At 71.7% G+C, this 57,671-nt stretch carries 44 protein-coding genes and 2 pseudogenes (2 of these 46 only partly in view); 24 read left to right on the top strand and 22 right to left on the bottom strand.

Going from position 1 to position 57,671, the window contains the following annotated elements:
* The 3 genes in view from ACIRF9_RS13960 to ACIRF9_RS13950 are tightly spaced (at most 38 nt apart) and all read left to right on the top strand, a layout consistent with a single transcriptional unit that may run on beyond the window.
* On the top strand, window positions 1–419 hold the final stretch of the coding sequence (locus ACIRF9_RS13960) for a glycoside hydrolase family 3 N-terminal domain-containing protein (RefSeq protein ID WP_403820328.1). Its footprint begins 1,894 nt before the window's first position; only the last 419 of its 2,313 coding nucleotides appear in the window; its start codon lies off the left edge, out of view; the stop codon is at window positions 417–419.
* 38 nt (window positions 420–457) lie between these two features.
* A complete protein-coding gene (locus ACIRF9_RS13955) occupies window positions 458–2,122 on the top strand; it encodes a hypothetical protein (protein WP_403820325.1) in 1,665 nt (554 codons plus the stop codon).
* Window positions 2,119–3,081, top strand: a complete 963-nt coding sequence (locus tag ACIRF9_RS13950; protein ID WP_403820322.1) for a hypothetical protein — start codon at window positions 2,119–2,121, stop codon at window positions 3,079–3,081. Before ACIRF9_RS13955 ends, ACIRF9_RS13950 begins: the two co-directional genes overlap by 4 nt.
* Before the next feature lie 310 nt (window positions 3,082–3,391).
* Here ACIRF9_RS13950 and ACIRF9_RS13945 read toward each other — a convergent pair.
* The 4 genes and pseudogenes from ACIRF9_RS13945 to tsaB all read right to left on the bottom strand — a co-directional run.
* Window positions 3,392–3,637: pseudogene (locus ACIRF9_RS13945) on the bottom strand (hypothetical protein); the annotation flags it as partial.
* Window positions 3,634–4,719 carry a tRNA (adenosine(37)-N6)-threonylcarbamoyltransferase complex transferase subunit TsaD gene (gene tsaD / locus ACIRF9_RS13940; RefSeq protein WP_403820320.1) on the bottom strand — a complete coding sequence of 362 codons (1,086 nt, stop codon included), beginning with the start codon at window positions 4,717–4,719 and terminating at the stop codon, window positions 3,634–3,636. The pseudogene ACIRF9_RS13945 and the gene tsaD, both read right to left, overlap by 4 nt.
* A complete protein-coding gene (gene rimI / locus ACIRF9_RS13935) occupies window positions 4,712–5,245 on the bottom strand; it encodes a ribosomal protein S18-alanine N-acetyltransferase (protein ID WP_403820317.1) in 534 nt (177 codons plus the stop codon). Before rimI ends, tsaD begins: the two co-directional genes overlap by 8 nt.
* A complete protein-coding gene (gene tsaB, locus ACIRF9_RS13930; protein ID WP_403820314.1) occupies window positions 5,242–5,895 on the bottom strand; it encodes a tRNA (adenosine(37)-N6)-threonylcarbamoyltransferase complex dimerization subunit type 1 TsaB in 654 nt (217 codons plus the stop codon). Before tsaB ends, rimI begins: the two co-directional genes overlap by 4 nt.
* A 129-nt stretch (window positions 5,896–6,024) precedes the next feature.
* Here tsaB and ACIRF9_RS13925 point away from each other — a divergent pair, with 129 nt between their 5' ends.
* Together ACIRF9_RS13925 and ACIRF9_RS13920 are read left to right on the top strand one after the other, a co-directional pair.
* Complete coding sequence (locus ACIRF9_RS13925; RefSeq protein ID WP_403820311.1) at window positions 6,025–6,573, top strand: hypothetical protein; 549 nt, start codon at window positions 6,025–6,027, stop codon at window positions 6,571–6,573.
* Window positions 6,574–6,719: 146 nt separating this feature from the next.
* A complete protein-coding gene (locus ACIRF9_RS13920) occupies window positions 6,720–6,899 on the top strand; it encodes a hypothetical protein (RefSeq protein WP_403820309.1) in 180 nt (59 codons plus the stop codon).
* A gap of 5 nt (window positions 6,900–6,904) precedes the next feature.
* Here the strand turns inward: ACIRF9_RS13920 and tsaE are convergent, their stop codons facing one another.
* The 5 genes from tsaE to ACIRF9_RS13895 form a co-directional block, all read right to left on the bottom strand.
* A complete protein-coding gene (gene tsaE, locus ACIRF9_RS13915) occupies window positions 6,905–7,411 on the bottom strand; it encodes a tRNA (adenosine(37)-N6)-threonylcarbamoyltransferase complex ATPase subunit type 1 TsaE (protein ID WP_403820307.1) in 507 nt (168 codons plus the stop codon).
* 88 nt (window positions 7,412–7,499) lie between these two features.
* Window positions 7,500–8,741 (bottom strand): alpha/beta fold hydrolase, encoded by a 1,242-nt coding sequence (locus ACIRF9_RS13910; RefSeq protein WP_403820304.1) that lies wholly within the window; start codon window positions 8,739–8,741, stop codon window positions 7,500–7,502.
* A gap of 93 nt (window positions 8,742–8,834) precedes the next feature.
* Window positions 8,835–10,001 carry an alanine racemase gene (gene alr, locus ACIRF9_RS13905; protein WP_403820301.1) on the bottom strand — a complete coding sequence of 389 codons (1,167 nt, stop codon included), beginning with the start codon at window positions 9,999–10,001 and terminating at the stop codon, window positions 8,835–8,837.
* A gap of 98 nt (window positions 10,002–10,099) precedes the next feature.
* Window positions 10,100–11,536: an NAD(P)H-hydrate dehydratase gene (locus tag ACIRF9_RS13900; RefSeq protein WP_403820298.1), complete on the bottom strand. Its 1,437-nt coding sequence runs from the start codon at window positions 11,534–11,536 to the stop codon at window positions 10,100–10,102.
* Between the two features lie 34 nt (window positions 11,537–11,570).
* The gene (locus tag ACIRF9_RS13895) at window positions 11,571–11,942 is read right to left on the bottom strand and encodes a holo-ACP synthase (RefSeq protein ID WP_403820296.1); all 372 of its coding nucleotides are present in this window, start codon (window positions 11,940–11,942) and stop codon (window positions 11,571–11,573) included.
* A 94-nt stretch (window positions 11,943–12,036) separates the two neighbouring features.
* On the opposite strand from ACIRF9_RS13895, the gene ACIRF9_RS13890 reads away from it, so the two are divergent.
* The 7 genes from ACIRF9_RS13890 (at window position 12,037) to ACIRF9_RS13860 (ending at window position 19,775) form a co-directional block, all read left to right on the top strand.
* Entirely contained in the window at window positions 12,037–12,993 is a 957-nt protein-coding gene (locus ACIRF9_RS13890) for a hypothetical protein (RefSeq protein WP_403820293.1), read from the top strand.
* A 6-nt stretch (window positions 12,994–12,999) separates the two neighbouring features.
* Window positions 13,000–14,733 carry a M16 family metallopeptidase gene (locus ACIRF9_RS13885; RefSeq protein WP_403820290.1) on the top strand — a complete coding sequence of 578 codons (1,734 nt, stop codon included), beginning with the start codon at window positions 13,000–13,002 and terminating at the stop codon, window positions 14,731–14,733.
* 304 nt (window positions 14,734–15,037) lie between these two features.
* On the top strand, window positions 15,038–15,148 hold the full coding sequence (locus ACIRF9_RS13880; RefSeq protein ID WP_107047813.1) for a keywimysin-related RiPP: 111 nt from the start codon (window positions 15,038–15,040) through the stop codon (window positions 15,146–15,148).
* 26 nt (window positions 15,149–15,174) lie between these two features.
* The gene (locus tag ACIRF9_RS13875; protein ID WP_403820287.1) at window positions 15,175–17,025 is read left to right on the top strand and encodes a lasso peptide isopeptide bond-forming cyclase; all 1,851 of its coding nucleotides are present in this window, start codon (window positions 15,175–15,177) and stop codon (window positions 17,023–17,025) included.
* Window positions 17,026–17,062: 37 nt separating this feature from the next.
* Window positions 17,063–17,317: a lasso peptide biosynthesis PqqD family chaperone gene (locus ACIRF9_RS13870; protein ID WP_403820284.1), complete on the top strand. Its 255-nt coding sequence runs from the start codon at window positions 17,063–17,065 to the stop codon at window positions 17,315–17,317.
* Window positions 17,314–17,751 (top strand): lasso peptide biosynthesis B2 protein, encoded by a 438-nt coding sequence (locus ACIRF9_RS13865; RefSeq protein ID WP_403820281.1) that lies wholly within the window; start codon window positions 17,314–17,316, stop codon window positions 17,749–17,751. The genes ACIRF9_RS13870 and ACIRF9_RS13865 overlap by 4 nt, the downstream gene beginning before the upstream one ends.
* Window positions 17,748–19,775 carry an ABC transporter ATP-binding protein gene (locus tag ACIRF9_RS13860; protein ID WP_403820279.1) on the top strand — a complete coding sequence of 676 codons (2,028 nt, stop codon included), beginning with the start codon at window positions 17,748–17,750 and terminating at the stop codon, window positions 19,773–19,775. The genes ACIRF9_RS13865 and ACIRF9_RS13860 overlap by 4 nt, the downstream gene beginning before the upstream one ends.
* A gap of 101 nt (window positions 19,776–19,876) precedes the next feature.
* Here the strand turns inward: ACIRF9_RS13860 and ACIRF9_RS13855 are convergent, their stop codons facing one another.
* Window positions 19,877–22,969, bottom strand: coding sequence for an FG-GAP repeat domain-containing protein (locus ACIRF9_RS13855; protein WP_403820276.1), 3,093 nt, complete (start codon window positions 22,967–22,969; stop codon window positions 19,877–19,879).
* Window positions 22,970–23,223: 254 nt separating this feature from the next.
* On the opposite strand from ACIRF9_RS13855, the gene ACIRF9_RS13850 reads away from it, so the two are divergent.
* Window positions 23,224–23,724: a lamin tail domain-containing protein gene (locus tag ACIRF9_RS13850; RefSeq protein WP_403820273.1), complete on the top strand. Its 501-nt coding sequence runs from the start codon at window positions 23,224–23,226 to the stop codon at window positions 23,722–23,724.
* A 44-nt stretch (window positions 23,725–23,768) separates the two neighbouring features.
* Here ACIRF9_RS13850 and ACIRF9_RS13845 read toward each other — a convergent pair whose 3' ends face one another.
* The 3 genes and pseudogenes from ACIRF9_RS13845 to ACIRF9_RS13835 all read right to left on the bottom strand — a co-directional run.
* Window positions 23,769–23,933 carry a hypothetical protein gene (locus ACIRF9_RS13845; protein WP_403820270.1) on the bottom strand — a complete coding sequence of 55 codons (165 nt, stop codon included), beginning with the start codon at window positions 23,931–23,933 and terminating at the stop codon, window positions 23,769–23,771.
* 823 nt (window positions 23,934–24,756) lie between these two features.
* The gene (gene glmS / locus ACIRF9_RS13840) at window positions 24,757–26,604 is read right to left on the bottom strand and encodes a glutamine--fructose-6-phosphate transaminase (isomerizing) (RefSeq protein WP_403820267.1); all 1,848 of its coding nucleotides are present in this window, start codon (window positions 26,602–26,604) and stop codon (window positions 24,757–24,759) included.
* A gap of 173 nt (window positions 26,605–26,777) precedes the next feature.
* Window positions 26,778–27,173, bottom strand: a pseudogene (locus ACIRF9_RS13835) (ATP-binding cassette domain-containing protein); the annotation flags it as partial.
* 194 nt (window positions 27,174–27,367) lie between these two features.
* Between ACIRF9_RS13835 and coaA the strand changes: the two are divergent.
* The 4 genes from coaA to ACIRF9_RS13815 all read left to right on the top strand — a co-directional run bounded on the left by coaA (window position 27,368) and on the right by ACIRF9_RS13815 (window position 30,817).
* Entirely contained in the window at window positions 27,368–28,336 is a 969-nt protein-coding gene (gene coaA / locus ACIRF9_RS13830) for a type I pantothenate kinase (RefSeq protein WP_403821199.1), read from the top strand.
* 103 nt (window positions 28,337–28,439) lie between these two features.
* Window positions 28,440–29,141 (top strand): peptidoglycan-binding protein, encoded by a 702-nt coding sequence (locus ACIRF9_RS13825; RefSeq protein ID WP_403820264.1) that lies wholly within the window; start codon window positions 28,440–28,442, stop codon window positions 29,139–29,141.
* Window positions 29,142–29,167: 26 nt separating this feature from the next.
* Window positions 29,168–29,824 (top strand): M23 family metallopeptidase, encoded by a 657-nt coding sequence (locus ACIRF9_RS13820; RefSeq protein ID WP_403820261.1) that lies wholly within the window; start codon window positions 29,168–29,170, stop codon window positions 29,822–29,824.
* A 54-nt stretch (window positions 29,825–29,878) separates the two neighbouring features.
* The gene (locus ACIRF9_RS13815; RefSeq protein ID WP_403820258.1) at window positions 29,879–30,817 is read left to right on the top strand and encodes a DUF389 domain-containing protein; all 939 of its coding nucleotides are present in this window, start codon (window positions 29,879–29,881) and stop codon (window positions 30,815–30,817) included.
* Here the strand turns inward: ACIRF9_RS13815 and ACIRF9_RS13810 are convergent, their stop codons facing one another.
* The 4 genes from ACIRF9_RS13810 to ACIRF9_RS13795 all read right to left on the bottom strand — a co-directional run bounded on the left by ACIRF9_RS13810 (window position 30,818) and on the right by ACIRF9_RS13795 (window position 41,646).
* The gene (locus tag ACIRF9_RS13810; RefSeq protein ID WP_403820255.1) at window positions 30,818–32,065 is read right to left on the bottom strand and encodes a glycosyltransferase; all 1,248 of its coding nucleotides are present in this window, start codon (window positions 32,063–32,065) and stop codon (window positions 30,818–30,820) included.
* 8 nt (window positions 32,066–32,073) lie between these two features.
* Window positions 32,074–33,081 carry an alpha/beta hydrolase gene (locus ACIRF9_RS13805; protein WP_403820252.1) on the bottom strand — a complete coding sequence of 336 codons (1,008 nt, stop codon included), beginning with the start codon at window positions 33,079–33,081 and terminating at the stop codon, window positions 32,074–32,076.
* A gap of 133 nt (window positions 33,082–33,214) precedes the next feature.
* Window positions 33,215–39,880 (bottom strand): SDR family NAD(P)-dependent oxidoreductase, encoded by a 6,666-nt coding sequence (locus tag ACIRF9_RS13800; RefSeq protein WP_403820249.1) that lies wholly within the window; start codon window positions 39,878–39,880, stop codon window positions 33,215–33,217.
* Window positions 39,877–41,646: a fatty acyl-AMP ligase gene (locus ACIRF9_RS13795; protein WP_403820246.1), complete on the bottom strand. Its 1,770-nt coding sequence runs from the start codon at window positions 41,644–41,646 to the stop codon at window positions 39,877–39,879. Before ACIRF9_RS13795 ends, ACIRF9_RS13800 begins: the two co-directional genes overlap by 4 nt.
* 350 nt (window positions 41,647–41,996) lie before the next feature.
* Between ACIRF9_RS13795 and ACIRF9_RS13790 the strand changes: the two genes are divergently transcribed.
* Both ACIRF9_RS13790 and ACIRF9_RS13785 read left to right on the top strand, forming a co-directional pair.
* On the top strand, window positions 41,997–43,469 hold the full coding sequence (locus ACIRF9_RS13790; RefSeq protein ID WP_403820243.1) for an MFS transporter: 1,473 nt from the start codon (window positions 41,997–41,999) through the stop codon (window positions 43,467–43,469).
* Window positions 43,470–43,756: 287 nt separating this feature from the next.
* On the top strand, window positions 43,757–44,110 hold the full coding sequence (locus tag ACIRF9_RS13785) for a carboxymuconolactone decarboxylase family protein (RefSeq protein ID WP_403820240.1): 354 nt from the start codon (window positions 43,757–43,759) through the stop codon (window positions 44,108–44,110).
* An 83-nt stretch (window positions 44,111–44,193) separates the two neighbouring features.
* Here the strand turns inward: ACIRF9_RS13785 and glmM are convergent, their stop codons facing one another.
* The 3 genes from glmM to rplM form a co-directional block, all read right to left on the bottom strand.
* A complete protein-coding gene (glmM, locus tag ACIRF9_RS13780) occupies window positions 44,194–45,552 on the bottom strand; it encodes a phosphoglucosamine mutase (RefSeq protein WP_403820237.1) in 1,359 nt (452 codons plus the stop codon).
* 257 nt (window positions 45,553–45,809) lie between these two features.
* Window positions 45,810–46,331 carry a 30S ribosomal protein S9 gene (gene rpsI / locus ACIRF9_RS13775; RefSeq protein WP_403820234.1) on the bottom strand — a complete coding sequence of 174 codons (522 nt, stop codon included), beginning with the start codon at window positions 46,329–46,331 and terminating at the stop codon, window positions 45,810–45,812.
* 45 nt (window positions 46,332–46,376) lie between these two features.
* Complete coding sequence (gene rplM, locus ACIRF9_RS13770) at window positions 46,377–46,820, bottom strand: 50S ribosomal protein L13 (RefSeq protein ID WP_137303147.1); 444 nt, start codon at window positions 46,818–46,820, stop codon at window positions 46,377–46,379.
* Between the two features lie 308 nt (window positions 46,821–47,128).
* Here rplM and ACIRF9_RS13765 point away from each other — a divergent pair, with 308 nt between their 5' ends.
* From ACIRF9_RS13765 to ACIRF9_RS13745, 5 genes are all read left to right on the top strand, one after another.
* A complete protein-coding gene (locus ACIRF9_RS13765; RefSeq protein ID WP_403820232.1) occupies window positions 47,129–48,001 on the top strand; it encodes a hypothetical protein in 873 nt (290 codons plus the stop codon).
* Between the two features lie 94 nt (window positions 48,002–48,095).
* Window positions 48,096–49,349: a cellulase family glycosylhydrolase gene (locus ACIRF9_RS13760; RefSeq protein WP_403820229.1), complete on the top strand. Its 1,254-nt coding sequence runs from the start codon at window positions 48,096–48,098 to the stop codon at window positions 49,347–49,349.
* Window positions 49,350–49,488: 139 nt separating this feature from the next.
* Entirely contained in the window at window positions 49,489–50,793 is a 1,305-nt protein-coding gene (locus ACIRF9_RS13755; RefSeq protein ID WP_403820226.1) for a lipopolysaccharide biosynthesis protein, read from the top strand.
* On the top strand, window positions 50,790–51,950 hold the full coding sequence (locus ACIRF9_RS13750) for a glycosyltransferase family 4 protein (RefSeq protein ID WP_403820223.1): 1,161 nt from the start codon (window positions 50,790–50,792) through the stop codon (window positions 51,948–51,950). The genes ACIRF9_RS13755 and ACIRF9_RS13750 overlap by 4 nt, the downstream gene beginning before the upstream one ends.
* On the top strand, window positions 51,947–54,340 hold the full coding sequence (locus ACIRF9_RS13745; RefSeq protein ID WP_403820221.1) for a glycosyltransferase: 2,394 nt from the start codon (window positions 51,947–51,949) through the stop codon (window positions 54,338–54,340). The genes ACIRF9_RS13750 and ACIRF9_RS13745 overlap by 4 nt, the downstream gene beginning before the upstream one ends.
* Before the next feature lie 83 nt (window positions 54,341–54,423).
* Here ACIRF9_RS13745 and ACIRF9_RS13740 read toward each other — a convergent pair whose 3' ends face one another.
* Both ACIRF9_RS13740 and ACIRF9_RS13735 read right to left on the bottom strand, forming a co-directional pair.
* Window positions 54,424–55,509, bottom strand: coding sequence for a glycosyltransferase family 4 protein (locus ACIRF9_RS13740; RefSeq protein ID WP_403820218.1), 1,086 nt, complete (start codon window positions 55,507–55,509; stop codon window positions 54,424–54,426).
* 50 nt (window positions 55,510–55,559) lie between these two features.
* Window positions 55,560–57,671, bottom strand: partial view of a DUF2206 domain-containing protein gene (locus ACIRF9_RS13735; RefSeq protein WP_403820215.1) — the 3' portion only. It continues 372 nt past the right edge of the window; 2,112 of the gene's 2,484 nt are visible here — the last part of the coding sequence; its start codon lies off the right edge, out of view; it ends in the stop codon at window positions 55,560–55,562.

Here is a 57,671-nt window from a genome sequence, read left to right as displayed (position 1 = left end):
CGTTCGCCTGGGAGGACTTCTCGGCCGGCGCCGACCCCGAGATCGGCACCGACGGCTCGTACGACGTGTCGGTGACCGTCCGCAACACCGGGGAGCGGGCGGGTGCCGAGGTCGTCCAGCTGTACCTGCACGACCCGGTGGCGAGCGTGACGCGTCCCGACGTACGACTGATCGGCTACCGGCGGCTGGAGCTGGAGGCCGGCGAGTCGGCCCGGGTGACCTTCCGCTTCCACGCCGACCTGTCGGCGTTCACCGACCGGTCGGGGCGGCGGGTGGTCGAACCGGGGGCGCTGGAGCTGCGGCTCGGGGCATCCAGCACGGACGTGCGGGAGGTGGCCCGGCTGCGGCTGACGGGTGCGGTGCGGGAGGTCGGGGCGGGACGGCGGCTGCACTGCGAGACGGACGTGCTGCGAAATTGACGTGCCCACGGCCGTAGTCCTTCTGGGACACTGACCCGATGGAGACCCGCAGACCCGAGGGCCGCCGCGCCCGGGAGTGGCTGCTCGGCGCGCTGATGCTGGCCCTCGCCTGTCTCCCCCCGGCCGTCGTCGCGGGTGGGGTGCTCGCCGCCCTGCTGCTCTGGGTCTCCGACTGGTCGCCGGCCTGGACCCTGCTGGTGTTCTGGCTCGGCGTCGTCGGCGCCGCCGCGGGGGGACGCGGGCCGCTGCCCGGACGCGCTGTGCGCCCCGAGGACGAACCCGAACTGGCCGCGCTCGTGCGGGACGTGGCCGACCGCCTCGGCTTCCGCGGGCCGCTCCTCGTCCGGATCGTCCCGGTCGTCCAGGCGTCGCTCGGCCCGGTCCGGGTCTCCGGGGTGCGCTCCCACGTCCTCTTCCTTGGCCTGCCCCTCCTGCGCGCCCTCACGGAGGCCGAACTGGCCTCCGTCGTCGCCCACGAACTGGCCCATGTACGCCACGTCGGCGGCGGCCGGGCCACCTTCCTGCGGTACGCCCGCTCCCGTCTCACGGACCGTCTGGACGGCCGCGTCCGTCCCCTGGCGCCGCCGGCCGCACCCCTGTTGCGCGCCTCCCAGCCCGCCCTGTGGCGGATGGAGACGGCCGCCGACGCCGACGCGGCCCGCGTCGCCGGCACCGGGGCCACCGCGTCGGCACTGCGGCGGACCGGCCGGCTCCACTCCGCCTTCGAGGGCCTCGCCGAACCCTGGCTGTCCGAGCTGGCCGAACGGGACGCCTGGCCCGAGGACTTCTACGACGCCCTCGACGCCGCCCTCGCCGACCCGCACGTGGATCGCCGCGCCGCCCGCACCGCCGCCGAGGACGACGCGATCGACCCGTACGCCATGACCGACCACCCGCCCGTGGCGACCCGCGTGGCCGCGCTGCCGGCGCACACCGGGACGGGTACGTACGGCGACGCGCCGGTCCCCCTGCACCGGGCGGCGGAGATCGCCCGCTGGTGCGTCCGGCGACTCGCCCTCCAGGACGGCGAGGAGGAGGACGACGTGGAGGCGGTGCGGCTGCTGGAGATGCCCCTCGACGAGCTGCGCGCACTCGACGACGGCACCGGCACGGCCCTCCTCTTCCGGGCCACCGGCCACGACCCCCCGGCGGCCGCGGTCGCGGCGGCCCTCGACACGCTCGCCGACGGCACCTGGCGGCAGTTGGCCCGTCGGCTGGAACCGGGGCTGCGGTGGGTACCGGCCGCCGTGCGCGGACAGATGGCCGCGAAGGTCTTCACGGCGGCCGTGACCGGGACGCTCGCCGAGGCGCTGGAGACCTCCGGCTGGACCCCCACCACCCGCTGGCTCGGCACGGTCCTGACGGCCCCCGACGGCCGCACGGTGGACCTCCGCGCCCTGATCGGCGACGCCGTGACCACAGCGGACCCGACGGTCCCCCGCACCCTCCTCGGCACGACCGCCCCAGACCGACCCGCCGCCACACCCGACCGGCCCACGGCCCCCAGCCAGACCCCCACCACACCCGACCGAACCCCCAACGTCCCCAGCCAGGCCACCACCGCCCCAGACCAGACCACCGCACCCGACCAGACCCCCACCACACCCGGCCAACCCACGACGCCCGACCGAACCACCACGCCCGACCGAACCACCGCCCCCGGCCAAGCCGCCGCCCCCGACCAGAGGGAGACGCCCGCATGACGCGCCCCCTGCGTGCAGGTCTCCTCGGCGTTGCCGTCACCCTCGGCGGGTACGCCCTGTTCGCCGCCATGCTGGGCCTCCACGCCAGTGCCTACCTCGACGCCCGCGACCGGGCCACGGCACGGACGACCGGCGTGGTCGTCGAGGACGGCATCGGCGACGACCAGGACGTCCGGGTCCGCTGGACGGACGGCGGGCACCACATCCACGTCCAGCGTTTCGGCGTCTACGACACCGACCGCTACGCCGAGGGCGAGGACTTCCCGGTCGCCTACGACCCCTCCGCCGCCCATCCGCGGGGCTTCCCGGCCGACCCGGACGAGACGTCGGCGGAGGACGACCTCGTCGCCCCGATCTTCCTCGGCGCCGCCGTGGCCCTCCCGCTGATCCTCGTCTGGCTCTGGCGCGGCCTGCGCTTCCGGCTGACGGCCCGTCGCCCCGGCCGCCCGACGACTGCCCGGGTCCGGGTCGGCACCCGCCGGACGGGCTGGCGTGCCCCGACGGCGACCTGGCTGGAGCTGACGGCACCGAAGGGCCGAAGCCACTGGCAGCGGGTCATGTGGCATCCCGCCCTGCACGACCCGCCGCCCGAACTGTCCGTCACCGTGCACGGCGGAGCCCCCAACAGCCGCCGCCCCGCCGTCGTGGTGCTCACCGACGGCACCCGCCTGGTCCCCCTGGGCCGGCTGCGGGACCACGCCCCGTCGGCCGTCCTCTTCCACGACGACGAGACCGTCCGCGCCGACCTGCGGGACGCGTTCGTCCTCCCGCCCGACGTCGCCGTACGCCCCGTGCCCCCCTGGCGCGAGGCCGCCCGCGTCGCCGCCCTGGGCGCTGGATTCGGCGTCGTCACGGGCCTGTTCATGTCGGGCCCGACCCTGACCGGCACGGTGGCCTTCACCATCTGCGGCGCGACCCTGGTGACCTCGGCATGGGCCCTGTCCGCACCGCAGCCCTAGGGTGCGCTCAGCCGGTCCGCTCCGCCCCCGTCGCGAAGAAGCGCCTCACGTACTGCTCCGGCGGCAGCGTGCTCTCGCGCATGAGGGAGAAGGCCTCGGTGCCCTCGCCGAGTGGGCCGCCCAGGGTGAAGACCTCGGCGAAGCGGACGTACTCGACGCCGTCGAAGTCCTCGCAGTACTCGGCCGCCTCTGCCTCCGCGCGGGCGATCGCCTCGTCGGGCGAGTGGGCGGTCCACAGGGTGATGCGTTCCTCGTAGGTGCCGAGGCGGGTGTGGTGGAAGACGCAGCGGACGGCGTACCAGGCACGCTCGATCGACTCGAAGCGCCAGCGGTGCACCGGCCGGGTGACCGACTCCGCCGCCGGTTCGGGGAGTTCGGGGAGTTCAGCGTCGTAGGGCGCGTCCCACCAGGTGATGACCAGGACCCGGTCCTGCGGCGCCCGGAAGGTCTCGCGGCGCAGCGGGGCCGGGGTCAGTTCCTGGGCGGTGGCCCAGGCGAGGAGTTCGCCTCCACGGCCCTCCCTCGCCCGGGCCTCCCACATCAACGCGACCGTCATGAGTAGAGGTTGTCCTTGCCGACCTCGTGCACATGGTCGTGGCCGGGGACGTGAGGGTCCGTCACCGGGAGGGAGGAGTCCGCCGAGAGGTCCCAGCTCGATGCCGCCCGGCCGCGTGTCACCATCTCGGCGCCCAGCGCGGCGACCATCGCGCCGTTGTCCGTGCACAGCTTGGGCCGGGGGACGCGCAGCCGGATGCCCGCCGCCTCGCAGCGCTCCTGGGCCAGGGCGCGCAGCCGGGAGTTGGCGGCCACGCCGCCGCCGATCATCAGGTGGTCGACACCCTCGTCCTTGCAGGCGCGGACGGCCTTGCGGGTGAGGACGTCCACGACGGCCTCCTGGAAGGAGGCGGCCACGTCACGGACGGGCACCTCCTCGCCCGCCGCCCGCCTGGCCTCGATCCAGCGGGCGACGGATGTCTTCAGGCCGGAGAAGGAGAAGTCGTACGCCGGGTCGCGCGGGCCGGTCAGGCCGCGCGGGAAGGCGATGGCCTTCGGGTCGCCCTCGCGGGCGTAGCGGTCGATGACCGGTCCACCGGGGAAGCCCAGGTTCAGCACGCGCGCGATCTTGTCGAAGGCCTCGCCCGCCGCGTCGTCGATGGTGGCGCCCATGGGGCGGACGTCCGAGGTGATGTCGCTCGACAGCAGCAGCGAGGAGTGACCGCCGGACACCAGCAGGGCCATCGTCGGCTCCGGCAGCGGCCCGTGCTCCAGCTGGTCCACGCAGATGTGCGAGGCGAGGTGGTTGACGCCGTAGAGGGGCTTGCCGAGGGCGTAGGCGTACGTCTTCGCCGCCGAGACGCCGACCAGCAGGGCGCCCGCCAGGCCGGGGCCGGCGGTGACGGCGATGCCGTCGAGGTCCTTGGCGCTCACCCCCGCTTCCTTCAGCGCCCGGTCGATGGTCGGCACCATCGCCTCCAGGTGGGCGCGGGAGGCGACCTCGGGGACCACCCCGCCGAAGCGGGCGTGCTCGTCGACGCTGGAGGCGACGGCGTCGGCCAGCAAAGTGGTGCCCCGGACGATGCCGACGCCGGTCTCGTCGCAGGAGGTCTCGATGCCGAGGACGAGAGGTTCGTCAGCCATGGGTGTCGGTTCTTCCTTGTACGGAGGTTGCGGGGTCGATGAGGCGCATCACCAGGGCGTCCACGTTCCCCGGCTGGTAGTAGCCGCGCCGGAAGCCGATCGCCTCGAAGCCGAAACGTTCGTAGAGCTTCTGCGCCCGGACGTTGTCGACCCGGCACTCCAGCATGACCTCGGCGCACTCGAAGTCGGTGGCCGCCCGCAGCAGTTCGGTCAGGAGACGCCCGCCGAGGCCGGTGCCCTGCTGGTCGCGGGCGACGGCGATCGTCTGGATGTCGGCGCCCGCGGCGGAGCCGCTGTCGGACGCCGTCCCGGAGGTGGCGAGCCCGGCGTAGCCGACGACGCGGTCACCGGCGACGGCGACGAGATACCGCCGGGTCGCCTCGGGGCCGCGCGCGTGCGCCAGCTCGGACCAGAACATGCCCCGGGACCAGGCGTCCTCGGGGAAGAGGTCCTTCTCCAGTTCCAGCACGGGATCGATGTCCCACCAGCGCATCTCGCGCAGACGTGGAGTCACGGCTTCGGTCACTTCGGGGTGACCACCTTGTAGTTCTTGGGGACCTGGGCGTCCGGTCGGCGCAGGTACAGCGGGCGCGGGGCCGGGAGTTCCTCGCCCGCGGCCAGCCGCTCGGCGGCCAGGGAGGCCAGCGCCGCCGCCGACACGTGCTCCGGACCGTGCGCGTTCGGGAAGGTGTCCGGGTACAGCAGCGCGCCCGCGCCGACGGCCGGCAGTCCGGCGACCCGCTCGGCGATGTCGGCGGGCCGGTCCACGGCGGGCTCCGTGACACGGGTGCGGGAGTCGTCGTAGCGCGCCCAGTAGACCTCCTTGCGGCGGGCGTCGGTCGCCACGACGAACGGGCCGTCGATGTCGGAGGCGTAGGCGAGGCCGTCGAGCGTGCACAGCCCGTGCACGGGGACGCCTAGCGCGAGCCCGAAGGTGTCGGCGGTCATCAGCCCGACGCGCAGCCCGGTGTAGGGGCCGGGGCCGACGCCCACGACGATCGCGGTGACGGCGTCGAGCCTGCGTCCCGCCTCGGCGAGGAGCCGGTCGACGGCCGGCAGCAGCAGCTCGCCGTGCCGGCGCGCGTCCACCTGGCTCGAGGAGGCGATGACGTCCGTGCCGTCGTGCAGCGCGACGGTGACGGCGGGGGTGGCGGTATCCAGAGCGAGCAAGAGCACGCAAACAGCCTACGGCTCCCGGGCGCCTGTGTCGGATGTCCAGGTGGGGCCCGGGACGGCTGCTAACGTCGCCGGGAAGCGCGACATACGACGATTGCACCGTTTACGAACACGATGAGGTGATCGCTGGTGGCAGTCAGCAGCTCGACGGTCGTCGCCGGGCTCACGGGGGCGGCCGTCGCGACGGTCGGGTTCCTCGCCTACCAGGCGTCGGCGAACGTGCCCCCGGGACTCGGCAGACCGCACGCCGCCGCCTCCACCGCCGCCGAGAAGGCCCCCCGGGACAAGGCGCACCCCACCGCGCTGCCGCGCCGCTCCGGCAACGGCCGGCGGGTGGTGTACTCCCTGGACGACGACCGGGTGTGGCTGGTCGGCATGGCGGGCAACGTCGAACGTACGTTCCCGGTCACCCCCGGCCGGGTCGACCCGCCCCCCGGCACGTACGGCGTCACCACGCGCTCGGCCGCGGTCACCGGCACCGACGGCACCCCCGTGGAACACGTCGTCCGGTTCGCCACGGTCGACGGCGTGACCATCGGGTTCAGCGCTGCGGTGGGCGATTCCGGTCCGGCACCGGACTCCACGGTGCGCACGGGCGGCATCCGGGAGTCGCGGGCGGACGGCGACGCGATGTGGGACTTCGCGACGATCGGCCAGCGGGTCGTGGTGATCCGCTGACCAGTGGCGAGCCGCTGACCTTGCGTGAACGTTTCCGACAACACGTCGGCAAAATGTTGCGTCCGGTGTCACCTGCGTGGTCACATGGTATCCAGCCCGTGGTTAGGTGTACCTAACCAGGTCCCACCCCGCCCCGGGAGGTGCCCATGCCCGCCAATGAGCCCCAGGCTTCCGAGGCCCGGCCGTCGCGGCCGTTCACGCTCGCCGGGGCGTCCATGCGCGAGCTGCTGGCCTCGTGCGCCGCGGCCGAGGCCGTCTCCACTCCGCCGCGTCCGCCCGACCCCGCCGTGACCGGGAAGCCCGTCGAGCACCGCCGGGCGGCGTAGCCCGCTCAAGCCGCCAGCACGCTCAGATCCGCCGCCGCCCACCGCTGCCCCAGCCCGGTGACGGTCACCTCCCGCACCTCGTCCGTCGTGTCGCCGACGGCCCGGTGGATACGGACCTGAAGCCGCTCGTCGGTCAGCTCCTCGACCTTCCCCTCGCCCCACTCCACGACGATCACGGACTCGGGCAGGGACACGTCGAGGTCGAGGTCCTCCATCTCGTCGAGCCCGCCGCCCAGCCGGTACGCGTCGACGTGGACGAGCGGCGGCCCGTCCCCCAGGGAGGGGTGGACGCGGGCGATGACGAAGGTCGGCGAGGTCACGGCCCCCCGGACCCCGAGCCCCTCCCCCAGCCCCCGGGTGAGGGTCGTCTTGCCCGCGCCGAGCTCCCCGCTGAGCATCACGAGATCGCCGGCGCGCAGCAGCTTGGCCAGGCGACGACCCAACTCCCGCATCTGCTCGGGGGCGTTGACGATCAACTGGACCGACGGGGGCCGTGCTGCGTTTTCTTCCATCGTCGCTCACTCGCAGTAGTACACTGGTCACACCCCGCAAGGGGCCGGTTCGGGCTGAACCGCAGCCGAAGGCTGGAAGCCACCTCCGTCAGGAGGAGGCGGAGTCACAGCCCCCCACCGTAGCCGTGGCGGGCACCGCCCCCGCGCGGGCGAGCAGATCAGCGAGGCGGTCGGTGACGACTTCCGGGTGCTCCAGCATGACCAGGTGCCCGGCGTCCGGCACCAACACCAACTCGGCGCCCGGCAAGATGTCGGCGATCGCCTCGCTGTGCTCACTCGGTGTGACCAGATCCCCGATGCCCGCCAGCACGAGCACCGGCATGCCCTTGAAGAGGGCGAGCGCCTCGGTCTTGTCGTGGTCCGTGAAGGCCGGATAGAACTCGGCGACGACGTCGATCGGCGTCCCCTCGATCATCCGCTCGGCGAACCGGGCCACCGCGGGATCCACGTCCTTGGACGCGAACGAGTACCGCTTGATGATCCCCGCGAACAGATCGGCGGTGGCCCGCCGCCCCTTCTCCACCAGCGCGGCCTGCTGCCCGAGCGCCTTCAGCACGCCGGGCAGCACCCGCCGTACGGCGTTGACGCCCGCGACCGGCAGCCCGAAGTTGACCTCCCCGAGCCGCCCGGAGGACGTCCCCACGAAGGCGGTGGCGACGACCCGCTCCCGGATGAACTCCGGGTACTGCGCGGCCAGCGCCATCACCGTCATCCCGCCCATGGAGTGCCCGACGAGCACGACGGGCCCCTCGGGCGCGGCCGCGTCGATCACGGCCTTCAGGTCCCGCCCCAGCTGGTCGATGGTGAGCGCCACGCCGTCCTCGACCTGGCCCACTCCGCGCGCGGACCGCCCGTGGCTGCGCTGGTCCCAGTGCACGGTCCGTACGACGCCCCGCAGCGCCGCCCGCTGGAAGTGCCAGGAGTCCTGGTTGAGGCAGTAGCCGTGGCTGAAGACGACGGTGACGGGCAGGGGCGCCTTCCGCCCGAACAGCCTCCGCCGGCGCCCCGCGGACCCGCCCTGCGGCTCGACGTCGTCGACCTCGTAGTACAGCTCGGTGCCGTCGTCGGCGACCGCCTTGCCAGGGGTGCCCCGCAGGGCGCCGTACGGCCCCGCCGAGTCCAGCGCGAGCCGGGCCTTGGCCCGCATCCCCCGCCCCACGGTCATCCGCTCGATGGCGACTCCGGCCGCGGCACCCGCGGCGATCACGCCTATCGCGGCGCCGGCGATACCGGTCGCCCGGCGCCAGCCCCCGGCCGCCCCCGTGGCGGAGGCGACGGCGGCGGCCGCCGAGGCGGCGTCCGCCACTGCCTCCGCACTGCTCTCGCTCACGTACCGCTCCTCTTGTCCACAAGGTGACCCGACGCCGAAGTCACGACCTTTCGGCCGTCGAAGAAGTGTCCTACCCGCGGGTTACCCGCTTCGTCACTCGTTCACATAGACGCGCGGAACCCGCGCTCCGATGCGCGTGACGATTTCGTACCCGATGGTTCCGGCCGCCTGCGCCCAGTCCTCGGCGGTGGGTTCACCCCGATCGCCCGGCCCGAAGAGCACGGCCTCCGTACCGGGACCCGGCTCGTCGCCACCGAGATCGACCACGAACTGGTCCATCGCGATCCGCCCCGCGACCGTACGCCACTTGCCGCCCACCAGCACGGGACCGTTCCCGGAGGCGTGCCGGGGGATCCCGTCCGCGTAGCCCAGCGGGACGAGCCCGAGGGTGGTCTCGCCGGGGGTGACGTAGTGGTGGCCGTAACTCACGCCGTGCCCGCCCGGCACCTGCTTCACCAGGGCCAGCGAGGCCGCCAGCGTCATCACGGGGCGCAGTCCGAGGTCGGCGGAGGAGCCGAGGGCGGGGCCGGGCGAGACGCCGTACATCGCGATGCCCGGGCGGACGAGGTCGAAGTGGGTCTCGGGGAGGGTGAGCGTGGCCGGCGAGTTGGCGATGTGCCGCACCTCGGGGCGGACGCCCCGCTGTTCGGCGTACGCGACCATCTCGCGGAAGAGGGCGAGCTGGGCGGCGATGGAGGGATGCCCGGGTTCGTCGGCGCACGCGAAGTGCGACCACAGTCCGGTGATCCGGATGAGCTCGGCCTCCTCGGCCTCCAGGGCCGAGGCGACGAGCCGCGCCCAGTCCTCCCCGGGCTGACACCCGTTCCGTCCCAACCCGGTATCGGCCTTGAGCTGCACCCGCGCGGTCCTGCCCAGCGCGTGGGCCGCGAGTATGACCTCCTCCAGCGCCCACAGCCCGCTCACGGACACGTCGAGGTCGGCCTCGATCGCCTCCCGCCAGGGCCCGCCGGGCGTCCACAGCCAGCACATGATCCTGACGTCCGCCGACAGCACACCCGAGGCCCGCAGCGCGAGGGCCTCCTCCGGCGTGGCGGTACCCACCCAGGTGGCGCCCGCCTCCACGGCCGCCCGCGCACACGTCAGGGCCCCGTGGCCGTACCCGTCCGCCTTGACCACGGCCATGAACTCCGCCCCGGGCGCCTTGGCGCGCAGGGTCCGCACGTTGGCCCGCAGCGCGGCCAGATCGATCTCGGCACGGGCACGCAGCGGGGCAGCAGGCGGCATGGCAGTCTCACTCATCGCGCCCAGTGTCTCAGAGACCCCGGACGGCCCCTCGAGTACGGACCCGGTGTGCCGCCCATTCAGCCCGTCCGGCACTCCCGGCCTGTCCGGAGTCGTCAGCCCCGTACATCCCTCCAAGCCTCCGGAATCGCCTCCGCCACATCATGCGCCCCCACCGGCGCCCCCTCCGCCGCGAACCGCCCCGCCAACCCATGCAGATAGGCCCCCACACTCCCCGCGTCCACCGCGCTCAACCCCGCCGCCAGCAACGACCCCGCCAACCCAGACAGCACATCCCCACTCCCGGCGGTGGCCAGCCAGGGCGTCCCCGTCGCGTTCACCCGCACGGCCCCGCCATCAGGCCCGGCCACCAACGTCGTGGACCCCTTGAGCAACACGGTCGCCCCGTACCGCCCCGCAAGCTCCCGCACCGCAGCCAGCCGAGCCCCCTCGACCTCCTCCCGCGCCACCCCCAACAGCGCGGCAGCCTCCCCCGCATGCGGTGTCATCAACGTCGGCGCCCCACGCCCCCGCACGGCATCCCGCTCCGCGAGCCGCAGCCCGTCCGCGTCCAGCAGCACCGGCACATCCGTCCCCAGCACCTCCGCGACGGTCCCGGCGTCGTCCCCGGCCCCCGGCCCCACCACCCACGCCTGCACCCGCCCCGCCTCCCGCGGCCCCCGGTGCGACACGAGCGTCTCCGGGAACCGCGCGAGCACGGCCTCCCCGGCGGGCCCGACGTACCGCACGGCCCCCGCCCCGCCGCGCAGCGCCCCCGCGACGGCCAGCACGGCCGCCCCCGGATACCGCGCGGACCCGGCGGCGATCCCCACCACTCCCCGCCGGTACTTGTCGCTCTCACCGCCGGGCTCCGGCAGCAACGCGGCGACCTCCGCGTGCTGCAGGGCCTGCACGTCGCCCTCCCCCGGCAGTACGTCCCCCAGCCCGATGTCGACGAGCCGCACCACCCCCGCGTACTCCCGCGCGGGATCGACCAGCAGCCCCGGCTTGTACGTCCCGAACGTGACCGTCAGATCGGCCCGCACGGCGGCCCCCCGCACCTCCCCGCTGTCCGCCTCCACCCCACTCGGCAGATCCACGGCGACGACGGCGGCCCCGGACCGCTCGACGGCCGCGACCAACTCGGCCGCGTCCGGCCGCAACCCGCCCCTCCCCCCGATCCCCACGATGCCGTCGACGACCAGATCGGCCCGCCGAATCACCCCTTCGGCCCCCCGCGCCCCCACCACAGCGCCCCCCGCCCGCCGCAACGCGGCGAGCCCGCCGGAGTGAGTGCGCTCGGGAGCCAACAGCACGGCAGCGACCCCGGCCCCCCGCCGGGCCAGCCGCGCCCCGGCATACAGGGCGTCACCCCCGTTGTCCCCACTCCCCACCAACAACACGACCCGCCGCCCGTACACCCGCCCCAGCAACTCCGCACAAGCGGCGGCCAGCCCCGCGGCGGCCCGCTGCATGAGCGCCCCCTCCGCGACCCGCCCCATCAACTCCCGCTCGGCACCCCGGACCGTGTCCACGCAATAAGCAGTACGCATACCGCCAGTCTCACACCGCCCACCGCCAGGACGGCTACCCCTCCGCGATCACCACCGCCGAAGCCACCCCCGCGTCGTGGCTCAGCGACACATGCCACGCCCGGACCCCCAGTTCGGCCGCCCGGGCCGCGACGCTCCCCCGCACGCGCAGCCGGGGCTGGCCGCTGTCCTCGACGTAGACCTCGGCGTCCGTCCACAGCAGGCCCGCCGGTGCGCCGAGGGCCTTGGCCAGCGCCTCCTTCGCCGCGAACCGCACCGCCAGCGAGGCGACGCCCCGACGTTCGCCGCTCGGCAGCAGCAACTCGCTCTCGACGAACAGGCGTTTGACCAGGCCGGGCGTACGCTCCAGCGACGCCGCGAAGCGTTCGATCTCGGCCACGTCGATACCGACCCCGATGATGCTCATGCCGAGCACCCTAAGGCCGGGGCCCACCCCTCTCATCGCTGTCACAGCCTGCTGCTAGCCTGCGGCGACTTGATCACCACCAGGGGGCGGAGAAATGAGCAGTACCGGCGGCAGCGCCATACCCTCGAACGGGCCGACCTTCGACCCGTTCGACAACACACCCGAGCTGGTCCCCCTGCGCACCGCCGCCCGGTCCGGCGACTGGAACGCGGTGCGGGCCTTCTTCGCGGGTCTGGACTCGGCCCACCAGCTCTCCTCCGCCACGGCCCTCCTCGCCGACACCGCCGGCGTGGAGACCTTCCTGGAGCCGGCCGCCGCGGCCTTCCCCGGCGACCCGCTCCCCCGCACCCTCCTCGCCCACCGGTACGTCTACATCGGCTGGGAGATCCGCAGCGACGCCCGTGCCCAGCACGTCTCCCGGGACCAGTTCGACCAGTTCCACACCTGGCTGCGCAAGGCCGAGCAGATCCTGATCGAGGTCTGCGCGGAGCAGCCCGCGTACGCCCCCGCCTGGACCGCCCGGCTGATCACGGCGCGGGGTCTGCAGCTGGGCCAGGCGGAGGCGCGCCGCCGTTACGACCGCCTCTCCGCCCACCAGCCGCACCACTACCACGCCCAGACGCAGCTGTTGCAGCAGCTGTGCCCGAAGTGGAGCGGCTCCTGGGAGGCGGCGCACGGCTTCGCCCGGGAGTGCGCGACGGCCGCCCCCGACGGCGCGAACTCCGGTGCCCTGGTCGCGCTCGCCCACGTCGAGCACTGGCTGGACCTGGACAGCTCCGAACGTTCCGCCTACATGCGGGGCGTCCCGGTCCGCGACGACCTGCGCCACGCCGCGCAGGTCTCCGTATTGCACCCGGACCACCGCCCCGACTGGAACTCGATCGGCGCGCACAGCGCGTTCGCGTTCGCCTTCTCCATCGGCGGCCACTTCGAGGACGCGGCCCCGCACTTCGCCTTCCTCGGCGACCGCGCCTCCGAGTTCCCGTGGCAGTACACCAACGACCCGAGGGCCACGTTCCTGAAGTTCCGCAAGTCCGCGCTGGGGGCCTGAGCACCGATGAACACCGACCTGCACGCCCTCGACGGCCTGGTCTCCCACACCACCACCGACGGCATACCGACCCTCTACGCGCCGACCTCCGCCAACGAGACGACCGCCGGCCTGTTCTTCCGGGTGGGCCACGCCGACGAGACCCTGGCCACCGCCGGGATCACCCACCTCGTCGAGCATCTCGCCCTGCACCGCCTCGGCCTGTCCGACCTGCACTACAACGGCGCGACGGCGAACGCGTACACCCTCTTCCACGTCACCGGCAGCGAGGAGGAGGTCGTCAGGTACCTCAACAGCGTGTGCGCGGCGCTCCGCGACCTGCCGATGGACCGGCTGGAGACGGAGAAGGAGATCCTGCGCACGGAGGCGGCCGGCCGGGGCGGCGGCCCGAGCCACCAGATGCCGCTGTGGCGGTACGGCGCCCAGAGCTACGGCCTGTCCAGCTACAACGAGCTGGGCACCTGGAGCCTGACCCCGGACCAGGTCCGCGACTGGGCGGCGACCCGCTTCACCCGCGACAACGCGGTCCTGTGGATCACCAGCGACCACGTCCCGGACGGCCTGGACCTCACACTCCCCCAGGGCTCCCGCCTCCCGGCCCCCGCCGCCACGAGCGCCCTGCCCGTCACCCCGGCCTACATCCACGGCGACGACGGCCATGTCGTCATGACCTCCGTCGTACGCCGCTCCACGGCCGCCTCCGTCTTCGCGGACGTCCTCGGCCGGGCCCTCTTCCAGGATCTGCGCCAGGAGGGCGGCTACTCCTACTCGGCGGAGGCCGACTACACCCCGCGCGACGGCGAGTACGCCATGCTGACCGCGTACGCCGACTCCCTCCCGCAGAAGCAGGACGCGGTCGTCGGCGGCTTCGTCGACACGCTGGCGCGCCTGCGGGCGGGCCGCATCGAGCAGTCCGAACTGGACGCCGTACGCGGCAAGCTCCTCAAGATGTACGACGTCCCCGACCTGGGCGCCGCCTCGCTCCCCTCGTACGCGCTGAGCCTGCTCCTGGGCCACCGCATCCTCTCCCCCGACCAGCACCGGACCGAGCTGAACGCGGTCACCGTGGCCGATCTGCGCGAGGTCGCCCAGGAGGCCTGGAGCGGGGCGCTGCTCCAGGTGCCGGGCCGGGGCGTGGACTGGGCGGGTCTCACCCTGGCCCCGCAGTTCTCGCAGGCGTCGGTCACCGGCACCCGCCACCAGTCCCTGGAGGACGACAAGGTCACCCTGGTCATCGGCACGGAGGGGGTCAGCCTGCTGACCCCGCGCGGCCCGGTGACCGTCCGCTACGACGCGACGGCGGCCATGACCGCCCGCCCCGACGGCGCCCGCGCCCTCACGGGCCACGACGGTTTCTCGGTGACGGTCGAGCCGACCCTCTACAAGGGCGTCACCCCGGAGCGCATCACCGCCCTGGACGCCGCGGTACCCCCGCGGGCCGTGGTCCGCATGCCGGCCCGCGAGCCCGACCGCATCCCGCAGCCGCGCAAGCGGGAGGCCTCCGGCGGCCGCACCGGGGGCGGCGGAACCGGCAAGTCCACCTGGGCGTGGACCCTCGCCCTGTGGACGGTCGGCCTGCTCACCGCCGTCTGGGGCCTCCTGTGCGCCGTCATCACCGCCGACGAGGGAAGCGCCAAGGACCCGGAGTGGGACGCGGTGGTCGGCGTCTGGATCATGTGGCTGCCCCTGGCCGCGGTGACGGTGGCCCTGTACCGGGCCCGCCGCCGCAGACGGGGTTAGACGTCCCCCGGGGGAGCATGTCCGGGGGCGTGGCGTGCGCCGGGCGGCGCCCGCCCGTGGCGCTGCTGTCACGCGCCCCCGCCCGGACCTCACGCCAGTCCCGCGCCGACGACAGCCCGTACGAGCGGGGGCGCACAACCCGAGGCACGCGGAGTTTTTCTACTATCCGACCTTCCTCGACTCCCTTGCCCCGATCGCGCACTCTGCGGCTTCCTGTGTGCCGCGTCCACATTTCCTGGCCCGGCTCCCGATGAGCCGGGCCGGTCAGGGGAAGTGGCCGGGAACCCACACGTGAGGAGTGGTCATGAAGAAGGCTTACGAGGCGCCGACGCTCGTCCGGCTCGGTACGTTCCGGAAGGAGACGGGGCTCCTCCAGCGCTCCGGCAACGACCGGCTGATCCTGAGCAAGAACTGACGAACGACGGTCCTTGACCCGACGTCATGACTGAACTGCACGAAAGTGCGGGGACGGGCCCCGGCGACGCGCACTTCACGGTCTTCCCGGACCGTGCGGACGCGGCCGCCGTGGCCCGCTCCTTCGCCCGTCCCGGTAGCCGGACCCTCGCACACGCGTCGGGCCGGCCCTGGCTGGTCGGCCACTGGCACGACGACGAGGTCGTCACGGCGGGCGCCGGCGGCGCCTGTGTCGCCGTCGTCGGCTGCTGCCCGATCGACGCCGACGAACTGCGCCGCCGGACCGCACGGCTGCGTGATCTCGCGGAGTTCGACGCCCTGGCCCGATCCCTCCCCGGCAGTTTCCACCTCGTCGGTGCCCTCGACGGACAGCTCAGGGTGCAGGGCACCGCCTCCGGACTGCGACTCGTGTTCCACGCGGAGATCGACGGCGTGCGGGTGGCCGCGACCCGCGCCGACACGCTCGCCGCCGCCCTGGGCCTCGATCCCGACGTGGAGGAACTGGCCGTCAGGCTGCTGTGGCCCGCCCCGTATCCGCTGTTCGAGACGTCGATGTGGCGTTCGGTCACCGCCGTCGCTCCGCAGGACGCCGTGGTCGTCGCCGCGGACGGGCGCACCGTACGGCACACCCGGTGGTGGACGCCGCCGGAGCCGGTACAGCCGCTCGCCGAGGCGGCGCCCCTGATCCGCACGGCGCTGGAGCAGGCCGTCGGCGCGCGTACCCGTCAGGGCGGCGTGGTCAGCTGCGATCTGTCCGGCGGCCTGGACTCGACCTCCGTCTGCTTCCTGGCCGACCGCTCCCCCGCCCGCGTGGTGGCCAGTACCTGGCCGGGACGCGATCCGGCGGACACCGACCTCGCCTGGGCCGAGCGGGCGATCGGTCACCTCCCCGACGTCGAGCACGTGGTCTGGGACGCCGACGCCTCGCCGCTGGTCTACGAGGATCTGCTCGGCATCGACGACCTCCTCGACGAGCCCACCATCGGCGTCATGGACCGCTCCCGGGTCCTGCACCACCTGCCCGGCCTCGCCGCACGCGGCAGCCGGTTGCACCTGACCGGCATCGGCGGCGACCACGTGGCATGGTGCTCCGAGGCGTACTACCACCGGCTGCTGCGCACCCGTCCGCTGCTCGCCGTGCGCCAGTTGCGCGGGTTCCGGGCGCTGTGGCAGTGGCCGCTCGGCGGCACGGTCCGCGCGCTCGCCGACTCCCGGCGGTACGGGAAGTGGCTCGCCGACGGCGCCCGCGACCTGCGTCGCCCCATGCCCCCGTCCGTCGCCACCGGTCTCGGCTGGGGCATGGCCCCGCGCCTGTTCGGCTGGGTGACGCGCGAGGGCGAGCGGATGGCCCGCCGGGCGCTGCTCCGTGCCGCGGCCACGGCCTCTCCGCTGCATCCGGACCGTGGACTGCACACCGACCTGGAACAGATCCGCTCGTGCACCCGCGTCATCCGGCAGTGGGACCGGATGGCGGCCCACGCGGGGCTGCCGATGGCCTCTCCCTTCCTCGACGACCGCGTCATCGAGGCGTTTTTGGCCGTCCGTCCGAGCGAGCGTGTCACGCCCTGGCGGTACAAGCCCGTCCTGAGCGCCGCGATGCGCGGGATCGTGCCCGAGGACTGCCTGCGGCGGGCCAACAAGGCCTCGGCCTCCATGGACGCCGCCAACGGACTGCGCGAACACCGCGGCGACCTGCTGGCGCTGTGGGAGGGCTCACGGCTGGAGGCGCTGGGCCTGGTGGACGGCGCCGAGCTGCGCCGACTCGCCCGGCGGCCCGCCTCACCGGGGCTGTCCGACGCCATCCTGTACTCCACGATCGCCGCCGAGGTGTGGCTGCGGGGACTGGACCGCAGCCGCGCCCGTGTCTCACACACCTGACCGCACCCCCGCACCCCCGCATCAGAAAGGCCCTCAGATGCCCCTTCGGTTCGGCGACAGCGTCTCCACGGCCCAGACCGAGTACGGCACGGTACTGCTGGACGAACGGGTCGGCGCCTACTGGGAGTTGAACCCGACGGCCACCCTGGTGGTGCAGACCCTCCGCGACGGTGGCGAGGAGGCGGACGCGGCCGCCGCCCTGGTCCGGGAGTTCGACGCGGACGAGGCACAGGCCCTGCGGGACGTCGAGGAGCTCGTTCGGCAGCTGCGCGAGTCGGGGCTGGCCTCATGACGACGCCCAGCGCCCTGGAGCGGCCGACCGGTGTGCCCCTGCCCCGGCGCCTGACCGCCCGCCTCGTCCTGCTCCCCGCCCTCGCCGTCGCCCTGCTGCCGCCCCGCCGCATCCGCAGCGTGCTCGGCGTCCTGCGACGCGGCGCCCGACCCGCCACCGCCGCGCAGGCCCAGAACGCACGCGACGCCATGTGCGCCGTCAGCCTGCGCTGCGCCGGACCGAAGGGGTGCCTGCCGCGCTCCCTGGGGGCCGCGCTGCTGTGCCGGCTCGGCGGAACGTGGCCGACCTGGTGCACGGGGGTACGCGTCGTCCCGCCCTTCGCCGCGCACGCCTGGATCGAGGCGGAGGGCGATCCCGTCGGCGAGGGTCTGCCGGAGGGCTATTTCGCCCGGCTGGTGGCCGTCGGCCCGCTGCCACGGCCGACGGACCGATGACCGGCGCGACGGCCCCGCACGCCGGCCCGGCCGAGGCCGCCGAGAGCGACACGTCCACCCTGGCGGCGGTGGCCACGATGTACCGGCTCACCGCCGGGCACCGCGGCGCCATCGCCGTCGCCACCGTACTGACCCTCGTGGGCTCCGCTCTGGGACTGGCCCAGCCGCTCGTCGCCAAGGACGTCGTGGACGCGAGCGGCCGCGGACAGGTGGTCTGGCCCCTGCTGGGGCTGCTGGGCGCGCTGTTCGTCGTCGAGGCGGCGACGGGAGCCGCGGGACGCTTCCTCCTGGAACGGATGGGCGAAGGCGTCGTACGGCAGCTCCGTCACGGGCTGGTGGGGCGGCTGCTCAGGCTGGAGATGCGGGAGTACGACCGTCACCGGGGCGGCGATCTCGTCTCCCGGGTGACGGCCGACACCACCGTGCTCCGGGAGGTGGTGTCACAGGCCCTGGTCGATCTGGTCACGGGCAGCATCGTCGCCGCCGGGGCGATCATCCTCATGGCGTGGCTCGACCCCCTGCTGCTGCTCCTGGTGGCCGTCACCGTGGCGGCGGCGGCCGTGGTCGTCGCCTCGCTGCTCACCGGCATCAGAGGTGCGTCCGCGCACATGCAGGACGCGGTCGGTGCCGTGTCCGCCGATCTGGAACGCGCCCTCGGTGCGCTGCCGATGGTCCGCGTGCACCGCGCCGAGCAGCGCGAGGCGGCCGGCATCGGCGCCCGTGTCGACGCGGCGTACGGTTCGGGGGTACGCGCCGCGAAGCTCGCCTCCGTCATGAGCTCCGCCGTCGAACTCGCCGTCCAGGGCTCCTTCCTCATCGTCCTGGTCGTCGGCGGCCTGCGCGTCAAGGGCCACGCCGGCTCCCTCGGCGACCTCGTCGCCTTCCTGCTCTACGCCTCGTATCTCGTCCTGCCGCTGTCCTCCGTGTTCCGCGCGGTGGGCCTCGTCCAGCGCGGGATGGGCGCCTACCAGCGCGTCGACGAGGCGCTCCGGCTGCCGGTGGAGCCCACCGCACCGCAGGTCCCGGCAGAGCGCGCACCCGCGCCGCGGCCGACCGGGCCGCCCGTGACCGGCGAACGGCCGGCCCTCGCCCTGCACGACGTCCACTTCGGTTACGACCCGCGGCGGCCGGTTCTCCGCGGCGTCTCGTTCACCGTCCCGCACCGCCGGCACGTGGCTCTGGTGGGCCGCTCCGGAGCCGGCAAGAGCACCGTGTTCGCCCTGGTGGCGAGGTTCTACGAGCCGGACGCGGGCACCGTGTCCTTCGACGGGCGGCCCGCGGCCGAACTCACCCGTGACGCATGCCGGCGGGGCATCGCCGTCGTCGACCAGAACACCCATGTCGTCCACGGCACCCTGCGCGACAACATCACCTACGCCGTGCCCGACGCCACGGAAACGGAGATCCGGCGCGTCGTCGAACTGGCCCGGCTCGAGGAGGTCGTCGACCGGCTGCCCGGCGGCCTGGCCGCGGTCATCGGCGAACGCGGCGGCACGCTCTCCGGCGGTGAACGCCAACGCGTCGCCCTCGCCCGCGCGTTGCTGGCCCGCCCCGCACTGCTCCTGCTGGACGAACCCACCTCCCACCTCGACGCGATCAATGAAGCGGCGCTCACCACCGTCATGAAGGACGTCGCCCAGGAGTGCGCCCTGCTGGTCATCGCCCACCGTCTGTCCACCGTGCAGCACGCGGACCAGATCGTGGTGCTGCAGGACGGCCGCACCGCGGCCGTCGGACGCCACGAGGAGCTGCTCGCCGGCAGTGCCCTCTACCGCGAGCTGGCGGCGAGCCAGATGCTCCGGCCGCCGCGGACGGGGTCAGTCGGCCGGGGCACGCCGGGCGGCGAAGGCGTCGCCCACCCGGTCCAGGAGGAGAAAGAGGACGAGGAGGCAGAGCAGCGGAACGCACCCGAGCCGCAGGACCGTGCTGCCGACCGCCGCCCGCTGCCACGCCGTACGCCGTCGCGCCCCACGCCGGATGCACACCGCCACCTCGGGCCCCGCCTCCGAGGACAGGAGCCCTAGCCGTACGGCGGTGGCGCACAGGTCGGCGGCCTCGGCGATCGGGTCGTCCAGCTGCTGCTCGTCGAGGTGGGATGGTACGGCCGGTCCCTGTGAGCCGCGGTCTAGAAGATCCCCTTGTAGCCCTGCCAGCCGCCGGAAATCTTCACCCGGCTGCCGAAGGACCCCTTGCCGTTGCCGGGCAGCCGGTAGAGCACGCCGGCGGTGTCCCGGGCGACCAGGTCCGCCTTGCCGTCGCCGGTGATGTCGCCGACGCCGACGAGCGCGTTGTACGTCCCGCCCCAGCCCGAGAACAGCTTCACGCGCGCGGAGAAGGTGCCGTTGCCCTTGCCGTAGTACCGGTAGAGGTTGTTGGACTTGTCCTGCGCGACGAGGTCGCCGATGCCGTCGCCGTTCAGGTCCCCGGCGCCGACGACCTTCTTGTACGTCTTCCAGTTGTCGTACAGCTTCACCCGCGAGGACAGCCTGCCGGTGCTCGTGCCCTTGTAGAGGTAGACCGCGCCGGTGGAGGCGTTGCGGGCGAGCAGATCGGGGCGGCCGTCCTTGGTCACGTCACCGGGGGCGGTGAGGACGTCGTACTGGTTCCAGCCAGTGCCCAGCGATGTGTACGACGGCCACCCGGTAGGCGTGACGACGCATCCCGGCTTGTACAGGCGCAGAGACCCGTTGCCCATCCGCAGCAGCACATCGTTGCAGCGGTCCCTGTCGAGGTCGCCGACGGGCACCGGCGTGATCTTCGTTCCCCAGCCCCAGCCCCCGACCTTCCTGGAGAACGTGCCGCTGCCCGTGCCCTGGTGGAAGCTCAGCCTGCTCTCGGAGTCGACGGTCACCAGATCGCCGACAGCGTCCGGCAGCAGGCTCGGGGTACCGAGGTAGTCGTGGTGCACCGCGGCGCCCTGCTGGAGCCGGAACGTGCCCTTGACCGTCAGGGGCGCGCCCACGCCGTCGGCGGGCGTGACGGAGACCGTCCATTCGTAGAGACCGTTGGGGGCGTACCCGGAGCTCGTGGCTCCGTTCCATTCCGGGCGCGGGATCGCGCCGCGCACCGGGCCGCCGCCACCGCCGGCGACGACCTTGCCGGTGGTCTTGTTCCGGATGGTGAGCTCCCAGCTCGCGGCAGGCTTCGACAGCAGGATCGTGTTGCCGGTCAGCGTGGTGCTGTTGTTCGCGTCGGCCCAGATCTGGTCGTAGATCCGCGGGGGCTCCAGCAGGCGCAACGGCTGCTGGGCCACCCCCGACGGCACGAGGTGCACCTGCTCCTTGGCGTCCACGTACGCCGCGTTCGCGCCCGACTCGTCGACCGTCCAGCGCACGTCCCGCTGCGACACCCCGGTGTCCGGCAGGTCACCGATCTCCCGGCTCGTGGCCGTGCCGTCGGCGACCGTCGTCAGGGTCAGCTTCCCGGCCTGCTTGTCATGGGTGACGACGTACCCGTCGCCGAGCTTGGCCTCGTCGGCCGGTACGGGCACAGACTTCTTCGTCGTACGGTCGTACACACCGGCCTTGTCGCCGCAGGTCCAGTAAAGCCAGCGGCCCAACGCCTGGAGTTCGGTGAGCGCGCAGTCGGCGCCGGTGGTGAGGGTCTCGGTGGTCTTCTTCGCCGTCAGGTCGTACGCGGTGACGCTGCCGGGCGTCGCACCCGCGGTCCACAGGTCGTCGCCGGAGAGGGCGGCAGGGCCGGAGGTGCGGGTGACGACCAGGTCGGGGGTGTCCTCGACGTGGTAGACGTACTGCTGGGCGGTCGTGGTGTAGATCAGGTACGCGCCGGAGACGTCGGTGATCTGCCCTCCGGCGGGGACGTAGCGCTCCCTGAAGTCGTAGTTGCTGGGCCCGTTGATCCTGAGCCGGTCGTACTCTCCCGATTCACGGTCCAGCCAGGCGGTCCGCCCGTCGGCCGTGCTGAACAACTGGGAGCAGCCGACGTCCGTCACCGGGCAGGTGTTCAGCAACGTGCCGGTGCCGTCGTAGGACGAGCGTGCCCCGAACGTCGGCGTCCCGGTGACGGCCACGGTCCGTCCGTAGGTGTCGCGGGAGCCGTGGTAGCTGGGATCGGCGACGACGAGCATGCCCTGGTCAAGGGAGAGCCCCTGGATCTTGTACGCCGGCTTGGGCAGCGCCTTGACCTGGGTGACGACCGGGCCGCCGTCCGGGCCCTCCTGGATGCGCTGGACCCCCCAGTCGTCCTCGGCGGCCGTGGTGCGGCCGACGGCGAGGGCGCTGCCGTCGGTGGCGGCCGCGATGTCCGGGTTCGACGCGGGCAGCAGGGTCGTCGACGGGCCGCCCGCGATCGGCGTGGCGATCACGGCCGTACCCGGCCGGGTCACCAGCCAGTCGCCGACCAGGGCGAGCCCCTGCGCGGGGTTGGTGGCGCCGCTGTCGAGGGTGATCTCGACCGGGGCCGCGGTCAGGTCGGAGCGGGAGTAGACCTGGACGACGGGGTCGCTGACGCTGAAGAGGACCACGTGGTCGGCGGTGACCTGGGCCGCTGGGTAGACCTTGCTGCGCAGCGGGGTCCACTGCTGGACCTGGCCCGTGCGCCGGTCGACCATGACCGAGATGTACGCCCCGGTCTGGCCCGGCCGTCCGGCGTGGAACAGCAGTCCGTCGGCGTCGCCGCCCTTGGGCATGCCGAGGACGTACCCCTCGGGCACCCCGGTCACCGGTACGTCACGCGTGGTGCCGTCCAACTCGGGGAGCAGCAGGTGCAGCTCCCGCTGGGTCACCCCGTTGTCGTCCTTCCACGTCCGGGAGGCGACGGCGAGATCTGCGTAGGCGCTGACGTACGTCAGGCCCTCGGGCGTGCGGATCGTGCGGGTCGTTCCGTCGGCCGCGTTCCACAGGTCGACCCGGCCGTCGGCGTAGTGGTAGGCGAGGACGTCGCCGCCGGCCGTGCCGTAGCTGCTGTAGCCCGTCGGGTGGACCACCTTCACGGACTGGCCGTCCGCGTACCGCGTCCAGACGAGCCCCGAGCCCTCCAGGCTGTGGAAGACGCCCTGGGCTCCGGCGCCGTCGCGCCCCGCGTACGACGACCCGCCGTAGACCGCGCCGGAGGTGTAGGTGCTGCGCAGCGCCGCGGGCACCACCGTCTCCTGGGCCGTGTCCGCGACCGCGACGGACGGCAGCAGCGGGCTCAGGCCGGCCGCGAGTACGGCGCAGGCGGCGACTAGGCGCAGACGTGCGTGGGCGTGACGAGCCAAGGAAGTCCCTCCCCGTGAAGAGAGACGGGCGGGACGCCGACCCGGCGTCCGCGGCCCCCCGGCCATCACACCCGCCTCACAAGTCGGCTGATCCTACAGTCACTTCACAGGCGAGGAGAAAGCGCTTTTCCTGCCACCTGTGCGGCGCCCGCGTCGATGCGGCCCTTCACGATATGGACACATGAAGAACACGCCATATCCACATTGGATAGGCTCCAGGCGCTCCAATCGCACCATTGAGGGGGGAATTCCTCATGCGCATACGTATGCATCACACCCTGTCCGCGGCCGCCGCGGCCGGCGCGCTCGCCCTGTTGGCCGCCGGTCCGGCCCAGGCCACCGAGTACTCGTCCGCGCTGAAGGTCAAGGGCGTCCAGTACGACGCCCCGGGCAGCGACTCCAACCGGTGTTCCGGCGGCAACACCAAGGACGAGTTCCTGACGATCAAGAACTACTCCCGCACGGCGACGGTGAACCTCAAGGGCTACGTCGTCAAGGACGCCGTGGGCAACAAGTTCACGTTCCCGGCCGGCCACAAGCTCGAGCCCGGCGACTACGTCAAGCTGCGCGGGGGCCGCGGCACCGACTCCGACGCCGGCAACGTCGTCTACCGCCAGAACTGCAACTTCATCTGGAACAACGACAAGGACACCATCTACCTGATCAAGCCCACCGGGGCGCGCGCCGACGTGCACTCCTACACCAAGCGCGCCAACGACGCCGACGGAAACGGCTACATCAACTACCACGGCTGACCGACGAGACGAGCACGGGGGCCGCATCCCGCAGCCCCCGGCGTTCACTCCGAGTCCGGACTCTCACCATCCTCGTCGGCGAAGAGTTCCGCCGCGCGCTCGACAGTGCCGACCCGGCCGAGCCAGTCGTCGAGCAGGTCGAGGTCGGTGCAGGTGATGATCCGCTCGCGCAGCTCGTCGGAGACCGGGAGGCCGCGCCCTTCCAGCACACGCAGGACACTCTTGGCCTCGCCCTCCGCCCTGCCCTCCGCCTTGCACGATGACACTGAGCGTCGCGAGCGCCGGCTGCCGCGCGACCTCCGACTCGTCGGTAATCGGCGCGACGGTACCCGGCCCCAGCACAAAGGGGCTGGTGACCTGGGTCTTCCAGGGGCCGACACGACACTCGAAGGGTCCGGCCGCCCAGGCCGCCGTGGGCCGGTTGCGGCAGACGGCGACAAGCAGCACCGGCAGGTTGAACTTCGCGTGCAGATAGCTCACGTAGTAGGCCCAGCTGGCTCCCTTGCCGGAAGCCTTCTTGGTCTGTGCCTCGATGGCGAGCAGGAAGCCGTCCCCGTCGGACGGCTCGATCTTCAACACCGTGTCCACACGGCGTTCCAGGGGTTTGATCTCCGTCGCGTCGGGCGTGATCGCTTCGATGACCGCCTTCGCGGGCGCCTCGAGTCCCAACGCCTCGAAGACCGGGGCGAGGACCTCCGGATGGTCCTGGAAGATCCGGTGGGACACCTCGTGGGTGGATGTGACCATGTGCGCAACTTTGAGGGGCGGAGGGACGGCTGACCGGGTGATCCGAAGACGTTCACCCTTTCGAGCGGCGAGGAAACGTTCACACCACCGAACTCAGCTCGCACCACACGTACTTGCCCCGGCTGCCGAATCTCGACATCGGTTGCCAGTGCCCGCGCGAGAGCGAGCCCGCGGCCGCTCTCGGTCTCCGAAGCCGACCACATGACGGTGCGCGGGCTCCACAAAAGCCCCGGCCGGAGGCGCCCTCACTTCCCGGCCGAGGCCTTCGCCGCCTTCCTCGGCGCCCTACTCGACCGTGACGGACTTCGCCAGGTTGCGCGGCTGATCCACCTCGTTGCCCCGGGCGGTGGCCAGCTCGCAGGCGAACACCTGCAACGGCACCGTGGCGACCAGCGGCTGCAACAGCACCGGCGTCGCGGGGATCCGTACGAGATGGTCGGCGTACGGGGCGACCGCCTCGTCCCCCTCCTCCGCGATCACGATGGTCCGCGCACCCCTCGCCCGGATCTCCTGGATGTTGGACACGATCTTGTCGTGGAGGACGGACCGGCCCCGGGGCGAGGGGACGACCACGACAACCGGCATGTCCTCCTCGATGAGGGCGATCGGCCCGTGCTTGAGCTCGCCGGCGGCGAAGCCCTCGGCGTGCATGTAGGCGAGTTCCTTCAGCTTGAGGGCACCCTCCAGCGCGACCGGGTAGCCGACGTGCCGCCCGAGGAACAGCACGGTCTTCTTGTCGGCGAGGGAGCGCGCCAGCGCCCGTACCGGCTCCATGGTCTTCAGGACGCGTTCGACCTGGCCGGAGATCTGGGCGAGGTCGCGGATGACGGCGCGGATCTCGTCCGCCCACTTGGTGCCGCGGACCTGGCCGAGGTAGAGCGCGACCAGGTAGCAGGCGACGAGCTGGGTCAGGAAGGCCTTGGTGGAGGCGACGGCGACCTCGGGCCCGGCGTGGGTGTAGAGCACGGCGTCGGACTCGCGCGGGATGGTCGAGCCGTTGGTGTTGCAGATGGCGAGCACCTTGGAACCCTGCTCACGGGCGTGCCGCAGCGCCATGAGGGTGTCCATGGTCTCGCCGGACTGGGAGATCGCGATGACGAGGGAGCGCGGCCCGAGGATGGGGTCGCGGTACCGGAACTCGCTCGCGAGTTCGACCTCGCACGGGATGCGCGTCCAGTGCTCGATGGCGTACTTGGCGATGAGGCCGGCGTGGAAGGCCGTACCGCACGCGACGATGACGACCTTGTCGACCTCCCGCAGCTCGGAGGCCGGGATGCGCACCTCGTCGAGGGTCAGTGCGCCGGAGGCGTCGATGCGCCCGAGGAGGGTGTCGGCGACCGCCTTGGGCTGCTCGGCGATCTCCTTGAGCATGAAGTAGTCGTAGCCGCCCTTTTCCGCGGCGGAGGCGTCCCAGTCGACGTGGTACGACCGCACCTCGGCCGGAGCCCCGTCGAAGCCGGTGACCTTCACGCCGTCCCGGCGCAGCTCGACGACCTGGTCCTGGCCCAGCTCGATCGCCGACCGGGTGTGGGCGATGAACGCGGCGACGTCCGAGGCGAGGAAGGCCTCGCCCTCGCCGACGCCCACGACCAGCGGCGAGTTGCGCCGCGCGCCGACGACGACGTCCGGCTCGTCGGCGTGCACCGCGACCAGCGTGAACGCGCCCTCCAGCCGGCGGCACACCAGCCGCATGGCCTCGCCGAGGTCGGCGGTGACGGAGAACTCCTCGGCGAGCAGATGGGCGACGACCTCGGTGTCGGTCTCGGAGAGCAGCTCGTGCCCGCGCTCGGCCAGCTCGGCCCGCAGGAGGGCGAAGTTCTCGATGATCCCGTTGTGCACGACGGCGACGCGTCCGGCGTTGTCGAGATGGGGATGCGCGTTCGCATCCGTCGGGCCGCCGTGCGTGGCCCACCGGGTGTGCCCGATCCCGGTCGTCCCGGTGGGCAGCGGCCGCGCCCCGAGCTCCTTCTCCAGATTGACGAGCTTGCCGGCCTTCTTGGCACCGGCCAGGCCCCCGTCGGCGAGCACGGCGACGCCGGCCGAGTCGTATCCCCGGTACTCCAGCCGCTTCAGCCCGGCCATCACGACCTCGAGCGCCGACTGAGACCCCACGTATCCCACGATTCCGCACATGCGGGGCAGCCTAGGCGCCGGGAGCCGTCAAAACACGCCTCTCCGTGCCCGGATTCGGAAATTATCTCGGGGTTATGACCCTCGCGCAGGCGCCTTTACATCCTCGCCCACACCTTCGCGCGATGCGCCCGCATGGCCGACGGATAGAAAACGAGCGAGATCCCGGAGACCCCGGCCCGCCCGCCCGCGTCCGTCAGCTGGAAGCGCCCGAGCAGCTCACCCGCCCTGGCCCTGGCCTCCCGCCGGGGCAGACCGAGCAGGCGGCCGATGAGCAGCAGGTTCTCCGTACCGGTCAGGTTCTCGTCGACCGCGGCGTACTGCCCGGTCAGCCCCACCAGGGAGCGGACGACCCCGGCGTCCCGGATCACGTCGTACCCGGCCACCCGGGCCCGGCCCGCGTCCGGGCGCAGGAGCGCGGCGAAGATCCGCACCGCGGTCGTCTTCCCCGCGCCGTTGGGCCCCAGCAGCCCCAGCACCGACCCCTTGCGGGCCCCCAGGTCGACCCCTGCCGGCGCCTCGGTCTCCTTGAACCGCTTGACCAGGCCTTCCGCCCCTATCGCATACGTCATGGGTCACCCCTTCGGGGTTCGTGGACCCGGGCCTGGGCCCACCCTTCCCGCGACTGTGACGCACGCCACTGACATTCCCGCCATTTCGGCGGTTCCGCCCCGGCGGAGAGCGGCCGGGACCCACGTGACGGACCCCACCCGCCGACCCGTTCAAACTCCGTTAACAATGGACTGTGATCTCACCGGTCTCCTCGATGCCCCGGAGCGCCCACCGGCCCAGGCCGGAGGCGACTCCCTACGTCGACCTCACCCGCCGAGAGTGGAGCGCGCTGCGCGACAAGACGCCGCTGCCGCTGACCGCCGAGGAGGTCGAGAAGCTGCGCGGCCTGGGCGACGTCATCGACCTCGACGAGGTGCGGGACATCTACCTCCCGCTCTCCCGCCTCCTCAACCTCTACGTCGGCGCCACCGACGGCCTGCGCGGCGCCCTGAACACCTTCCTCGGCGAACAGGGCTCCCAGTCCGGCACCCCGTTCGTGATAGGCGTCGCGGGCTCGGTGGCGGTCGGCAAGTCCACGGTCGCCCGCCTCCTCCAGGCACTGCTCTCCCGCTGGCCCGAACACCCGCGCGTGGAACTGGTGACCACCGACGGCTTCCTCCTCCCCACCCGGGAGCTGGAGGCCCGCGGCCTGATGTCGCGGAAGGGTTTCCCCGAGTCCTTCGACCGCCGCGCCCTGACCCGTTTCGTGGCCGACATCAAGGCCGGCAAGGACGAGGTCACCGCCCCGGTCTACTCGCACCTGATCTACGACATCGTCCCCGACCGGCGCCTCACCGTCCGCCGCCCCGACATCCTCATCGTCGAGGGCCTGAACGTCCTCCAGCCCGCCCTGCCCGGCAAGGACGGCCGCACCCGCGTCGGCCTCGCCGACTACTTCGACTTCAGCGTGTACGTCGACGCGAGCGCCGAGGACATCGAGCGCTGGTATCTCAACCGGTTCCGCAAGCTGCGCGCGACCGCCTTCCAGAACCCGGACTCGTACTTCCGCAAGTACACCCAGGTCTCCGAGGAGGAGGCCCTCGACTACGCCCGCCACCTCTGGCGCACCATCAACAAGCCCAACCTGGTCGAGAACATCGCCCCCACCCGCGGCCGGGCCACCCTCGTCGTCCGCAAGGGCCCGGACCACAAGGTTCAGCGCCTCAGCCTGCGCAAACTCTGATCCCGCTCCGGTGGCAGCCGTTTGTGGCCAGGAATAAAATGGACGGTGACTCCTCGACGTCCACTCGCCCCTGACGGGCCGTGAGGTGAGGAGGCGAGCCAGCATGGTCACTCTGACCAACGTCCAGTTCGGCAAGACCAACCAGGACGTGCGCACCGTACAGAAGGCCCTGATCGCCCGGGGCCGCAAGATCCCCGACGGAGCCACCGGCACCTTCGGCCCACAGACCAAGGCCGCCTACCGCTCCGAACAACTCGCCCAGGGCTTCAAGGGAACGGACGCCGACGGCATCCCCGGCTGCACCTCCCTCACCACCCTGGGCCGCCACGCCGGCTTCGCCGTCGACTGCGCCGGCAGCGGCAGGCTCACCCTCGGTCAGGTCACGTACCGCGACCCGGACGACGACGTCGGGGAGGCCGCGATGCGGCGCTACGCCGGTACGGCGTGCCGACTGACCGGCATGGACCCGAAGTTCGGCGTACGGGCACTGGTGACCATCACCCGGCGGGAGTCGGCCTACAACCATCCGAAGTTCCGGGTGAACGACCGGGACTCCAACGCACACGGCCCCATCGCCCCCGACGGCCACCGGCAGAACTGCTCCCGGGGCGCCACCCAGTGCATCCCCACCACGTTCGCCCGGTACCACCAGGCGGGCACCGCCACGACTCCCTACGACGTGGTCGCGGACATGTGTGCGACCGTCAACTACGTCCGCCACCGTTACCAGGTCAACCAGTCGGGCTCGAACTTCGCCGCCCGCGTGCAGCAGGCGGACCCGGACCGGCCTCCCCACGGGTACTAGGGAAGCCCCACCACCAGGAACCCACCATGGTCACTCTGACCAACGTCCAGTTCGGCAAGACCAACCAGGACGTGCGCACCGTCCAGAAGGCCCTGATCGCCCGGGGCCGCAAGATCCCCGACGGAGCCACCGGCACCTTCGGCCCACAGACCAAGGCCGCCTACCGCTCCGAACAACTCGCCCAGGGCTTCAAGGGAACGGACGCCGACGGCATCCCCGGCTGCACCTCCCTCACCACCCTGGGCCGCCACGCCGGCTTCGCCGTCGACTGCGCCGGCAAACCGCGCGTGAAGTCGCCCGTGCCCGGTTACCGGGTGACGTTCGGCTTCTACTCACGCGGCCCCTACGCCTGGAAACCGGACGGCGTCGGCCGGCACACCGGCCAGGACTTCGCGGCCCCCAACGGCACCCCCGTGGTCGCCGTGCGCGGCGGCAGCATCGCCTGGTCGAACGGCTCGGGCGGCGCCTACGGCCAGTGGATCGGGCTGCGCGCGGACAACGGCCACATCTACACCTACTGCCACCTCTCCCAGCGGCAGGTGCGCAGCGGCCAGAAGGTCACCGCGGGCCAGCAGCTCGGCAAGGTCGGCATCACGGGCAACGTCACGGGCCCGCACCTGCACTTCGAGATGTCGAAAGGTTCCAGCTGGTCCTACGGCAATGTCGCGAAGCCCGCCTGGTGAGGAATCCCCGGACGGGCCCGAGGACGACGAACGTCCCCCGGCTACCCTGCCCCCATGCTGCACCTGCGTCTCATCAGTCCGTCGGACAAGACCGACGACGTGGTCCGCCTGATCGAGAAGACCGTCGGCACCACCCACCTGGTGGTGATGGAGGGCGCCGCCCGCAACCCGGTCGGGGACGTCGTCACCTGTGACGTGGCCCGTGAGGCCGGTGACGAACTGCTCACCTCGCTCCAGGAGCTGGGCCTGGACAGGACCGGCTCGATCGCCGTCGAGAACATCGACCTGTCCCTCTCCCTGCGCGCCGACAAGGCCGAGGCGGAGGCACCGGGTGAGGGCGCGGACGCGGTCCTGTGGGAGCACCTCACCGACGCCACCCACGAGGAGTCGACCCTCTCCGTCACCTACGTCGCCTTCCTCACGCTGGCCACCATGATCGCCGCCTGCGGCGTGGTCCTGGACAACGCGATCCTGATCGTCGGCGCGATGGCGGTGGGCCCCGAGTTCGGTCCCCTCGCCGGCATCTCCACGGCGATCGTGCAGCGCGTGCCCCGGCTGGCGTGGCGTTCGCTCATCGCCCTGCTGGTGGGTTTCGCGGCGGCGATGGTGCTGACCGTCGGCTTCAGCCTCTTCATGGACGCCGTGGGCCTGTTCACCAAGGAGCAACTGGAGGCCGACCGGCCCAACACGGGCTTCATCTACGCCCCGGACTGGTTCTCCTTCGTCGTGGCCGTCCTCGCCGGAGCCGCCGGCACCCTCTCCCTCACCTCCGCGAAGTCAGGAGCCCTCGTCGGCGTCGCCATCTCGGTGACCACCGTCCCGGCCGCCGCCAACGCGGCCGTGGCCCTGATCTACGGCGACGCCGTCCAGACCCTGCGCTCCACGGAACAGCTGCTCCTGAACCTCCTGGGCATCATCCTGGCGGGAGTCCTGACCCTCCTCACGCAGAAGTGGCTCTGGGCGCGGCAGCGCCCACGCACCAGGACGCCTTGATCACCGGGTGCGGACCCCGTACCGGTCCAGGACCCGGCGGGCCCGGTCGGCGCCGGCCTCGGCTTCCAGGGCCCGGCCGAGCCGGCGCGCGGCCTCGGCGTAGGGAGCGTGCCGGGTGAGCGCGTGCAGGCGCTGGGCGAGGGCGGGCACGGTGAGGTCACGGGCCGGCAGAGGTGGCGGCCCCGCGCCGAGCTCGTGCACCCGTGCCGCCCAGTAGGGCTGGTCGCCGAAGAACGGGCAGACCAGGGAGGGTCTTCCGGCGCGCAGTGCCGAGGCCGTGGTGCCGGCGCCGCCGTGGTGGACGACGGCGGCCGTCCTGGGAAACAGCCAGTCGTGGGGGGTGTCCCCGACGACGAGGATGTCGTCCTCGCTGGTGGCGGGATCCCCGGGCAGCACTCCGCGCAGGTTCGCGCGGCGCAGCGCCGTCCGTACGACGGTGTCGGTCGCCGCGGGGTCGCCGGTCTGCATGCTGCCGAATCCGACGTAGACGGGCGGGGGCCCGTCCGCCAGGAAGGCGAGCAGTCGCCGTGGGGGTTTCCACAGGCGCCGGTCGTGGTGCCAGAAGCCGGTCACATGGACGTTCGGTCCCCAGTCCGCCGGCCGCGTCACGACCGTGGGGCTGAACGCACAGAGCACGGGGGCGTGGCGGACCTGACGGAACGGAGCCGACAGGGACAGTTCGGGGAGGCCGAGACTCTCCCGACGCCACGCGTTGACGAATCCCCTGCACACCATCCAGGACCCGAGGTCGACCGCGCCGAAACTGAGCCGGTTGCCCAGGCCCCCCAACATCCGGGCGGCCGGTGCCATCGGGTGCGGAAAGGCCTTCGTGGGCTGGCTCGGCTGGAAGTGGATGACGGCGTGCGGAACCTGGAGGTACTGACTCAAGTGAACGCCGAGAAAGCTGAAGGTGGGTGCCAGGACCAGGTCGGCTCCCTGGGCGCCGGTCCGTGTCGCTTCCAGCATCGGCATGATGCGCGGTCGCATGACCCGGTCCATCCCGCGGATGAACGCCACCGGATTCCGGCGTCCGGCCAGGAGCTCCTGTCCCTCGGCGGACTCGATGATCTCCGCGGGGTCGACCGGAAGGGTATGGAGATCCAGGCCCGCCTCGGCGATCAGAGGCTGATAGCGGTCGCTGGCGAGGACCCTGACCGTGTCGCCCCGACGGACCAGTGCTCGCCCGAGTGCGAGGCAGGGCTGGACGTCGCCCCGGGATCCCCCCGCGAAAATCACCACGGTGCGCATGAAACCCCCTACCCGAGAGACTTCATGACCGCGGGCCAGATGCTGTGCAGCTCCTTCTGCCAGTACGGCCAGGAATGTGTCCCCGGCGTGTACAGGTGGGTCGTGACGTCGACACCCGACGAGCGAAGCGCCTCCGCGAACTTCTCGTTCTGCTTCAGCAGCGGTGCCTCACCCAGCATGCTCACCAGCTGCACATCGAGTGTGTGTGCCGTGTCCAGCGGCCCGAGCTCGCTGCTGCCCGAGGACAGATGGACGTGCGTTCCGCGGAAGGCGCCCGGCATGGCAGCGGGATTGTGGTCCTGCCACACTCCGGCGTTCTTCACCGGGTCGCCCCACACCTGTTTGATGTCGATGCCGTCGTTCTGGGAACCGAGTGCGAGCTCCAGGCGCACGAAGGGGTCGTTCAGATCCACGTAGGAGCTCATCGATGCCGCGTACCGGAACATTCGCCGGTTGTGGGCCGCGTAGTTGAGTGCGCCGAAGCCGCCCATGGACAGTCCCACGACGGCTCGTGAGGGGCCCGCACGGTACGTTTTCTCCATCAGGCGCACGAGTTCGTCCGTGTGAAAGGTCTCCCAGCGGGGAGTACCGGCGAACCAGTCACTGTAGTAGCCGGCCTTTCCGGCGTCCGGCATGACGATGAGCACGTCGGAGTTCTTCGCCAGCGCTTCCACGTCCGTCTCGCGCGTCCACGACGTGTAGTCGTCGTTGCCGCCGTGGAGCATGTAGAGAACCGGAAAGGTGGCCTTCGGCTTTTCCTTCCAGCTCGCGGGAAGAATGACGCGGACCGGGATGGACATTCCCATGGCCGGCGAACTGACCGTGAGATCGCGCATGCGGTCGTCAATCGTCTTCACTGCGGTGACACGGGCCTCTCGGCGGTGCGCCCCGGGCTTCCCGCCCGGCTTCGGCTCGGCCGCGTGCGCCTCGTTCGAGAAAAGGGCGGCGGCGAGCATGAGGCACACCAAGTGTGTTTTCGCGTATTTCAGAAAAGTGACCGACACGGGCGGGAGCATGCCGAAATATTCCGATTATCGCCAGGAGACACTCCGGTGACCGGAGGGTCGTAGCCCGTACAGCAGATCGACGGTTGCACATGAATGCGCCTGTTCCGGGGGTGAGCCCCTCGGAACAGGCGCGGTACACCGGTCAGGAGGTGGGCCACCCCATGGAGCGGATCATGTGCTGCGCGATGGTCTGGACGTGGGGGGGATCGATGACGGACAGATGGTCGCCCTCGACCGGGACGATTTCGAGGGACCGGCACAGGGGTGCCCATCCGAGGTCGGCGTCCTGCCGGAGGTAGCGCGGGTCCAGAGCGGTGGTGAGCTGCTGCGGCTGCTGGGCCCGGTAGAGCACGACGTGGTCCTCCTGGGGAGGGGGAACATACCGTTCGCATACGCGGGCATCGATGTACGAGGTCCGCTGGTGCTCCATGATCCCCGGGCTCATGTCGAGTCCCGCCTCGGCGACGAGACGCATGACGACGTCGATCTGCTGATCGTCCGCGGTGGCCGCCAGCTCTTCGTAGGGCAGGTCGAGGCGGTGCCCGTACGTCTTCTCGACGTATTCGGCGAAGCGGCCGAAACGCTCGAGCAGGAACTCCGGTGATTCCTGGTGCCGCAGAGCGTCGGGCAGGATGGTGTCGATCAGTCCGAGGAACCCGATGCCCTGTCCTTCCTCCCTCAGTTGACGAGCCACTTCGTAGGCGAGACAGCCCCCGAAGGACCAGCCGAGCAGGTGGTAGGGGCCCTCCTGCTGGACGTCACGGATCAGCGTGCGGTAGTGGGCCGCCTTGTCCTCCATGGTGCGCAGTTCGTCGACGCGTTCCAGCCCGTACACCGGCTGGTCCGCCGGCAACAGCTCCATCAGGGGGAGGTAGACCGAGGTCGGACCGCCGGCCGGGTGGAAGGTGAACAGCGGGGGCCGCTGTGACCCGGCGAGTGCGGGGCGCAGGATGGTGAGTGCCGACCTGCCGGTTCGGTTCACTACATGCCGGATCAGTTCCGCGACGGCTGCGACGGTGCCATGTGCCAGGACGGCGTCGTCCGTCAGGCTCAGCTCGGTCTCGTCGCCGAGGCGTCGGCGGATGGCGTCCGCCATGGCCGCGGCGGCCGATCGGTCGCCGCCTGCGGCGGTGAAGTCCTCGCGGATGTCCTTGGGCCCTTGGCCCAGGACTTCTTCCCAGGCGCTCGCGACCAGCCGCTCCGCCGCGTCCCTGGGGCCGAGGAAGCTCGGCAGCGTGGGGGTGGACGGCTGTGCCGCCGACGGGCCGTCGGCGGCCGCCGGTTCTGAGCCGGTTTCCGGCGCCTCGGTGTCGAGACCGAGTTGTTCCAGCACCGCGCGGCCGATTTCCCGCAGGCTGGCGCCGCGCAGCAGATCGGGAGCGGGCAGGTCGATGCCGAAGTCCTGGCGGAGCGCGTTGCGAATGCGCACCGCCATCAGGGAGTCCAGTCCCAGTTCGGTCAGCGCGGTCGTCTCGCTGAGCTCGGGGGCGCTGAACCCCATGATGGCCGCCGTTCGCCTGATCAGGCGCGCGTACACCGCGTCCGGCGCGGAGCCCCCGAGGGCCGCGATGCCGGCGGGGCCGCCCCAGTCGTCGGCGCCGAGTGACGTGTCCCCGAGGACGTCGGAGAAGAACGGGATCGCCGACAGGCCGGGGAACGCCGTCAGCACGCGGTCCGTGTCCAAGTGGACGACGCCGACGTGCGCGCGGTTGAGGGTGACGAGTGCCTGCAGGGCGTCCATTCCCTCGCTCAGCTGGATGGGCTCCAGTGCCAGCACCTTGTTCCCGGCCGTCATGCCGACGTTCTCCCACGGGCCCCAGGCGATGGAGGTCGCGGGCAGGCCGGAGGCTCTGCGGTGGTGGGTCACGGCGTCGAGCCAGGCGTTGGCCGCCGCGTAGGCGGACTGTCCGGGCGAGCCGAGCAGTGCCGCGGCGGAGCTGTAGATCAACCACCAGTCCAGATCCTGGTCGGCGATGGCCGCCTCCAAGTTCCGGGCTCCGACGGCCTTCGGCCTCAGCACCGCCTCGATGTCCGCCGGCTCGAGGTCGGTGATCATGCGGTCGTGCAGGACGCCGGCACAGTGCGCGATGCCGCGCAGGGTGTGGCCCTCGGCGAGGGCGGCGCGCACCAGGCCGGGGGACACATCCGGGTCCGCGATGTCCCCTTGGACCACGGCGACAGAGGTCCCGCGGTCCCGCAGACCGGCCAGGACGGCCTGGGCCTCGGGGCCGGGGGCACGGCGCCCGTTGAGGACGATGCGCCCGGCACCCTGCTCGGCGAGTCGGCTCGCTGTCGCCAGACCCAGCCCGGTCAGGCCACCGGTGATGATGTAGGCGCCGTCGGGACGGGCGAAGGCCACCTCGTCGTTGCGCTGGGGAGTGAGGTCGGCACGGGCGAGACGGGCGGTGAGGCGGGTGCCGGCCCGCCAGGCGATCTCGTCGGCGTCGCCGCCCGCCAGGAGCTCCTGGACCAGGTCGTCGACCGCGCCGGGCTGTTTGTCGATGTCCACCAACGACGCCCGCAGATGGGGGTGTTCGAGCGCCAGGACCCGGACGAGTCCGCGCAGGCAGGCGAGATGCGGCGTCCCGGGCTCGCCGGACCCCGTCGCCTGTGCCATCACGGTCGCCATCCACAGACGCGGCGGCTCCCGGTGCGTGGCACCGGCCAGGCGGCGCGCCAACCGTGCCGCCGTGTGCAGGGGCCGCGTGTCGCCGTCGGGTTCCTGCTGCGGGAGGAACAGCACGACGGCGCTCGGGCCGTCCTGCGGGGCCCCCAGCCAGGCGTCGAGTGCGGCGTCGCAGGCGGCGTCCTCGGCATCGGTCGTCGTGACGTCGACACCGCCCGCCTCCAGGGCCGACACGAGCGAGGCCGTGGCGCCGCCCGCGGCCTCCGGTTCGTCGCTGACGAGCAGGGCACGCCGCAGGCGGCGCGAGGGCAGGGGAACGGTGGCCTTCTCCCACTGGATGTCGTAGGTGCACGTCTCGACTGACCGGGGCACTTCGCACCGCTCGACCGCCCGCAGCTGGACGGACCTGGCGACGATCTCGCTCGTCGCGCCCCGGGCGCTCAGGTGCCACTGGCCGAAGTCGGCGTCCGCCGGGTCGGCGCCTTCCGCCGGCGTGCAGTGGATGTCGTAACCGGTGTCGAGGATGCCCGGCCCTTTGAGGCGCAGGGACCGGATGCCGACGGGGACGGTGTGCGCGGTGGCCTGGGCGGTGCGGTCACCCGCCTCGGTGTCCGCGGCGCTCAGTGCGTCCAGTAGGGCGGTGAGCACGTGCGCGTAGGACGGCCGGTGCGGGTGCCGCGGGTCGTCGGGGACGAAGTGCCGGACGAGGGCCGGTGCCGCCTCCGGCTCGGGGTGGTGCTCGCCCCGGGGTTCGGGATCGCGGGTGATGCGGGCGGAGGCGTGGCAGTGCCAGGCGGTGCCGGCGCCGCGAGCATGGAGGCTGAGCATGCCGGAGGCCGGTTCCCAGACCGCGGTCAGCGGAGTGCTGCTGGAGATGGCGAGCCAGTGGTGGATCCGCAGATCCTCGATGCCGAGGTGGGTGATGCCCTCGCGGGCCCACAGGTCCAGGCCCGCTTCGATCATCAGCTCCGCGGCCTCGGCGAGGGTCAGCACCGCTCTGCCGTGGACCGTGCCGCGGGTGCCGTGCCGGCGCGTGCCGACGTCTCCTTGCCACAGCACGGCGCCGGTCCTCGGGTCGTCGGTGCGCACGCCCAGCAGAGGATGGCCGCCGGCTTCGGTCGAGGGGGCCGGGCGGGGGAACCAGAACCGTTCGTGGCGCCAGGCGGGGGTGGGCAGCGCGATGCGTGTGCCGGCGGGCCACAACCCGGGCTTCAGGGCGACGCCGGCGAAGTGCGCCCTGGCCAGCGCGGCCCGTACCTGGACGGTGTCGTCGGTGTTCTTGTGCAGGGAGGGAACGACCAGGGTCTGGTCGCCTCCCGGGACGGCGTCCAGGCTCTCCGTGAGCGGGACGACGGCGATGGGGTGCGGGGAGATCTCCAGGAACAGGGCGTGGCCGTCCTCGGCTGCCGCGGTCACCGCCTGTTGCAGGCGCACCGGACGGCGGAGATTCGCACACCAGTAGCTCGCGTCGGCCGTGAAGTCCGCGCGGGGATCGTCGAGGACCGTGCTGTACCAGGGCGTGGTGGGGGTGTGCGGACGCAGGGCGAGGAGTTCTTCGCGCAGTGGCGTCAGGACGGGATCGACCGCGGCCGAATGGCTGGCTCCGTCGATCTCGAGCAGTCGGGCGAGCCGGCCCTGCTCGGTCAGCTCGTCCACCAGGTCACGCACCGCCCCGGCCGGTCCGGCCACCGTGCAGCGGTGGGGCGAGGAGTGGACGGCGACCTCGACACCGGGAAAGCGCCTGAGGACGTCCGTCCGGGACTCCACGGGCAGTTCGACCGCGGCCATCGCGCCGGCCTGTTCGGCTTCGAGAGCGGCCAGGTGGGCCGATCGGCGGGTGATGACGCGCACTCCGTCCTCGTCGTCGAGAGCGCCGGCGACCACGGCGGCCGCGACCTCACCCATCGAGTGGCCGATGACGGCGGCGGGTTCCACCCCGTAGGCCTGCATGGTCCGCGCCAGGGCCAGTTGGATCCCGAAGAGGAGCGGCTGAGTCCGGTCCGCCGACCGGGCGGCATCGGCCGTGATCATGTCGGTCAGTGAGGAGCCCGTCTCCGCGCGGAAGAGCGGATCGAGTGCGGACACCTGAGCGGCGAACTGGGCGTCGTCGGTCAACAGGCGCCGGCCCATGCCCTCCCATTGTGAGCCGTAACCGGAGAAGACGAAGACCGGTCGGCGCGCGGTGAACGACTGCGCCGCTCTCGCGTCGGTGCACTCGGCGACCACGCCGGGGACGGTCTCGCCCCGGGCCAGGGCGGCCAGACCGGCGGCCGCCTCGGCGTGGGTCCGCGCGACGACGGCGGCGCAGGACGGGCCGCGGCGGTGGGAGGCCAGGGTGTGGGCGATGTCGGTGAGGGCGGGTGCGTCGTCGGCGGCCACCCATCGCGACAGACTCGCGGCCACGTCGGCGAGCCGGTCGGAGGAACGGGCGGACACCACCAGGATGTGCGGGTGGTCGCCCTCTTCGCCGTCGGCCCGCGAAGGCCGCGCGGGATCCGCGGCGTTCGGCGGCGCCTGCTCGAGGACGGCGTGGGCGTTCGTGCCACCGAAGCCGAAGGCGGACACGCCGGCGCGCCGCGGACGGTCCCCGTTGGTGGGCCATGGGGTCGGTTCGGTGACCACGCGCAGGCCCAGCTCGGCGAAGTCGATGTGGGGGTTGGGGCTGTGGAAGTGCAGGCTGGCCGGGATACGGCCGTGCTGCAGGGACAGCGCGGTCTTGATCAGACCGATGATTCCGGCGGCGCCTTCGAGGTGGCCCAGGTTGCTCTTGACCGATCCGATCAGCAGCGGCCGGTCGGGGTGTCGGCCACGTCCGACGGCTGCTCCGAGGGCCGCCGCCTCGATGGGATCTCCCAGCAGGGTGCCCGTCCCGTGCGCCTCGACGTAGTCGACGTCGGCCGCGTCGACGCGCGCGTCGCGCAGGGCGTCGCGCAGCAGCGCTTCCTGCGCCGCCGGGTTGGGTGCCATGAGGCCCGCCGACCGGCCGTCCTGGTTCACCGCGGTGCCCCTGATGACGGCGAGCACCCTGTCGCCGTCGCGCCGGGCGTCGGCGAGTCGTCTGAGCACGACGACGCCGCATCCCTCACCGCGGGTGAATCCGTCCGCCGCCGCGTCGAAGGGTTTGCACCTGCCGTCCGCGGCCAGTGCGTCGGCCTGTTCGAACGAGGCCGTGACCGCAGGGGAAAGGAGCACATTGACTCCGGCGGCCAGTGCGGTGTCGCACTCCCGGCTGCGCAGGCTGCGACAGGCCAGGTGCACGGCCACGAGGGACGACGAACACGCCGAGTCGGTGGTGATGCTGGGGCCGCGCAGGTCGAGCAGATAGGACACGCGGTTCGCGACGATGCTGCCGGCGGCTCCGGTGTTGGTCCAGGGGGTCAGCCGCGCGGGATCCGAGGTGGTCAGCTGCCCGTACTCCAGGGCGCTGAGACCGACGAAGACGCCGGTGGGGGTGGACTGCAGGGCGTATGCGGGTACTCCCGCGTGGTCCAGCGCCTCGCAGCAGACTTCGAGCAGCAGCCGCTGCTGAGGGTCCATGACTTCGGCCTCGCGGGGCGTGATGCCGAAGAACTTCGCGTCGAATCCCTCGATGTCGTCGAGGAAGGCGCCCCACCGAGTGGTGGATTCCATCAGGGCGGTTCCGCTGGTCGCGCCGCCGGAGAAGTTCGGCCAGCGTTCTTCGGGAACCTGGCCGACCGTGTCGGTTCCCGCCATGAGCTGCGCCCAGAGCGCGTCCGGTCCGTGTACGTTGCCGGGCAGACGGCAGCCGATGCCGACGACGGCGATGGCTTCGCCGTCGGTGCCGGAGGTGGCGGCCGTGTCGTCGGACGTACGGGGCTGCCGGTCCGATTCCGCGGTGTCGGCCCGGGGGGCGTTCGCGAGGGCGGTGACGAGCTGTCCGACGGTGGGGTGCTCCCACAGTAAGGTGGCGGACAGTGACCGGTCGAGCATCCTCTCCAGCTCGCCGGTCAGTCCGACGGCGTCACGGGAGGTGAGCCCGTACTCCGCCAGAGGCCGGGCGTCGTCGAGTTGATCCGGCGAGATGCCGCTGATCTCCGAGACCATTCTCACCAGTGCGTTCCGCAGTTCCGCTGCTCCCACCCCGGAGCGGTTGTCCGTGGTGGAGAGGGTGTTCCGGGTATCGTCCTCGACCGGTTCCGGGTGTCCGCCTGGCTCGTTCATACGTTGTCGGTCTCCCTCTGTGCTTGGGTGTCGGAGTTCCAGGCACCTTGGAGGTAGCGCTCACGGCAGGCACGGCGAGCGACCTTCCCGCTGGTGGTGTGGGGCACGGCGCCGGGCTGAGCCAGGACGAAGTCGTGGAGGGCGATGGCGTGATGGGCGGACACCGCCGCGCGGACGGCGCGTGTCGCCTCGGCCAGGACGCTGTGGGGATCCGCCGTGTCCCGCGTGTGCTCCGCGACGACGACCAGGCGTTCTCCGTCATCGGTGAGCACGGAGAACGCCGCGGTGTGATGGCGGCGGATCGCCGGGTGGGCGTTCTCGACGGTCTGCTCGATGTCCTGCGGGTAGTGGTTGGTGCCGTCGATGATCACGAGGTCCTTGATGCGACCGGTGATGTAGAGGTGCTTGTCGTGCCACACCCCCAGATCGCCCGTGCGCAGCCAGTGACGTGTGCCGTCCCCCGCGTCGTCGCCGTCGAGGCGGGCGCGGAAGGTGGCCTCGCTCTGTTCCGGACGTCCCCAGTAACCTCGTCCGACGTTGGGTCCGCGCAGCCAGATCTCGCCGATCCGCCCGTCCTCCAGACGCACACGGGTGGCCGGATCGACGATGGCCACCTCCTGGTCGGTGGGCTGTCCGCAGCCCACCAGGCGGGTCACGGCCGGTGTTTCGGCGCTGACGGCCGGCCGCGCGGTGCCGGCGGCGAGCGCGTCACGGTCGAAGCAGGTGACGGTGGGTTCCTGCCCTGGGGGTGAGGTGGAGACGAAGACGGTCGCCTCGGCCAGCCCGTAGGAAGGGCGCATGGCGGTGGGGACCGCGCCGACCGGGGCGAAGGCCTGTTGGAACCGCTGGAGCGTCTGCTCGGCGATGGGTTCACTGCCGTTGATCATGGCGGCGACCGAGCCCAGCGACAGCTTCGCGCGCTCCTCGTCGGTGACGCGCCGCACACAGTAGTCGTACGCGAAGTTGGGGGCGGCGGTGAGCGCTCCGGGGTGGTCGCTGAGCAGCCGCAGCCATCGGACGGGCTGTTGCACGAAGGCCAGCGGATCCATGAGTACGGAGGGGACGCGCCCGACGACGGGCGCCACGACCGCCAGCACGAGCCCCATGTCGTGATACAGCGGCAACCAGCCGACGGTGCAGTTGCGTCCGGCGCGGATGTCGTACGCCTTCACTGCCTGGCCCGCGTTGGCGCAGACGTTGGCGTGGGTGATCTCCACTCCCGACGGCATACGGGTGGAGCCCGAGGTGTACTGCAGGTAGGCGCAGTCCTCGGGGCGCGGATGCGAGGTCTCACCACCCGTCGTCTCGCCCCGTGCCGCCCACGCGGAGAGCAGATCCTCCTCGGTGACCACGCGCAGGCGGAGCCCGGACTGGTCGGCGCAGAACTTCTCCGCGTCCTGGAGCGAGCCGGGGCTGGTGAGAGCGAGCACCGGGTCGGCGTCGGCGAGGGCGGCTGCCAGCTTCTCCGCATGGCCCGGCAGGGTCGGGGGAAAAAGGGGAACGGCGATGGCGCCGGCGCACGTGGCCGCGAGAAAGCCGACGACATAGTCCAGGTTCTGCGGAGCGACGACGGCGACGCGCTCGCCGACGGCACCACTGTGCCGCAGGGCCGCCGCGAGGGCATGTACCCGCTCCTCCAGTTGGCGCCACGTCAGACAATCGGCGACCCCGTCGCGATTGGTACTGAAATCAACGAAAGTGAACGCTATTTCCTCGGGCGCCTGGGCCGCGGCCCGGGCGAGATGATGACTGATCGTGTCTTTCACGGTTTTTGGCACTGAGTCACCGGACCCTCGTTCTGGACAGGCAGCGGTCTCCTCGACAGGCGACCTGTCAGGCGAATTGATGACAGCCGTCGCCACCTGTCATCACTTTCCCATGAAAAGTGGCACTCGGAGCGATCAGCCAAACACGGCGTCACTTTTTCGGGTGACACGCCGAAGCCTCGCCCCGTCGGCGTATCGAGGCCGAGCGGTGATTTCGGGCAGTGCACCGAATACCGTAATCAGGGTGTCCCTAAGTCGCGTATGCCACGCCCACGGTGCAGCGTATGCAGGAGGGGTGCGCGGAACCTGGCGGCCCTTTCCGACCGTCCGCGCCGCTCAAGGCAGGTACCGTGAGCCGACTGCGTGTCCTCGCCCTCCTCATGGCGGTGCTGTTGCCGTCCTTCATGACGGCCCTGGACAACACCGTCGTCAATGTGGCACTGCCCCAGATCCGGGCCGAACTCGCGCTGAGCGACGCCGAACTCAAGTGGGTGGCGGCCGTCTACCCTCTCGCTCTCGCGAGCCTGCTCCTGCTGGGCGGCCATCTGTCCGACACCGTCGGGCGGCGGGCGACGCTGTCGCTCGGTGTCGCCCTCTTCACCGTCGCGTCGGCCGGGTGCGGCGCGGCGTCCTCGGGGATGACGCTCGTCGCGTGCCGAGGGCTGCAGGGAGCGGGCGCGGCGCTGATCCTGCCGGCCTCCTTGGCGGTCCTGTCGCACGACCTGCCGCCTCGCGCGCGCACGGCCGCCTTCAGCGCCACCACCGCCGTTCTGGCTTCCGCCCTGGCCTGTGGCCCGGTGGTGTCCGGTGTCATGACACAGCATCTGGGCTGGGAGTCCGTCTTCGCCATGAACACGCCGCTGGGCTGCGCGAGTCTCCTCGCCTGCTTCCTCGTCCCCCGGGCCGGGCCCGCGGCCCGGGCCGCGTCCAAGCCCTCGGCCGGGCTCTCGCTCCGCGCCGTCGCTTTGGCCTGCTGCGCGCTGGCAGCCCTCGCCCACTGCCTGATCGAAGGACCTGAACAGGGTGTCGGCGGCACCGTCGCCCTGTCGGGGCTCGTCGTCGCCGCATCGGCCGTCGGCCTGTCGTACGAACTGCGCTCGCCCCGGAACACCGTGCTGCGGCTGCTTTTCCGGCAACGCCCCTTCATCGGCGGAATCATCACGCAATTACTGTGGGGTCTGAGCGTCAGCGGAGTTTATTTCTTCACGTCCCAGTTCCTGCAGAACGGGCTCGGCCTCTCGCCCACGGCAGCCGGGCTGAGTTTCATTCCCGTAGCCTTTTCTCTGATCGTCACCACCCCGTTCATCGCGCGAATGGCCCGCCGCTGGGGAGACGGTCGGATCTCCGCTGCGGGTCTGCTCCTGGTCGGGCTGGGGTTGCTGCTGGCCGCTCTGGGCAGCTCCGGAGGGAATCTCGTCCACATTCTGCCCGGACTTTCGGCCATCGGCTTCGGATCCGCGCTGGCCGTTCCGCTGACCACCCGCGCTCTGGAATCCCCGCCCGATCACCTTTCCGGGATCGCCGCCGGATTGTTCAGCGCCGTCCGCGAGGCGTCCGGAGTCGTCGGGATCGCCCTGGTGGGCGTGATGGTGTCGTTCGTGCAGCAGGCCGCGATCGCCGCCGGGGCCGATGACTCGGGCGCCTTTCTCTCCGGGTACCAGGCCGGCCTGTGTCTGGCCGGCGCGCTGGTCGGGGCGGGCGCACCCGTGGCCCTGTGGGCACTGCGCGATCGTCACCCGAACGGGCGCGGGGAGCTACCGGGCCGGCCACGACACCACAGCGGCACGAAGCACACGGAACCCCACGCCCCGAACCGCTCCTGACGGGCGCGGGCTTCACCACGTCGGCCGGCCGCCCCGACACGGACCGGGCCTGATCGATGTCCGCGGCCTCGACCATCACCCGCACCGAACTCAGCGCGCACCCGTACTCCTTCACCAAGCAACAACCGCAGGCCGACCGGCTCACGCGGAAGTGGCTGTGGGCCAGGCAACGGGGGCGGCTCAGCGCCCGCTGGGGGAGGCCCCGGCGATCCCTCGACAGGCGGTCCGCGGGAAACGGTCTTACGGTCGATTCGATCCCCCGCCACACCGACAGGAGGCGCCCCACCATGGCCACCGCATCCGAGACCCCTGTGCTGGACACCCTTGCCGCGATGACGGTCGACTCGATCGAGCGGTGCGGGCTGACCCAGGACACGTTCATGCTCACCCGCATCGCGGCGCTCGCCGCTTCGGACGCCCCGCCGATCTCCTACGTCGCCAACATCGACCCCGCCATCCAGGCGGGCCTGACGGCCGAGAAGCTCCAGGACGTCCTGGTCGCCATCGCCCCCATCGTGGGCACGGCCCGCGTCATGACGGCGGCCGGCAACATCGCCCGAGCGCTCGGCATCGAGATCGCGGTCGCCGAGGCCGAGGCCGGGGCCGCGGCGGAGGCCGGGCAGGGCAAGGGCCGGTCGTAGAGGCCTCGCCCGCGTCGCCCGCATCGCCCGCATCGCCCGAGAGATGAGCGGGACCGGCGCCCTCAGGACGCCGGTCCCCCCTCTCAGCCCAGTGCGGACTTCACCACGTCGGCGAGCCGCCCGGCCACCGACCGGGCCTGATCGATGTCCGCGGCCTCGACCATCACCCGCACCAGCGGCTCGGTCCCGGAAGGCCGCAGCAGCACCCGCCCGGTGGACCCCAGCTCCCGCTCAGCGTCGGCGACGGCCGCACCGAGCTCCGTGGAGGACGACACCCGCGACTTGTCGACGTCGGGCACATTGATCAGCACCTGGGGCAGCCGCTCCATCACCGAGGCGAGCTCCCGCAGCGACCGCCCGGTCTCCGCGACCCTGGCGGCCAGCATGAGCCCGGTCAGCGTCCCGTCCCCGGTGGTCGCGTGATCGAGGATGATCACGTGCCCGGACTGCTCACCGCCCAGCGCGTACCCGTGCTCCTTCATCTCCTCCAGCACATACCGGTCCCCGACGGCGGCCTGGACGAGCTGGATCTTCTCCCGCTCCATGGCGAGCTTGAAGCCGAGGTTCGACATGACGGTGGCGACCACGGTGTCCGACCGCAGCACCCCCCGCTCCCGCATGGCCAGCGCCAGCACGGAGAGGATCTGGTCGCCGTCGATCTCGTCACCCGTGTGGTCCACGGCGAGGCAGCGGTCCGCGTCCCCGTCATGGGCGATGCCGAAGTCCGCCCCGTGCTCGACGACCGCGGCCTTCAGCTTGTCCAGGTGCGTCGACCCGCACCCGTCGTTGATGTTGAGCCCGTCCGGCTCGGCCCCGATCGTCACGACCTCGGCCCCGGCCCGGGCGAACGCCTCCGGCGAGACCCGCGCGGCGGCACCGTGGGCCTCGTCGAGCACGATCTTCAGCCCGTCCAGCCGGTTCGGCAGGACGGCGATGAGGTGGGCGACGTACCGGTCGAACCCCTCGTCGTAGGAACGCACGCGCCCGACCCCGGCCCCGGTCGGCCGCTCCCACGGCTCGCCCCGCCGGTGCTCCTCGTACACGTTCTCGATCTTGTCCTCGAGCTCGTCGGCAAGCTTGTGGCCGCCGCGAGCGAAGAACTTGACGCCGTTGTCGGGCATGGCGTTGTGGCTGGCGGAGAGCATCACGCCGAGGTCGGCGCCGAGCACCCCGGTGAGGTAGGCCACGGCGGGCGTCGGCAGCACGCCGACCTTCAGCACGTCCACGCCGGCGCTCGCCAGGCCGGCCACGACGGCGGCCTCCAGGAACTCCCCGGACGCGCGCGGGTCACGTCCCACGACGGCCACCGGCCGGTGGCCCTCGAAGGTGCCCGCCTCGGCCAGCACATGCGCCGCCGCGACGGACAGACCGAGCGCCATCTCGGCCGTGAGATCCGCGTTGGCGACACCGCGCACGCCGTCCGTGCCGAAGAGTCGTCCCACTTGTCCTCCTGAGGAAGCATCAGTTTCAAAAGCCGTGCGGGCGGCGTCGAATGGTCGGCGGCGGCTCCCGCATCCAGGCATTTGATGCCCTGAACATCCGATCACACAAGCCTTTGAGCACCTTGTGCCGTTATACGCCCGCGGCTGCGATAAAACGAACGCCCCGACGGCACTTTGGCGTGCCGCCGGGGCGTTCGGAGTACGGGGGGAGCGAGCCGGAGCTCGCTCCCGCAACACGTACGAGCAGGCAGCGAAGCTTAGCGCTTGCTGTACTGCGGAGCCTTGCGGGCCTTCTTGAGACCGGCCTTCTTCCGCTCGACCGCGCGGTCGTCACGGCGGAGGAAGCCGGCCTTCTTGAGGGCGCCGCGGTTGTTGTCGACGTCGGCCTCGTTCAGCGCACGGGCGACACCGAGACGGAGCGCACCGGCCTGACCGGAGACACCGCCACCCGCGATGCGGGCGATGACGTCGTAGCGGCCCTCGAGCTCGAGCACCTTGAAGGGCTCGTTGACTTCCTGCTGGTGCACCTTGTTCGGGAAGTAGTCCTCGAGGGTACGACCGTTGATCTTCCACTTGCCGGAGCCCGGGACGATCCGGACGCGGGCGATGGCGTTCTTGCGACGGCCCAGGCCGGCGGCCGGCTGCGGCTCGCCGAAGCGGGACGCCAGGGACTCCGAGGTGTACTCGCCCTCGACGGGAACCTCGGACTCGGTGGTGTAGCTGTCGATGTCGACGAGCTCGGTCTCTTCGAGCGGCTGCTCGGGAGTGGTCTCAGCCACGGTGATTCCTCAGATTCTCTTTAGCTTGGGGTGGTGTGGCCGGTGTTACTGCGCGACCTGGGTGATCTCGAACGGCTGCGGCTGCTGCGCGCCGTGCGGGTGCTGGTCACCCTTGTAGACCTTCAGCTTCGAGAGCATCTGACGGCCCAGCGAGTTCTTCGGGAGCATGCCCTTGACGGCCTTCTCGATGGCCTTCTCCGGGTTCTTGTCCAGCAGCTCGTCGTAGCGGACGGAGCGCAGACCACCCGGGTAGCCGGAGTGGCGGTACGCCATCTTCTGGGTCCGCTTGTTGCCGGACAGGTGCACCTTGTCGGCGTTGATGATGATGACGAAGTCACCGGTGTCGACGTGAGGGGCGTAGATCGGCTTGTGCTTGCCGCGCAGGATGGAGGCGGCAGTGCTGGCGAGACGGCCCAGGACAACGTCCTGAGCGTCGATGACGTGCCACTGGCGCGTCACATCGCCGGGCTTGGGGCTGTACGTACGCACGGTTCGTAGCCTTCGCTTCGAGTGAGTGGTCCTGACAGGTCACCGAAGACGATCACGACAGCCCTGACCGCACTGCGGTGACGCAAACCGCGTGCTGGTCGCTGGTCATCGGCCCGGTGGACCGGTGTAAGGGCCCGTCCCGTGAGAATGAGCAAGCCAATACACAACGAAGATGCAGGATACCCGCGTCGCCGCAGCCGGGTCAAAACGAGGCGAGCGGCACGGCAAACACGACATCTCCGGGTGAGAAGGTTTCAAAGTCAACTGGGGCGGGCTGCTGGCGTGTCGGGCCGTCTAAGATGCCGCCCATGAGCTATGGGCAGGGGGGACCTCAGTCCCAGTGGGATCCGTGGAAACCGAACTCCCAGCAGCCGTGGAGCGGCAGCGACGGCGCGAGTCCGGACTGGGCCGCGCTGGCGGAGGCGTCCGAGACACGTAACCGGCGCCGCAAGCTGTTCTTCATCGGCGGGGGCGCGCTGGCCACCATCGGCATAGGCACCGCCGTCGCCATGGGTGTGGTCAACGCGGACGGCGGCGACGAGGCCAACCGGCCGACGTCCTCACTGCCCGCGACCGCCGGCCTGCCGAGCGCCTCCGGCACCCCGTCCTTCGCGCCGACCAGCGCCCCGCCGCCGCTGGACCCGAAGGAGTTCGTCTCCAGCAAGGCCAAGGACAAGGCGCCCAACAGCACCAACCTGATGTTCCCGGGCAACCAGCTGACCATGGGCTCGAACGTCTACAAGAAGGGCCCGACGGACGACTCCACCACCTGCACCACGGGCGTCCAGGGCACCCTGCCCAAGGTCCTCACCGCCAACGGCTGCACGCGCCTGATGCGGGTCACCTACACCAAGGGCACCATGGCGGTGACGGTCGGTGTGGCCATCTTCGACACCGAGGCACAGGCCCTCAAGGTCAAGAGCCAGGCCGACAGCAAGAGCATCGTCAAGGCCCTCACCGGCGGCGACGTGAAGGCCTTCTGCAACGGCGCGATCTGCCGCTCGACGACCAATTCCTACGGCCGCTACGCCTACTTCACGATCACCGGTTTCATTAACGGCAAGGACGTGACCACGAAGGACACGGCGGTCTTCACCGCGGGTGACGACCTCGCCGAGTTCACCTTCCAGCAGATCAACCGCCGCGGGCAGACCCAGGCGTCGGCGGCCGCGAACGGCTGATCCGCCCCACCGGCGCCACTCCCGCCACTCCGGCCGTATACGTCACCGCCTCCTCCCTTCCTTCACAATTGACCTCATCGTTTAAGGTGCCTCCATGCCGAGAGCACCCATACGCGGTGACGGGGCTGATATAGAGCCTTCCGTCATATCCCGCCGCCCTCTGCTGAGAGCCCTCCTGACCGCCCCCGCGCTGATCGCGCTGGGCAGCGGATGCTCCACGGCCTCCAGCAGCCCGTCGTCCGACTCCGACGAGTCCACAGGGCCGTACGAGCTGCCGTCGGCGGCCGCCGCGGTCGCCGAGAAGCGCAAGAAGCCCGTGGACTTCGGGCTCGCCTACAGCGACACCCTGCCGTGGATGACCGACGCGGATCTCGGCCAGGCGCTCGACGACGCCGTCGACCTGGGGATCACCTGGATCCGCGCCGACCTGGCCTGGACGAACATCCAGCCCGACGGTGAGTCGCAGTACCTGTGGGAGCGCTTCGACCGGGTGGCCCGCGCCGCCCAGAAGCGGGACCTGAAGGTGCTCGCCACCCTCGGTTACACCCCGAAGTGGTCCCGCGACCTCTCGTGTGCGTCCGAGGGCGCCACCTGCCCGCCCGCGAGCAACGCCCGCTTCGCCCAGTTCGTCTCCGAGGCGGTGGCCCGCTACGCGGCGATGGGCGTGCACACCTGGCAGATCTGGAACGAGCCCAACATCAGCGGCTTCTGGGCTGGTGGCGCCGATCCCGAGCGCTACGCGGAGATGGTCAAGGAGACCTCCAAGGCCATCCGCGCCGCCGACCCCGACTCCTTCGTGCTGATGGCCGGTCTCGCCAACGCCGCCACCACCAACAGCAAGCGCCAGACTCCCGCCGACTTCCTGGACAACGCGCTGAAGCTCGGCGTCGGCGACCATGTGGACGGGATCAGCTTCCACGCGTTCTCCCACGGCATGCTGCTCAGCACGAAGACCGGTGACAGCCCCTACGAGCACGTCACCGGCGTCCGCCGGAGCCTGACCGCGGTCCTCGCCCAGCACGAGCGGACCGATCTGGAGATCTGGCTCACCGAGACGGGCGCCCCTACCCATGGCAAGGGTGCGATCGCCGACCGGGAGCAGCCCGGCGTCGAGACCAGCCACGTCACCCCCGCCCATCAGGCGCGGATCGCCACCGACATGGTCAAGGCGGCCGACGAGCTCACCGCGGTCACGAAGGTGTTCTGGTATGCCCACCGGGACGTCAAGTCGCCCGAGGCGAACGCGGGGACCTGGGCGTACTACGGGCTCATCGACTACGCCGGCGAGCGCAAGCCGGCGTTCGACGCCTATCGGGACGCCGTCGTGGCGTACCGAGCCAAGAACTGACGGCCGACGACCCGGGCGGGGGGACCGACCCGGGCGGCCGTTCACACCATCGAGGCCGCCGGTAGCACCGGCGGCCTCGGCGCTACCACCATGTGGGGGGAATCAGTGAGCCTCGCGCTCCGCCATCGACGGGCCGGCCGTGCCGAGACATAGCCGTCCCAAGCAGGTGCACACCGTCTACCGGAACTCGCTCTTCGTGCTGGCCACCACGGCCACCACGGCCGCGCTCGGCTTCCTGTTCTGGGTGGTCGTCGCGCGCTTCTACAGCCCGGCGCAGGTAGGCATCGCCACCTCGCTCATCTCCGCGATGAGCCTCATCTCGTATCTGGCCCAGTTCGGCCTCAACAGCACCCTCGTGCGCTTCCCCGCCGCCTCCTCCGACCGCAACGCCCAGCTGACGCTCGCGCTGTGCGTGGTCGCCGGGGCCGGTGGCCTGCTGGCGCTCGGCTATCTGGCGGGGCTGCCGCTGTACGGCGAGAAACTGCTCTTCGTCCGCGAGAACCCGCTCGCGGTCGCGACCTTCGCCGTGCTGTGCGCCTTCGCCGCGCTGAACCAGCTGGCGAAGTCTGTGTTCACCGGGGCGCGCACCCCGGAGCTCAACGTCCTGTCGGACGGGCTGACCCAGGGGGTCACCAAACTCGCCCTGCCGGCCTTCCTCACCGGACTCGGCATGTACGGGATCGTCGGATCGACCGGGGCCGGATTCGCCGGTGCCGTGCTGTGCGCGCTGATCCTCATGCGCCGCCGGCTCGATTTCCGCTTCGAGCTGCGCGTCGGCGGCACCCGGCTGCGCGAGCAGTTCACCTACTCCCTGGCCAGCTACCTCTCCGGACTGCTGAACCTGCTGCCGCAGCTCGTCCTGCCGCTGATCGTGCTGCACCACCTGGGCGCCGAGGCGACCGGCTACTTCTACGTCGCCTTCCAGATCGCGGCCCTGCTCAACGCGATCGCCTACTCCGTCGGCGAGGCGCTGTTCGCCGAGGGCTCGCACGACCCGAGCCAGCTGCCCATGCTGCTGCGCCGCACCGCCGTGATCATCGCCGCGGCCCAGACCCCCGCCGCCGCCGTGGTCGCGGGCGGCAGCGGGCTCATCCTGTGGGTGTTCGGGTCGCAGTACTCGGACGCGGCCCGGCCGCTGCTGATCGCCTGCGCCATCGGCTCGCTGGCCGTCGCGCTCTCCGCCTGGGCGAACTTCGCCCTGAAGATCACCCGTCAGCTGCGCCAGCTCATCGTCAACAACGCGGTCTTCGCCGTGGTGACGATCTCGCTGGCACTGCTGTGGGCAGACCGCGGCCTGGTCTGGGTCGGCTGGGCCTGGGGCCTGGGCAACCTCGCCTCCGGGCTGGTCGCGCTGACCGCTCTGCTGCGCCGCCGTCGGGGCGGTCAGACGCCCCGGGAACCCCAGGTGCACACGCCCGTTCTCGCCGACCGGACATCATCATGAAACTGCTGCACGTCATCAACATCGGCCACGAGGCGGGCGGCGCGGAACGCAGTGTCCGCCTCATCCAGCAGGGCATGACCGCCCGCGGCCACGAGATGCGGACCGTCGCCACGACCCTCAACGCCGAGGGTCACGAACTCTTCGCGGACGACCTCGTCCCCGCCATCGAGGGCAGCGCGCCCCAGCGCTTCCTCGGCTACTTCTGGCACCGGGACGCCCACCGCCGCCTGACCCGGATCATGGACGAGTTCCAGCCCGACGTCGTCCATCTGCACACCATCGGCGAGTTCAGCCCCGCGGCCCTCGCGGCGACGGACCGCCGCCCGCAGATCCTCACCCTGCACGGCCCCGAGGACTGGACGCTGGAGCTGCTGCGCTGGAACCTGCACTCCGCCACCCGAGGTGACCGCCTCTCCCTGTCGGACCAGGCCCGCTACCTCTACCTGCGCTTCCTCCAGCGCCCCGCCTACCTCCCGCGGCTGCGCCGCCTGGACCGGGTCCTCGCACCCAGCGCCTACTTCGCCGAGCTCGTCCGCAAGGACGTCGGCAAGGTCCCCGTCCACGTGCTGCCCAACGGAGTACCCCGTACGGCGATGCCGCAGCCGGTGAAGGAGAGCGGCGGCCTGCTGTACGTGGGGCGGCTGGAGCGGGTGAAGGGTGTGCACGTCCTGCTGGACGCCTTCCGGCTCCTGCTCGCCGCACACCCCGGTGCCACGCTCGACATCGTGGGCGACGGCGCCGACCGGGCCGCGCTGGAGAGCTCCGCCGCCGACCTCACGGCCGCCGGACGGGTGCGCTTCAGGGGCTGGGTCTCGCCTGACGCCGTGAGCGAGGCGCTCGCCGCCTCCTCCGTGGTGGTCATCCCGTCGGTGTGGCCCGAGAACTTCCCCACCGTCGCCCTGGAGGCGCTCCAGATCGGGCGGCCCATCGTGGCGTCCCGGGTGGGCGGGCTGCCGGAACTCGTCGGCGAGGACAACGGGGCGCTGGTCCCCGCGGGCGACGCCCCCGCACTGGCCGAGGCCCTGCGCCCCCTCGTGGGCGACCTGGAGCTGCTGCGCCGGCTCGGTGAGGGCTCCGCCGCCCGCGCCGAGCGCTACGACGTCGAGCGGTTCCTCGACGCGTTGGAGAACCATTACAGAGAGGCCATCAGCCGGTGAACGTCGTCATCGTCAACGCTTTCGAGCGCGGCAACCGCGGCGACGCGGCGCTGCTCAGCGTCGCGATCGAGCAGGTGCGAGCCGCCTACCCCGGAGCCCGCGTCCGCATCGCCGGTTTCGAGTCCCCCGAGGAATACGCGGACTTCGACGGCATCCAGAACCTGGGCTCCATCCGGCGCCACGTCGGCCGGGAGGACGCCCCGCGCGTCGCACGCATCACCGGCAAGCTGCTCGCCGCCCTGCTCGCCCTGGTCGCCGCCGTCCCCGGCAGCTCTCCGCTCCTCAAGGTGCTCGCCCGGCTGATGCCGGCGGAGATGCGCCGCGAGGTGCAGGCCATCGCCCAGGCCGACCTCGTGCTGTCGCCGGGCGGCGGATTCCTGCGCGGCACCAAGGACTTCCCCTCCGACCTGAGCGTGGCGTTCCTGCTGCTGCCGCTGTGGCTGGCCCGGCGGTTCGGTGCCCCGATCGCCCTGGGACCCCAGTCGTACGGCCCGTTCCCCACCCGGTTCCAGCGGGCGCTGATGCGCCGGGTCATGCGTCACGCACGGCTGATCTCCGTACGCGAGGACATCAGTGTGGACCAGCTGGCCAAGGTCGGGGTGGCCGGGCGGAACGTGGAGCGCGGCATCGACAGCGCCTTCGCCTTCCAGGGCCGCTCCGGCCGGGTCTGGCGTGAGGACCTGGGCATCACCGGCGGTTCCCGGCTGGTCCTGGTCACGGCGCGGGAGCACCTCCCGGCGGCCCAGCAGTCGGCCTACGAGTCCGCCATGGCCGCCACCATCACCCACCTCCTGACCGGCTCCGACTGCGACGTCGTCCTCGTCCCCCAGGTCACCTGCGCCTTCCAGGACGACGACGACCGCATCGTCAACCGCCGTATCGCGGCCCAGGTGGACAGCGCCCGGCTGCACCTCGTCGACGACGCCTCCCTCTCCCACCACGACGTCTTCGCCCTGTACGGGGAGGCCGACCTGATCCTCGGTACCCGCTTCCACTCGGTGATCTTCGGTCTGCTCTCCGAGGTGCCGTGCGCGGCCATCGAGTACGACCACAAGACCCGCGGGATCATGGAGGACCTGGGCCTGGGCGAATGGGTGCTCAGGATGGACGAGGTGCGCGCCGACAACCTGATCCCGATGGTGGACCGCCTCATCGAGCAGTCCGCCGGCTACCGCGCCCACCTGCGCTCCGTCCTGCCGGCCTACCGGGCCCGCGCCGAGGAGTTCACCGATCGCCTGCGCTCCGTCGTCCCCGAGCAGGCGGGGCAGCGCACGGTGGCCGTCGTCTCCTCGTACTACCCCCCGAAGATCGGCGGCGTCGAGAACTACGCGGCCCGCATCGCCGAGGGAGTCGCCGCCGCGCCGGGGATGCGGGCGGTCGTGCTGACCACCAACACCGAGGGCCGGCGCACCCGGGTGAGTGTCGAGAACGGCGTGAAGGTGGTGCGGCTGGGCGCCTGGCTGAAGCTGTCCAACAGCCCGGTCAACCCGCTGTGGCCGCTCCAGGTCCGCCGCCGGCTGCGCCGGGAGCGCGTCGACGTGGTCAACGCGCACGCCCCGGTGCCCGGCCTCGCGGACATCGCGGTGTTCGCGGCGAAGCGCCGGCCCACCGTGCTGACGTACCACGCGGGCACCATGCACAAGCAGGACGCCGGCAACGGCCTGGCGAACCGGATCATCGCCGTCTACGAGCGCTCCGTGCTGCCCCGGCTGATGGCCCGGGCCACCGTCCCCGTCGCGGTGGCGCCCGGTTCGATGGCGTACGGCCGTCCGCGCGCCCAGGAGATCCCGCCCGGCGTCGACACCGAGCGCTGGATACCCGGCCCGCCGCCCTCCGAGCGGCCGCCGGTCGTCGTCTACGTGGGCCGGATGGACAGCACCTCCCGCTGGAAGGGCGTCGACCAGCTGATCCGCGCCTTCTCGCTGCTGACCGACCTGCCCGAGGCACAGCTGAAGCTGATCGGCGGCGGCGACGACGTCGACAACCTGCTCAAGCTCGCCGCCGAACTGGGCGTCGCCGACCGTGTGATCGCCGTGGGCGAGCTGCGCGGCCGGGAACTCGTGGACGCCGTGGGGCACGCACGGGCCGGGGTGCTGTCCTCGGTGAGCGACTCCGAGTGCTTCGGCACCGCTCTCGCCGAGGCGCAGGCCTGCGGCACCCCGGCCGTGGGTACGGCCGTCGGCGGGCTGCCCTTCACGGTGGCCGACGGCGAGACCGGCTTCATCGTGCCGCCGCGCGACCCCGCGGCGCTCGCGGGGGCACTGCGCACACTGCTCACCGACGACGAGCTGGCCGACCGCATGGGGCGGGCGGGACGCGCCCGCGTGGTCGAGAAGTACGACTGGCCGCTGCTGACGAAGCGGTACAACGAGCTGTTCCGCTCGCTGTGACAGCAGACTCGTTGTAACAGCAAACTCGCTGTAACAGCAAAGGGGGGCGGGACCTGAGTCCCGCCCCCCTTGCAGCTTCGTGCCTAAGCCTCTTCGTAGGCCGCCACGAGCGCCTCCGCGTGGGCGTCCCACGAGAAAGCGGTCCGCGCGTACCGCTCCGAGTACTTGGCCATCTCCGTGCGCAGCGAGGCGTCCGCGGCCAGCCGCGACAGCTCCGCCGCGACCGCCCGCGGATCCCGCTCGGCGAACACGAACCGGTCCGTGTCCAGGCCGTACGGCGCGTAGCCGGGGTCGGGCGTGGTCACCACCGGCAGACCCGCCGCCATCGCCTCCTGCACCGACAGCGGGAAGCCCTCCGCCACCGAGGGCAGCACGAACATGTCGCAGGCCCGGTAGAGACGGGCCAGCCGCTCGGGCGGCAGCGCACCGACGTAGTGCACACCCTGGCCGCCGTCCAGCGCGGAGGCGTCGCCACCTCCGGCGAGGACGAGGTCGAAGCCGGTGCCGCGTTCGCGGGCCGCGAGTGCGACGTCGTACCCCTTCTTGGGGACGAGCCGCCCCGCGAACAGGGCCAGCGGCCGGTCGAGGGGGAGTCCGAACTCGGCCCGGATCTCGCGTCGCTCGAGGGCGTCCCGGCTCGGCCGGTACAGCTCGGTGTCCACCCCGTTGGGCAGATGCCGCATCCGCTCCGGCGCCGCGCCGTGGCCGCGGACGAAGTCGGCGACCCGGGCGTTGAGGGTGAACACGGTGCGCGCACCCCGCCAGATGCGTGCCCCCGCCAGCCGGTACACGGCCCGCTGCACCGCGGTGACCAGCGCCGAGGGATGGTCGACCAGCTCCACGTGCTGGGTGACGAGCCAGGGGCGGCGCGCCCGCCGGGCCGCCCGGGCCGCCGCCCAGGAGGTCAGATAGAAGGTGTCGTGGATGTGCACGACGTCCGCCCACCGCGCCCAGCGCCGCATCTGCCGCGGCAGCCGCGGCCCGAACAGCGGGAAGGGCACCCCGAAGCGGGACTCCAGCCCGTTCCAGGCGCGCACCCGCACGACCCGGACCCCGTCGTCGCCGACGGTCTCGGACGCCCGCTCGCCCGAGGTCACCACGGTGACCTCCAGCCCGAGCGCGGCCAGCCGACGTGCCTCGGCCTGGACGACCCGCTCGATCCCGCCCATGTGCGGAGGATAGAAGTGACAGACGAGCAGGACTCGCCGCACGGAACCGGTCACCTCAGCACCACCGAACCGCCGTTGTTGTACACCAGGTCCTTCTTCTTCTCCACGAGCGCCCGCGGGAACTCGTACGTGATCCGGTCACCCCGATAGAAGATCGACACCCGTCCGGTCCGGGCCGGCGTCGTGCCCAGCAGCAGGTACGCCTCCTTGCCCAGCCACACCGGGGTGGTCACGCCCTTGGCGTCGGACGCCATGTACGGCTTGAGCCGGGTGTACGAGAAGCTGTCCATCTGGATCGGCGTCGCGTCCTCGCGCGCCCGCTTCCAGGCGTCCAGCCAGAGCGCGGCCTGCACTTCCTGGCCCTGCGTGTAGTAGATGTCGTAGTAGTCGCCGCTGTTGGACAGCTGGATCTGCGCCGGGTAGCCGCCGAGCACCTTCGGCATGACACCCACCAGGTTCAGCAGCAGGCAGAAGGTCAGCACCGCGCCGAGGACCTCCTTGCGGCGCGCCCAGCGCAGCACCCACAGCGTGCCCGCGGCCAGGAACGGGGCGAAGAAGAACAGCCCCTGCTGGAAGGCGCGCAGCACGCCGTAGTCCACGGACAGCTGCGGTACGACGGTGAAGAGCACGACCGTGCTCAGGGCGGCCCAGGCCATGGTCGTCTGGTCCCGGACGGCACGGAACGCCGAGCGGCGGGCCCGGAGCACCACCCAGATGCCGAGCACGGTCATCAGCTGGAAGAAGTAGGCGACCGCGCCCCGCACCGCGCCGTTCAGCGACGGCACCGGGATGCCCACGGCGTCCAGGATCCGGCCGAGCGGGGTGAGCGGCATGTCCGCGCTGGACACGGCCGTCCAGTCGATGCCGTCGAGCTCCTTCTTCGTCAGCAGCAGGTTCGAGCGGTCCTTGGCGGAGTCGGCCTCCGACTCCTTGACGAACTGCTCCAGGCGCTGCTGCGCCGACAGCTGCTCGCCGCCGAACAGGCTGTAGCCGGTGTCGGAGGAGCCGGACTGACCCTTGTCGGGCGAGATCAGGTCCGAGACCGCCGTGGCCACCGTCTCGTGCAGCTGGCCGCCGGTGTGGGTGACCGGGCCGGCCCAGACCACCGCGGCCACCGCCGGCACGAGCACCATCCACCACTGGAGGAAGCTCAGCATGCGGTCCTCGCGCCGCCGGCGCCGGAACCGGTCCCGGCCCCGGCGGGACACCAGCCGCCACACCTTGTCGTAGGCGAGCGCGAGCGTCAGCGTCCCGATCACCACGTACGCGGTCGAGTAGTGCGAGAGGACCACCCCGACCAGCAGCACCACGAACAGCACCCGCCGTGCCGTCCGCGGGCCCCGGCTGTCGGTGAGCACCACGATCGCGCTGCCCAGCAGCACGAAGGCGATCGCCTGCCGGCCGAGGAACACCATGTCCGTCAGGAAGGTCGGGAAGGCGACGAAGAAGACCGCCGCGAGCAGCGACACGGAGCGCGGGGCCACGTTCCGCACGGAGCGGAACAGCATGACCGGGGTGACGGCGAACAGCGCCGGGATGATCGCCTTGAAGATGTAGATGTCGTCGATGCCGGTCAGTTGGCGGATGCTCACCGGAAGCAGGGTGATGCTCAGACAGGCGTTGTAGGCGTGCCGGTAGGTCGACACGTCCCAGTACTCGCCGCCCAGCGCCATCCGGTAGAAGAGGTACTCGGTCTGGACGTCGTGCCCGGTGATGAACCAGCCGCGCAGCGAGGCCAGGAGCAGCAGCGCGAGCGCCGCCATGTACAGCCCCGTCTCCAGGGCGGTCAGGTGGTACGTGCGGCGCTTGACGGACAGGAGCAACAGCAGCAGGCCGCCCAGCACACTCGCGACGATGCTCACCGTCCCGCCGTATCCGTTGTTCAGACGGATCGTTCCCGCGATCGCGCACAGCAGGGTGACCGCCCCCGCGGCGAACGCCATGCCCAGGCCGGGGGTGTCGCGGGCGAGCGCCCACAGCCGCGCCGGGCCGGTGCGTTCGTACGGCGCGTACCGCCGGCGGAACCACCACAGGACGCCGATGCCCAGCGCGGTGGCGGCCGTCAGCGACTGGGTGGTCAGCGGCCGGTCCACGCCCGCCCAGGGCAGCACCGTGTTGACGACGAGTGCGGTCAGCATGTCCCCGATGAGGACCAGGCCGAC

The organism is Streptomyces sp. NPDC096132 (assembly GCF_044763345.1).
GTDB lineage: Bacteria > Actinomycetota > Actinomycetes > Streptomycetales > Streptomycetaceae > Streptomyces.
Note: the sequence above shows the minus strand (reverse complement) of the source record. Positions and strands in the feature narration are given on the sequence as shown.

What these genes read in the sequence shown, in the direction of transcription:
- ACIRF9_RS13955 (WP_403820325.1), top strand. Translation starts at nt 458, where the DNA reads ATGGAGACCCGCAGACCCGAGGGCCGCCGCGCCCGGGAGTGGCTGCTC.
- ACIRF9_RS13950 (WP_403820322.1), top strand. Translation starts at nt 2,119, where the DNA reads ATGACGCGCCCCCTGCGTGCAGGTCTCCTCGGCGTTGCCGTCACCCTC.
- tsaD (WP_403820320.1), bottom strand. Translation starts at nt 4,719, where the DNA reads ATGGCTGACGAACCTCTCGTCCTCGGCATCGAGACCTCCTGCGACGAG.
- ACIRF9_RS13920 (WP_403820309.1), top strand. Translation starts at nt 6,720, where the DNA reads ATGCCCGCCAATGAGCCCCAGGCTTCCGAGGCCCGGCCGTCGCGGCCG.
- tsaE (WP_403820307.1), bottom strand. Translation starts at nt 7,411, where the DNA reads ATGGAAGAAAACGCAGCACGGCCCCCGTCGGTCCAGTTGATCGTCAAC.
- alr (WP_403820301.1), bottom strand. Translation starts at nt 10,001, where the DNA reads ATGAGTGAGACTGCCATGCCGCCTGCTGCCCCGCTGCGTGCCCGTGCC.
- ACIRF9_RS13900 (WP_403820298.1), bottom strand. Translation starts at nt 11,536, where the DNA reads ATGCGTACTGCTTATTGCGTGGACACGGTCCGGGGTGCCGAGCGGGAG.
- ACIRF9_RS13895 (WP_403820296.1), bottom strand. Translation starts at nt 11,942, where the DNA reads ATGAGCATCATCGGGGTCGGTATCGACGTGGCCGAGATCGAACGCTTC.
- ACIRF9_RS13890 (WP_403820293.1), top strand. Translation starts at nt 12,037, where the DNA reads ATGAGCAGTACCGGCGGCAGCGCCATACCCTCGAACGGGCCGACCTTC.
- ACIRF9_RS13885 (WP_403820290.1), top strand. Translation starts at nt 13,000, where the DNA reads ATGAACACCGACCTGCACGCCCTCGACGGCCTGGTCTCCCACACCACC.
- ACIRF9_RS13880 (WP_107047813.1), top strand. Translation starts at nt 15,038, where the DNA reads ATGAAGAAGGCTTACGAGGCGCCGACGCTCGTCCGGCTCGGTACGTTC.
- ACIRF9_RS13875 (WP_403820287.1), top strand. Translation starts at nt 15,175, where the DNA reads ATGACTGAACTGCACGAAAGTGCGGGGACGGGCCCCGGCGACGCGCAC.
- ACIRF9_RS13870 (WP_403820284.1), top strand. Translation starts at nt 17,063, where the DNA reads ATGCCCCTTCGGTTCGGCGACAGCGTCTCCACGGCCCAGACCGAGTAC.
- ACIRF9_RS13865 (WP_403820281.1), top strand. Translation starts at nt 17,314, where the DNA reads ATGACGACGCCCAGCGCCCTGGAGCGGCCGACCGGTGTGCCCCTGCCC.
- ACIRF9_RS13860 (WP_403820279.1), top strand. Translation starts at nt 17,748, where the DNA reads ATGACCGGCGCGACGGCCCCGCACGCCGGCCCGGCCGAGGCCGCCGAG.
- ACIRF9_RS13850 (WP_403820273.1), top strand. Translation starts at nt 23,224, where the DNA reads ATGCGCATACGTATGCATCACACCCTGTCCGCGGCCGCCGCGGCCGGC.
- glmS (WP_403820267.1), bottom strand. Translation starts at nt 26,604, where the DNA reads ATGTGCGGAATCGTGGGATACGTGGGGTCTCAGTCGGCGCTCGAGGTC.
- coaA (WP_403821199.1), top strand. Translation starts at nt 27,368, where the DNA reads ATGCCCCGGAGCGCCCACCGGCCCAGGCCGGAGGCGACTCCCTACGTC.
- ACIRF9_RS13825 (WP_403820264.1), top strand. Translation starts at nt 28,440, where the DNA reads ATGGTCACTCTGACCAACGTCCAGTTCGGCAAGACCAACCAGGACGTG.
- ACIRF9_RS13820 (WP_403820261.1), top strand. Translation starts at nt 29,168, where the DNA reads ATGGTCACTCTGACCAACGTCCAGTTCGGCAAGACCAACCAGGACGTG.
- ACIRF9_RS13815 (WP_403820258.1), top strand. Translation starts at nt 29,879, where the DNA reads ATGCTGCACCTGCGTCTCATCAGTCCGTCGGACAAGACCGACGACGTG.
- ACIRF9_RS13810 (WP_403820255.1), bottom strand. Translation starts at nt 32,065, where the DNA reads ATGCGCACCGTGGTGATTTTCGCGGGGGGATCCCGGGGCGACGTCCAG.
- ACIRF9_RS13805 (WP_403820252.1), bottom strand. Translation starts at nt 33,081, where the DNA reads ATGCTCCCGCCCGTGTCGGTCACTTTTCTGAAATACGCGAAAACACAC.
- ACIRF9_RS13800 (WP_403820249.1), bottom strand. Translation starts at nt 39,880, where the DNA reads ATGAACGAGCCAGGCGGACACCCGGAACCGGTCGAGGACGATACCCGG.
- ACIRF9_RS13785 (WP_403820240.1), top strand. Translation starts at nt 43,757, where the DNA reads ATGGCCACCGCATCCGAGACCCCTGTGCTGGACACCCTTGCCGCGATG.
- ACIRF9_RS13765 (WP_403820232.1), top strand. Translation starts at nt 47,129, where the DNA reads ATGAGCTATGGGCAGGGGGGACCTCAGTCCCAGTGGGATCCGTGGAAA.
- ACIRF9_RS13760 (WP_403820229.1), top strand. Translation starts at nt 48,096, where the DNA reads ATGCCGAGAGCACCCATACGCGGTGACGGGGCTGATATAGAGCCTTCC.
- ACIRF9_RS13750 (WP_403820223.1), top strand. Translation starts at nt 50,790, where the DNA reads ATGAAACTGCTGCACGTCATCAACATCGGCCACGAGGCGGGCGGCGCG.
- ACIRF9_RS13740 (WP_403820218.1), bottom strand. Translation starts at nt 55,509, where the DNA reads ATGGGCGGGATCGAGCGGGTCGTCCAGGCCGAGGCACGTCGGCTGGCC.